Raw genomic sequence first — 57671 nt, 5'->3', positions numbered from 1 at the left:
TACTTTCCTTATGACGCCGTTCCTCCCGCTACTTATCCTGAAGAAATACACCCCACTTGGGAGCTTTCTGCCGGCTTCGTCATCGAGATTCCATCGGACGAGGTAAACTCCCTGGGATCTTTTCTCAGGCTGAAGGCTTTTGACCAGATTACCGAGAATTCCATAGACTGAAATTGAAACCACGTTTTCCTCTGACAGCGTGTATTCAATTGTCGTCGATGAGTTGAAGGGATTCGGATACGGGTTGGCAACACTAAAGCCACCAGGCATTTTGCTATGTGAGTTGACGATTCCTGTAATCACCCCGTAGACAACTCCTCCAATCCTTGCACCCGTCAACTCGTACGAAGCACCGCCTTCAAGTGCTGAATAAACCAAACCATGCTTCTTCGAGTAGTAATTATTTGCGCCAAACAACCCTGATTGGGTGTAATACGAGATCAATTTCATCTCGACAATTTCCCCAAACCAGACTGACGAGGATGATTGTTCCATTTTCGCGATCATACCTCTCGGATCGGCTTGCATTTCAAAGGACCGCCACGCTGTTCCGATCGGACTGTTAAACCTGTTCAAGACCAATTCTGCAGTGGATGTATCCAAGTCAAAGTTTCTTGAGTCATAGCGATACGAAACCAATGAATCCGTGACTCTCTCAGCTGCGCCATTTGAAAACACGAAGTATCTATTCCCGTTTGGCATTAGAGTGTCCCTAATGATCTGTTTCGTCGAGTAACCATTGAAGTCTCCTTGAAAAGTCACTTTATACTGCCATACATCGCCTGCCTGAAGAGGATAGAAATCCTGACCAAAGCATAAGGAAGAACCGATACTCTGAACTACCAAAAAGAATGTCAGGAGGACGCGGCATTTCGAGTTCTCTATGTAGAGCATTTTCAATTCTGTTTCCTTCTTGTTTTCGGTTCGTCGGTGGTTCTTCATCACGGGTTCCCGTTAGCAACCTAACGACAGTCGCCACCTGATATACAGAGAGCAATCGGGCCAAAGGGACTCCGGCTCCTCTTTGTCATGCTTTCCCTTTCTGAGTCAGTGTTAGTCCGTTGACAAATCAAATGTGACCGAGGATTGTCTTCACGGTCAGTATGATCCGGCTACAAATTGAGAACATTCCAGATCGTGTGGTAAGTAAAGTGAAGATATGTGAATCGGAATTTTATTCGGATGCAGATTGATTGAGCGCCACGTTGCGGGGGAATCATAGCCGATGAAGTCATTGGAATCCGATCGGTCGATTATTATTCGCCTGAGAAAGTTATCGAAGAGCTTGTCACAATGAAATAGGCCAAAGGAATGAAAGAGGAGTTAATCCCTTGTGTAAAGAGAACCCGTCGCCGATGCACACGCTGGTTCCCTGACTTGGCATTCAACGCATCATGTTGGCGGATCCTACGATTACGTTTTGCGAGGATTGCTGTCCGATTGAGTGAATGCGAAAAGACAGGAAGTAAGTAGTATCTGTTTTCTCGGGGATCGTTTGTGGGGATAACGAGAATGATTGGTGTGTTTTCAATGCACGAAGTCAATCCGTCGTAGTTTTGAAATGGGGGAGGATGGCGTGCAGGTGCTTAGCACGGGATACGGTAGGGGGCCTACAGAATTGAAAGTGCAACGGCTCAGCTGCGCTACCTCTGTTCTTCCAAAACGGGCAAAGATCGCGAGGCTCGAGGAAAAAGCGTCATCGGGGTGGGATGCAATGCTAATGATGTTTTCGCCAATTCACCACAGCTAAGGGAGTAAGCCGCTTGCTTTGAATTACAATGAGATTCTCTGCATTCCTTTCTTCCGCCTCTTTCGTGAAGTTGAAGGACCAGATGATAAGCACATCGTTGTCGATTAGTATCACCTGGTGGTGAGCGATGGCGTGCCTGCACGCCGGAGTGTTAACGCTCACCGTTTCGGTCGCTTACGCCCCAGAGCTTCAGCGACGGGGCGCACGCAGGCGTGGGTTGCGTCGATGTGGGTCGAGATGGACGCCCAAAGGCCCCTTTCTCAGCTTGACAATCTGCTTACCCTGCACTATCTTTGTATAATACAATTATATGAAAACCCAAACAAGAGGAGAACACGCTATGGCCGCTGTCAAAATCGGCGCGAGCCGTCAGGTAGCCATCCCAAAGAAGATTCACGAGGAACTTCACCTCCGTGCAGGTGACTATCTGGAGATAGAGCTCCGAAACGGGACGCTTGTGTTAACTCCCAAGGCTCTCGTCGACAAGCATATTGAGCAACGACTGTCCGAGGCTCTTGACGATGTTAAGAAGGGCCGCGTTCAAGGACCGTTTAGAACGGCGAAAGAGGTGGTGCAGTCCCTCCGCCGTTCCTCCAAAAGACCGAGAAAAAGCTGATGCGGCTTTTCTATACTAACCGTTTCGTCAAGAGCTATGAGCAAGCCCCAGCTGCAATTCAAGGAGCGTTTGACCGTCGGGTGGCCCTTTTGCTTGCGAATTTGCGCCACCCTTCCCTGAGAGCCAAGAAGTATGACGAGGCACGAGGAATCTGGCAAGCTCGGGTGACGCGAGACTGGCGTTTCTACTTCACGATCGAGGGCGATACCTACTACCTCTTGGATATTATCTCTCATCCGAAGTAGAAGCCGGCTGTCGAGAGGGGTTGGTTTCGGTTCTCTTCTAAGAATATGGGATTTTCCTGCAATCCTCCGTTAGTCGAGTTCCAGGATGAACACGATGCACGAATTTTCAGGGTGCAGAAGAATCCCTTTAGGGCTACTTCCAAAATGACAGAAGTTAACGAACGGAGTGAAGTTAACTTCTATGTCATTTTGAGAATCCCGTCGAGCGCAGCGAGACGGGAGGCATAATCCTCAATTTTCAATTGTGAATTCTCAATTGACAATTGTTCCGCGCAAGTTGGTTCCAAAACGGGAAGAGTTAGCGAGTCCGCCGGGACGAAGCTAACTCTTTTTTCGTTTTGAGCCTGACCGCTGAAGGGCACATTACGCATTGCTGGATTTCATTGGATCGTTGTTCGGATCCTCCTTGTCCTCAGACCACTTGGCGACATTTTCTGCGATGTATTCCTCGATCCGGTCGTAATCATTGCCATCGCGGATGATATGCTCGTAGTAGTTGCGCTGCCAGACACGTGCACCTGGCGCAAGACGTAGTTCATTCATACGTTTCGTTGAAGCCCCCTTGAACTCCCGGATGATTGCACCCACTGTTCGCGAGGGAGATCTCTCAATCCCAGTCGAAGCTCACTTCCTCCTCCTTCAACTTCCATCTCTTCGGGAAAGCACTCTCTGTCCAGTCCAGCGGTTCTCCAAGAGGCAAATCCTGAGAGGCCGACGCAAAGCACTCCTTGATCATCGCCTTCTGTGCTGATCCTGTCGCGTCGGGTTGAGCTGAGATAAAGAGGGGCGTACCGCTTTTCGCTACCAGATGCATCCATTGTTTGTTTTTGTCCCACGCCACTTTGTTGGTCACACCCACACAATCGGGATCGGCGGCATAGAATATTCCGTGATGCATCCCTCTGAACGCCAGCGTGTTCACACCCATCTTGCGTGTTCTCGCCCATTCAATCCCTGAGGTGTCGTCGCCGATGCGATTCAACTCAAAGAGCCCTGCCGAGAGATGACTGAAGGTATTGCAGGCTAAGACATACGTGTCCCCGGCAGCTATCCGGATGGTTTTGTAAAGGTTAAGAATGATTTCTGCATTTGTTTTGGAATTGTCGTGCATGCTCCACCCGGAACTGCTGATCGCTCCATCCCGCAACATCTCAAAGCCCCATTTCCCAAAGATATCAAACGAGGTAAAATCGAACTTTACCAGATCGTATCTCCAGCTATTGTAGACTTTGAAAAGTTCTGAAATCCTTTTGAGATTCTCAGGGATAGTAGGATCCAGCACCGGCTTTTGTGCATCTCTCCCCTTCACCAGAGGCAGCATCAATGAGTGAGGATCGTTGTGGCTTCCACAGAGTGGACGTGTCCAGATGCCGGGACGCATTCCGGCCTTTCTGATGCGCTCGGCAACCCTGCTCATGTCTCCGAATTTTGAATTGGGGAGGTCCAATCGATCTCCCCAGGAAGAATCATTTGGCACAGATGGCGACGTCACAAACCAACCAGCATCAATGACAGAGAATGGCCGGTTGCTCAGCCCTTCCGCCATCGGCGCCATCAGATTGGTATGTTCCAGAATCAGGTCTTCTGAGTTGTTCCCATACGTGAAATACCAGTCATTGATTCCGTACACAGGCTGCGCAGGCATGCGGGCATGATCACACATCGTTTTCATGAACCTTCGGGCAGTCAGGAACGGAGACTCACCTGAATCACTCTTCGTCGTGACAATCTCAGCAGCCCGCAGCTTCCTGCCGCCCAATTGAACGGCGTTCCCCCCGGATCGCGTATCCATCGTTAAGCTCACCTGCTCCTTCCCGACCTGCCAGAAGCAGAAGGATGCAGTCCCCGTTTTCACGCCAACGCCGATCGTGCTTCGTCCGTCATGTTCCATGAAATACCAGGGCAATAGTTCTGATTCGGACGGCACGTGCCACGAGACATCACCGTAGGTTCGTTCCCATTGGTCATTCAGGATCCTGCAATTGCCGCGGCCTTTTTGTTTCCAACGCAGCGTCACTGCGGTCAGACTTGACCGGGGAGATTCAATCTCCACAGCGATGCTTTCGCCCTGGACCAGCAACTCGACGATCAGATCCTTGTATGTCCAGGACGCTCCCCTGCCCGTCAACGTGACGAACTGGTCGCCCAGGATGGCTGTTACTTCATCAGGAAGATTCATGATGGGTCCTTTGTGCCTGTTCGCGAAAAGAACATCGCGTAGCAGGAGTGAGGCAAGTGAGACATCTGCGGCTCGAATGAAATTATGGCGGTTCATTGGTTTATTCAGCAGGAGGCATGATGATCACCCCCTGATGCCCGAGGGGGATTTCTTGTAAGTTGATGTGGAGCGTTGGTCTGAAAACAACAACTAAATCGCAACGATTGCAAATATTTCCGCGCGGGCTCCCGGGAGTCTTTCATGAACACTTCCCCCGAGGAAAGAAATGTGACGCAGAGGTGTGCTCCCGGCAGGCAGGGGCTCGCGCTGAACACCCCTCCATCGCCCTTGCTTTCGTAGTGAATCAGGGCTATTTTGCGCCAGCTTCGAGTTTGCAGCCCCCAACATCTTCAGGCACTATTGCTCTGATTGTGCATGCCAGCCGCAATCAATATCGGCATCATCGGATGTGGTGAAATGGGGCAAATCCACGCCCGCTGCATCAAGGAGATCGGCACAGCCACCATCCGCGGGCTGTGCGACACTCATGAGGCAAAGGCCAGCAAGCTTCTCGCATACTCACCCGACGCATACGTCTGCTCCAACCCCGAGCGCCTCCTGCGCGATGATTCCATCGATGCGGTCTATGTCTGCACACACAACGATAGCCACGCACAACTGGGCATTGCGGCAGCCAGAGCCGGCAAGCACATCATGATGGAGAAGCCGGTCGCGATGTCCCTCCGGGAATGCGAGGACCTTCAGAACGCTGTCGAGCGTTCAGGCATCCACTTCATGACCGCGTTCAAGCTTCGTTTCTACCCCTCAGTGCAGAAGGTGCGTGAGTTCATGCCTTCACCCCTCCTGTGCATAGCACAAATGACCGACGAGCGCTGGCCCGATTCGTTCTGGGCGAACGATCCCGTTCGAGGCGGAGGCAACGTAATTTCCCAGGGATGCCATGCTGCAGATCTCATGTGCTATCTTGTGGGAAGCGAGCCGGTCAAGGTCTATGCCGCCGGAGGAAATTACCACCATCCCGGGCTTGACATCACTGACGCGCTCACAGCGACGATCACATTCGGAAGCGGTGTGACAGGCAGCCTCACCGTAGGGGACATCGGACTGACCCCGTACGTCTCCAAGCTCTCTTTTCAAGTGATGGACGGTACTCGCAGCGCTCATCTGTATGACAGACTCAAGCAGGTATCCATGTGGGACGGAAAACACGAAGAGCACTACACCGATTCTGAAGAACTTGGTTTCCTGCTCGAGAACAGGGAGTTCCTTGAGGCTGTCGGCCGAAAGGCACAGCCATCCGCCACCTTGCGCCACGGCATACGAGCGACGGTGCTTTTGCTGAGGGCGATCGAGTCTATGAAAACAGGACAGCCTCAGCCCGTCCAATTCTGATCCGGAGAAGCACACAGAACCTCATGAGCGCACTCAATCCGATCTCCCCGATCTCCGATCAACGTCGCCGGCTCCTTCAACTTGCGCGCGAAGCCGGAGACCGGCATTTTGAACCGAAGACCGGGCTCTGCCTCATCGTGCGAGACACGTGCTGGTATGCAACGAGTCTGCTCTTTGATGACTCCCCGGAAGGAAAGAACCGCGGGAACGAGCTTCTTCAATCGCTCACGGGCAGCGACGGTACGCATACAGCCTCCTCCATGCTTGCCCTCCTTCACGGCGTATCTGATCGCCTTGACGAGAGAACAAAAAACGCCCTTCGCTCCGCAATCCGCTCCGAACTTGTAAACGCTGCGGGAACAGAATGGAAAGACGGGAACGTCAACCATCCGCTGGGAGCCTACTGCACGCTCATTCTTGGGGGCGAACTGCATTCCGAATCGTGGGCCGTCGAATTAGGTTTGCGCCGCCTCCGGCGATTCCAGCAGCGGATCGGCGATCATCGGTCGAGACGGCTGCGACAGGCGGAAATGTCAGAGTACAACAGCCTGACCTATACCGCATTGGATCTTACGTTTCTCGCTTTGATCGCTGAGTATGGACAGAATCCTGAAGCCAGGTCACTCGCTCGCTTCCTCGAAGACGCACTCTGGCTGAACGTCGCCATGCATTATCACGCTCCGAGCGGCCAGTTCGCCGGACCGCATTCACGGTCGTACTTTGAAGATTCATTCGGCGGGTATTCTGTTCTTCATTGCGCACTCCTCGCCGCTTCGGGCAGGCAGATCTTCCTTGACCCCTCACTGTCGGTTCGATTCGACCATCCTTCGGATCTGCTCCAGAATGCGCTCACTGCCGTCACGCCGTACCATTTCTCCGGGCGTGCCGCGGCGATCGCATGGGAGAAGCCGTTCCCCTACTCATTCCGGATGACAACCTACGGAGAGAGTTATCACGAGAACAGCCGGAGAGTCGTATCCCCCGATGGTGCCGACACGGCACGCGGTTCTGATCGTCCTTTCGCGTTCGACGAAGAAGTTTATCCGGGCGGCTGGACCGATCTGACGACATTCATGACCCCCGAATTTGCACTCGGCTCGGCTGCCAAACCATATGTCAATGCGGGACATTCTGACTCTGTCATGCTTCGTATCCGGCGCTCCGATGAAATCAAGTCACTTTCTGACTTCCGCTCGGCTTTCACACGTGGAGTTTACAACGGAGCTCTGCCGGGCGTCCCGAATTTTTGTCACACGAGTTCATCGGACGTGGACGCCAGTTATCTTTCGGAAGAAGGGCGGTGCGCAACATATCAGCATGAGAACAGGCTGATCGTCTCATACTCCCCAAAACGAACCGGGCACAAAGGGATCAAGAGCTTCAGAACGGACTTCATTTTCTCATACGCTGCTCCATTCGACCTCATCACCGTCGATGGAAGGCCGGTCACCGGATTCCCGGTCAAGTTGCGCACCGGTTCGCGTATCTGCATCCGCGACGGCAGGACGTTCATCCTTCTCATCCCGCTGGAGCCCGTTCCGGCAGGCGGGAGTTCGCCATTGCAACTTTCAGTCGAGAAAGACTTCTTTCTCATTTCAACGTACAATTATGACGGCCCTGTGAAGGATTTTGCACGAGACGAAGTCAACAACTGGAGTTCCGGATTCTTTCTGGAGGTATGGACTGAGGATCAGTTCGGCGATTGGGGAGAGTTTCTGAAGCACGCACGCTCCGTCAACGTAGAGGCGACGGTCGAGTCGAAGATTCGGCGAATCGTCGCCCGAGGCAAAGAAACCGTAATGCAGATTCTGTACGATCCATTCCGCGAACATATCCTTTCACGCCAATGGTGTGGGATGGAGGACGAAATCACTCACATGGAAGTCTCCGCGGCCGGAGTGTCAGAGGGTCCTTTCTGCCCCCGGACGCTGTTCGGAAGCGAAGCGCTGAACCGATGAGCCGCGATAGAACAAGCATCAGACAATCACTCGGCGGGTACGCGTTCATCGCTCCTTGGCTTGCCGGCTTCCTCATCTTCACCGCCGGCCCGATGATCGGTTCGCTCGTCATCAGCCTGCACTCCTGGTCGATGCTCTCGCCGCCGACATGGGTTGGTTTTGAAAACTATCAGTCCATCATCACCGAAGATCCGTTGTTCCTCACAAGCCTGTGGAATACCGGATTCTATGTGATCTTTTCAGTCCCTTTGTGCATCGCGGCCGGGCTCGCGCTGGCAATGCTCCTGCATAACCGGCTCCCGGGAATGGGATTCTTCCGTACGATGTTGTTTCTCCCGTCGATCATGAACATCGTCGCAGCTTCGGTGCTCTGGCTATGGATTTTCAATCCCGAATTCGGTCTCCTCAATACGTTTCTCCGCTGGCTTGGAGTACAAGGCCCCTTGTGGCTGCAGAGCGAAGCGTGGGCAAAGCCCTCACTGGTGATTATGTCGCTCTGGGGTGTCGGCGGAACGACGATCATCTTCCTGGCCGCGCTGCAAGGCATTCCCCAGGAACTCTACGAAGCTGCAGCGCTCGACGGTGCGGGTCCGGCCCGGCGATTCTTCCACATCACTATTCCGATGATTTCGCCGGCGATCTTTTTCAGCTCCATCATGGGAGTCATCGGAAGCTTCCAGGTCTTTGCCCAGGCATTTGTCATGACCGGCGCTGCGCAGGCGGGAAGCGAAGGCGGGCCCAACAATGCAACGCTCTTTCTTGTTCTTTATCTCTACAAGAAGGCGTTTCTGGAATTCCGGATGGGATACGCCTCTGCACTTGCGTGGATTCTTTTCTTCATCATACTCGTGTTCACCGTGCTCCAAACACGGTTGAGTAAGAACCGGGTCCATTACGAGGCGGGTGCGTGAACGGCTCCCGATCATCTGACAGAAGCCCTGCGGCGGGGGGCACACTCGTTCGTTCGGGTGCGGTCTATGTCATCCTGGCGGTCGTCAGCGCCGGATTTCTGCTGCCTCTGGCATGGATGCTTTCCGTTTCCCTGCAAGACGTCCGGGGAGTGTTCGCTCAGCCGTTTGTGTGGATACCGGCTCAGCCGCGGTGGGAGAATTATTCCGACGTCGCCGCGCTCATCCCTTTGGGACGGTACCTCCTGAACACCGTCATCGTCACAGGACTCGTCCTCGTCGGAACGCTTCTTTCGTGCAGTCTCGTCGCCTACGGATTCTCGCGAATTCGTTTCAGGGGACGCACGGTTCTCTTTGCGCTCTGCCTGTCCACCATGATGCTGCCGGGACAGGTCACCATGATCCCGCTCTACATCTTGTTTTCCCGCCTGGGGTGGGTGGACACGCTCTGGCCCCTGATCGTCCCCTCCTTCTTCGGGTCACCGTTCTACATTTTTCTGCTGCGTCAGTTTTTCCTCACCATTCCGCGGGAGTACGATGAAGCGGCACGGCTGGACGGCGCAGGACGATTCAGAATCTATTGGAGTATCATACTGCCGCTCGCTCGTCCCGCGCTGATCACTGTTGCGCTGTTCACGTTCATCGGCACATGGAACGACTTCTTCACTCCGTTGATCTATATCAATTCCCCTGAACATGCCACACTGACGCTGGGGCTGAATATGCTGAAGTCGCAAATCGTCGGGACCGGAATGACCCAGTGGCACCTGTTGATGGCGGCGGCATGCATGGTCATGGTTCCGAACATCCTGTTGTTCACACTCGGTCAGAAATATCTTGTCAAAGGCATTGCCATGGGAGGTCTGCGGTGAGTTCGAACAGGTCGATGGCCTTTCTTCTTTTCGCCGCCCTCATCGTTTCCTCGTGCGGAACGAAAGAGCAATCCAGGACCGGCATGGCACGCATTACCTACAACTGCGCTGCGAATGCCGTCGAGATCAAACATCTTCAGGAAGAGCTCCCCTCCTTCGCCGACTCCACAGGCGTTGAGCTCATGCTGCAGCCATTCACCGGCCAGGAAAAACTGTATGCGATGATCGCAGCCGGGCAGCCGCCGGACATCTTCTACACGAACAATGTCCTCCGGGACAGGCTGGCGGCGGAAGGCCGATTGCTCGACATGCGCTCTCTCAGCGCCGGTGATCCATTTGCAGACCGTCTCTGGCCCGATGTGTACCGTCAGGGCTTCTCTGCCGACAGCGGACTGTACAGCATCGGCAACTGGAACTTCACGGCGGGAGTGTACTACAACAAAGATCTGTTCGACAAGGCGGGCCTTCAGTATCCTGACACCTCGTGGACATGGAACGACCTCCTCGCCGCAGCGCGGCGCATTGCGGCCGAAAAGAATGCCGGCGGCGAGCCGGAGCACTATGGCGTGTTCATACCAAGTCACTTCGTCGAGATATTCGAGCTGATGAACGGCGCGTCGACCCGGGAACGGTCTCTGTTTCTGAATCTCTCCGAAGCTTCTCTCGAAGTCTACCGGCACTATCTTGCGCTCATGAACGATCGGCTGATGCCAGACCTCCGCCGGATGCAGGCGATGGGCATGCAGGCGTCGCAGCTTCTGCAGACCGGAAAGGTGGCGATGCTCGTCGAGGCTGTGCCGCACCAGGTGTTGTTCGAAACGCTCACGATTCGCTGGGGCGTTGCTCCGATCCCGCGTTTTGGAATCCGCCCGGTCCGGTGTTTTCGCTCAGAGAGCGGCGGATTGTCGATCAGTTCTCAGACCGAAAATCCCCAGGCCGCGTGGAAAGCACTGAAATGGATTATTGGCGGCGCATCAATCTATCAACCGAACCCCGTCCTGAGGGATGTGGATTTCGTCTCCGGCTGGGAAGCCCGGTATCCCCGGCTCGTCGGCAGCGGATTTCGTGAAGTATGGCAGCGCAGTCTGAAATACCCGGCGGGCGATCCACGGTTCTTCGTGCGCTTCTCGAGCTGGACATCCGCTTCCATCCTCGAGCGCCTGCAGCCCTTACTCGATAAACTCTGGGCACGGGAAACGACGGTTGAGGCGCTGGCAGCTTCACAATCAGAAATCAATCGAGCTGCACGTACTGAGCTTGACCGTCTTCTCCAGCACGGCGGCCTGGGCAAAGAATTCATCACGGCAATCAACCAACAACTCTTACAGGCTGCGCGTGAGCCTCAGCGCTAAACAGACAGGCCCTGCGGACCTTTCGGTTCTGGACGGCGCGGATCAGATTGCGGAGATCCGCGGACTCAAGCTGATTTCTGCGCGCTTTCGCCCGGGCGGAAGGGCGCTCGTGGGTGAGACTGTCCCGCTCTTTCTCTTTTGGATGCAGTACGCCAATCATCAGGACCCCGAACGAAATACCGGCGCAGGAGGACACGTCGAGATCGTTTCACAGAAACCTGACCAGGTTGTGCTCAAGTGTTCGGGGACAACCGCTTCAGGCGCATGTTCAAGCTCGATGGTCATAACGATCCGGAGTCTTCAAAATCCCATCCGCTATGTCTACTCCGTCCAGGCGACACTCGATGTCGTTTCTAGCCAGGGCTGGCGGGTGACTCCGAATCCGACTCAGGGTGAAGTCGAGTTCGTCAACTTCTGGCCGGATGGGACATTTTCGCCGAACCCAAACGATCCGAAACGGTACCAGGCTTGCTGCCTCGTCACACCGGCAGGCGTCGAGAGAATCCCTCATCATCATCTCGAGACTTCGGACAAACACAACATCGTGATGAATCGGGGGGACAGGTTTTTGTGGCTGCAGGAAGATGAAAATCCGTGTCTCACGATACTCTCAGAGAACAAAATCACCGCTGGCCTCTGTGCGTATATGTGGGACGCGCACTTTGCGTACAGAATCTGCACAGAAGGAAAGGACGTTGTGCTCCCCGCCGGATCGCATTTTGAAGCCGGCTACGAGCTGACATCGCTGGACTGGAAAGAGGCAAAACCGATCGTCGACCGGGCAATCGATCGACCCGCGCCGGAGCTCGCCTCAATCCCATTGTACGTCTCCGGCGTGAATCGTTTCACACGCACGCTCCAGACCATCGAGCCGGATTGTCGTTACATCTGGCCTTGGGAAGCCGAGGGGGATTCGGCATCAACTCTGGTACTTGAAAACAAGTTTGGATTTGATGACTCTTCGTGCCTGAGGATCGATTCCCGCGGCGCCGGAAGATCGTGCTGGAAGGTAACCACGCTTGGACCCGCCTTTGGCGGCGACCCTTTCGTTGGCGGGACAAAATACCAATTATCAGCTCTCGTGAAGACTTCAAACCTCCGAGGAAAGGCGATGATTGCCGTGCGGCTCCACAGGGAGAATCATGGGAGCGTGTTCGATATTCAAAACTATGAAACGTTCACATCAGCCCAGGTACTTCAGGGGGATACGGATTGGAGCATGGTGAAGGTCATCACCCCTCCCCTGTCCCCTGCCCCCGACCGACTTCATCTTCTCTTGATCCAGGAAGGAAGCGGAACGACATGGTTTGATAATGTACTCTTCGAGGTACTCTCGTGAAGAAGACACGTTCGGAACATCAACACGACGAAACCCGGCCTATCATGGTCTGGTCGATCACCGACGCAGTCATTGAAGACCGCAAGCTGCTCGAGAGACAATTCCGTGATCTCGCAGATGCAGGTTTTGGCGGTGTGGCTGCATTCGTCCGCTGCAGCCGCTACTCATGGGATGACCCGATGGCTGTCGACGCATGGCGTCATATCAATCACTTGTGCCGCAGCCACGGCATGAGATGCTGGCTGGGTCCGGATCCACGCTTCGTTTCGCACAAGATTGTGCGTGACTCTTCCGCATTGGAACTTGTGCTCTTTGGGAATGCCGCCAAAGCTGATGTGGTGCCCAACACGGCAGATGTACGGGGCGGCCGGTACACCATTCGCTGCACGCTGGCGCCCCGGCACGTCCACATGCTGACCGACGTCGCCGTTGAATTTGTTCCGATTGGACTCGCGGGAGTCCATGCATTCAGACGCGGGAAGGCGCTCCTAGGCAAGAAAGACGTCGTCGATATTTCACCGGGAGCACGGCTCTTCTACAATGCCCGCGACAAATACGTCGAGGCCTTCGGTCGTGTACCAGAAGGCATTGATGACGAATGGTCGACTATAGCCTTCTTTCACGTCCAAACTAACCATTTTGATTTCTCCAACCGTCAGCACCTTCGATGGTACGGAACGCTGCTTGACCAGCTCAAGGCAGAAGGATGCTCCCCAGATGGGATCATGTGGGACGAGCCGGGCTACACCTGCCAGTATGGTTCACTCCCCTACTCTTCTTCGATCCGAAGAGCATATCAGGCAGCCAGGAAATCACCGGTCGGGCGTGAACTCTGGAAGCTAGCGTTCGAGGCAGAAGATTCCTCTCATGTGCCGGTCCGCCTTGCATACTACCGCTCGGTTCAGAACTCCGTCGTTCGTGCGGAATTGGATCTGCGCAAGAACGTCCGGCGCCTTTGGGGTCCCGCAACCATCCTGGGCATTCACGATACCTGGCACTTCGAGTCAGCCGATATGTGCGACATGAACCACGGATCGCTGAATCTCTGGGAGACGGCCCGGGCCAAAAGCGGCGGGTTCGTTGATCTCGGTGCGGTGAACAAACTGAGAGCCGATGATTCTCCATGGTACTCCAACCTCGCAGCGATGTCGGTCTTTGCTGCTTCGCTTGGAAAATCGAACGAACGCCCCCTGGCCTACAACAACCTCTGGACCGTCGGCGACGACGACGGACAGGGATGGCAGAAGGAGGTCATGGAACACTGCGTCAAGGTCATGGCTCTCTTCGGCACACACTGGCTGGCTCATGCGTACGGACCCGTCGGCACAATCGGGCAGGAGCGCACATTTCTCGGGACGCCCGAGCTTCCGGGCTATCCGGAACATTCGACGTGGCCTGCGTTCCCAACGTGGAATCGTTTCCTGTCGGACGAACTGAACAAGGTCGGCAGCAGACTTCCATCGGCGAATCTCCTCGTTCTCTATCCGGTGGAGTCACTGTATGCGCTTGCAGACCCTCGTGCCGACAAAGCTGCAGCCGAGATCTTCGCGCTTATCCTCTCCCTTCTCGACAATCATTTTCACGTCGATGTCACGGCAACCACTGCGGCGCGAAACGGTCATTGGGCCGGGAAACAGTTTTGTGTCGGATCGGGCAAGTACGATTTCATCCTCTGTCCCTACTCAATGGTCATAGATCGCCAATTGCTCGGCAGGCTGAAAGGTGCCAAAGGGAAAGTGGCATTTCTCTATGGTACCCCCAATACTTTTGAAGACGGCACATCGATACCAGCTTCCCGGAGGCCAGGTTCCTCTGAACCGGCTGACGTGTTGGCCCGACTCAAGTCAATGACCGTACTTCGGCCGGTCAATGCCCCGGAGAAATGCTGGGTTACGATGACTCAAACAAAGCAGGGCACGATCGTTTCGCTCGTTCCTTCCAGAGCAGGGTATCGCTACGGAGGAGAATTGAGGATCGGGGACACGTCTGTCATACTCCCCGAGACTGATCGGCTGAAACGAATCTTCTTCCCCCTGACGGGCGAACCGGTGTCTTTGTAGCAGCGTGCGCAGGTACAAGGTGTATCAAGAATTCTCACGCAAAGGCGCCCCCGACATGAACGTCGGGGCAAGCAAGACAGCAAAGAGAAGCTTCTTGAATTAAATCATTAGTCTTTGCGAACTTTGCGGCTTTGCGTGAAATTATTTTCTTATCAAAGTGTTTTCACCACCCCCTTATATCGCCCCTTTTGACCCCGTGACGCTGCTCGGCACTTCGTCTCTGAAGTTAGTGAGCGACGCTGGGATGCAGTATGTCGCTCCGGCCTTTGCCGCTGAGCGGGCGGATACGATTGTTCTCATTACGTTCGACGCGACGAGCTATCCGCTGGAAGAACATTGTCGCTACGCAGTGCACAGCGATGCAGACCGCCCATATACGTTCCCGAATTTCACGTTCCAGCAGCAACCTCCCGGCCTGCGCGTCGGTCCCTGGCCCGGATGGCGCGGCATCCCGCCCATGCCTTTGACGACGCTCAAGTCCGGCGAGAGAGTGCATGAGCTGCAATTTCAATTCTGGGGGGACGAGCTCGCCCGGCATGTACTCCGCGCTGTAGTGAAGATCAGCTCCTTTCGATCGGAACAAATCGTTGTAAGCATGACGGACCCCAGGCTTGTTCCGCTCGAAGCGCAGTTCTACGCAGTTCGTCCTCTCAAGCCCGCGCCGTTCGTTTTCGAGGTTCCGGCAGAGAAGCTACACCGCCACCCGCGGCTGTTGATCAACCAGTCCGACATCTCAGCCCTGAAGCAAAATCAGACCGTTGCGCGCAGAGAGTCCCTCCGAAGGATCCATGAATTCATTCCAATGTGGGATCGGTCTCTCGTTGTCACACCGGAATCAAAGATCCCGGATGGTCCCGAATCTCTCACGCCGGAAGACAGAGTCCTCATCGGTGCGTTCCTCGCTCTCATCGAACCCTCTTCAGCAAACATCGAGCGCGCGATCAAGAGCCTTCTGGACTATTGTGCTCTGACGGAGCAACCCGGCTTTGCTCCGCTCACCATCGACACGCAGTCAGGGGAAACGCTCTTCCTCCTGAGCGTGGGCTATGACTGGCTCTTCCACCATCTGAGCGCAGACGACGAACAGCGCATCCGGAAGCGCCTTTGGGAAATTGCCGACATCTGCTGGAACCATCTCGGTTATGAGCGCGAAGATTATTCTCAGGCCCACTACCTCGGCTGCGGAATGGGCTTGCTCGCCTTCTCCCTTCTATTCCAGGACACACATCCGCGTGCACGCGAATGGTCAAACCATCTCGCCGGTGTTGCCAGGCTTGTGCTTTCCATGCTTCCCGCAGATGGTTTCTTCCCCCATGGCATCAATCTCTGGATTTATGAATTTGGTTTCCTGCTGCGGTGGTTGGAGCTTCTGCGGAGTGGTGGCGGACCCGAGATCTGGCCTCACAGCGCTGTCATGATCAATGCTTCTGCGTTTCGCGCAGCTGCGACCTCACCGGACGGATTACATGGCGTGACTTTTGGCGACCCGCAATACCGCGTGGGGGGCGACAGTTGGTGTCACTACCTGATCGCTGCAAGAACCGGATCAGGAGAGGCTCGTTGGCTCGGTGATGTCTTGCTCGAGCTCCCCGTCAAGGGCGTCGATTTCCGAAATGCTCCTGCGAGGCGAAGAGTGTATGAATGCCTCTGGTTTCCCGATCACGTCGAGCCTGTTCATACGCGAGAGGGCACAAAAGCCTTTCCCGATGGAGCACAGATTTTCGTCCGGACGTCCGATTCCCTCTTTACATTTCGTTCCGGGCCGCCGCTTGGCAAACACCGCTATGAGGCCGGAATCACAGGTGGATACGGGCACAGCGATCCGTGCAACGGTTCGTTCCTCTTGCATCAGAACAACTCGATGCTGATTGGCGGTCCGGGGCCCGTGTACCGGCGCGACACGTCACTCCACAACATCATCACGATCAATGGAACGGGACAAATCGGCGATTCGGCAGTATGGATGCCGGACTTTGTCCCACCATCACTCCACGCACCGTTGGCTGACATCAGAACATCAGGAAGCACTGTTGCTGCGACCGTAGAACTTGCGCATTCGTACCTTCCGCATCTCGGCGTCCAATCGCTTCGTCGCAGCATTTGTGTTCAGCCGGGCCGGTACATATTCGGAGCCGATGTCGTTACGCTCGCCAACGCAGCGAGCATCGAATGGAATTTGCATTCGTGTGAAGAGTTCAGTCAATTCGGTGGAGGACAGGTTGTCAATTTCAAAATCGGTACGGGAAGCAACGGCCCGAATGCTGTCGTTTCCTTCTCATCAGAAAAGGTGACGTGGAAAACCGGTTTGACCGGGTTCGTCCCCGCATACCCGAACAGCGGCGAGCGGGACCGGGTTCTGTGCATCTCGTGTGAAAACAAGAACGCTTTCATTCTTTGGTGCATATGCATGAACGGCAACCCGCCGGAGCTGCAATTTCAGACGGGCAATCGTGCGACGTGGAAGTTTCCGGATGGAACGGCGGCCGAGTTCGACGGAACGTGGATCTCGCTGAGGGGAACTCCATGAAACGAAGATTGAGTTCCCTCGTGGACAAAGGTTGTTGGATATCGCACGACCGCATCTACGCGTTCGTCTCTGCAGAACATGGAATCACCGAAGTAGGATATCATGGGCTTCAGCCCGTGAGCAAGAACTCGCGGATTCTCGTTCACGAGTCTGGCGTGCTGAGCTTCTCAGTTCGAGTTGACAACAAAGAGCACATGCTGCAAACGAACGACGTCGATTGGCAACCGACGCGCATCGAGTCGGACACGCTCTTGCCGGGCGGGGTCTGCTCGCTTGCCATTGCCGCCTCAGGCCGGGGGCTGGTGGTTCGATGTACGTCATCGTCTGCGTTGACACAGACACTGTGTGTGCGGATGGCGAAGGAAAGCCCGTTCACCGCCGTCCACGGGGAAAGGACCTGGAGTCCATTCCGGGCTGAAGGCGGGAACGTGGTAACGCGTTTTCGGGACCAGATCATGCTTCAGAAATGGATTCGCCGGACCGGGCCGTACGCGGGTGATTTTCTTATCCCGGAGCCTGTTCGAAAAAAGATCTTCAGCACACCGAAGCGATCCGGTCTTGCCGTGCGCGACGATCTTCGTCCCGAATTTCAGGATACTGACCTCGCGCTCTACGATGCGGAATGCGTCATTACATTTGGAGGCACAGGATGGTCGATCTCCGAAACGGCGAACACATGGATCTTTGAGCAGACTCTTCGGCCGGGTGAAGCAACGGAATTCACCATCCGGTGTTCGGACCAGGCTGAAGCCGCAATTGAAAAGAGTGAGGCGCAGCGTGAGCGACCGATGCTGCCCGGACTGGCACTCCCGGGATTTCCACACCTTGAAGAATTCGCCGCAACGGTCCCCGGACTCGTTGAGTCATGCATTGTACGTGACTATGGAATACCCCGGGCATGCCCGGGGCGCTATTACTGGATCTGGGCATGGGATTCACTCGTGACCATGATGGAGGCATTGCGATGGGGAGATCGCCCGAACGTCTTGAAGACCGTGCGTTTCATCGAGCACCACAGAGACGAGGAGGGACGAATCCCGGCCCGATGGACCCGATCTTTGCTCCCGCTCGATACTCCGTCACCGGGCGGCATTGAGTTTCTCCAGGCTGCCCTTGTCTACGAAGCATTTCTCGAGACCAACGACGACAATGTGCTGCGACAGTCCCTTCCGTCGTTCATTGCGCGGTTCGAAGCCTCCGAACAGCAATTGTTGCGTGAAGGTCTGGTCAAGGGGGAAGGTTTCTACCCCGACCTGTTGTCTGCTTTCGGAAGAAGCGAACAGAGCGCCGTGTGCATGGAGGTCGGAAGCTGGTATGCATTCTGCCGGATTCTGGAAAACATAGCACGGCAGATCGGTGATGACAAACTCGAAGAACGCACAAGCGCGGCAGCCGCAAGAATTGCACAGAACTTCAGCGCCTGGTTTTGGGATACGGAAGCGGGGTTTTTCATCGACTCGGTCAATGCAGATGCCGACACCCGGAGTCGCTTCCACCCTCTTTTTGCACTGCTGTTCCTGCAATCGCCATTAGGTCTGCCGCTTATGAGACCGCATGTACGGGAAGCCGCTGCATTCATTGGCCGCGAATTGGTGACCGATGCCGGGACGAGAGTTATACCGTTGAGCGAAACAGGCCCGTCAGGAGAAGACGTTCTCGATTCGTGGTATCCGCACTGGGACTTCTACGCTCTCACATTGCTTCGAAGAGCCGGCGACGCCGGCTCCATTATGCGGTGGCTCCGACGCGCCGAAGAGGCTTTGTCCGGGTTGGGCTATTGTCCTGAGTTTCTCGCTCTGAAGGGATTCAGGGAAAACGACCCGCGCAGCTGGGAACATCACGGCAGCGCTTCGAATCTCAACTGCGTCACCGCATGGCACCGGGCACTGCGCGAATCCGTCGTTGGCTTTGAATTCGATCCCGGCGGAATAACGCACGTTCCCCTCTCGCTCCCGCTTGCCGCAGCGCGGATGGAAGGTATCGAATGGCGGGGAGGTACCTGGACGTTCGAGACCGTGTACGGCGGACCTCATTTTGAAAGTCTCAGCGTCGACGGGACGATCATTGACGGGTGCACAAAGATCCCTTCGGAGTTCCATTCACCGAAGAGCCATGTCGTCACAGCCCGCTATGGCAACGCCGCCATGCTTCCATGCTTCACAGAAGTCACAAACGCGAAGGTGCTCAGCACCAGGCGCCTGTCTGATGCAGTTGAAGTCCGGGTTGAGCCGATGGGTTTCGTTGACGCTGCATTCTTCTCTGCCGAAGCACCGCGCATTCTCGTCGACGGCCGCCGCGCTCCCATACGCTGGGACCGGGACACAGGGTATGGATCGGTCGCCTTTTTGGCACAACCGGCCTGCACCCTCAGGATGGAACAAGAACGGACCTGAGAAGAGAAGGACCCATCTCAAGAACAGCCAACCTGTCATTGCGAGGCGCGCTTTGCCGAAGCAATCTATACATAGGCCGCGCGGTTTGTGTTAGATTGCTTCGCTTCGTCCCTCCTGCCTCCACTTTGTTCCGGCGGGCAGGTCGGGACTTCGCTCGCAATGACACAATAGGATTTTTGAAATGCGCTCTAATAACCTGACCTCCGATGACAAACCAAAGAATTGAAGAATTGCTGACGCTCTATCGCCGGACGCTCCTGGAAGATGTCGTACCATTCTGGCTGAACAATGCCATCGATCGCACGCATGGCGGCATTCTCAACTGTCTTGATCGCGACGGCTCGGTCTACAACACCGACAAGGCGATGTGGATTCAGTGCCGGGCAGTCTGGACATTCTCGAAGCTGTACAATGAAGTCGAGCAGCGGCCGGAGTGGCTCGACGCTGCGCGCAGTGGATACGAGTTCATCACCAGGCATGGCTTCGATAGCGACGGGCGGATGTTTTTCGTGGTGACCCGTGACGGCCGGCCCCTGCGCAAGAGCCGCTATCTCTTTACGGAGACGTTTGGAACGATTGCGTGTGCAGAGTATTCAAAGGCAAGCGGCGATCAGCAGGCACTTCTCAAAGCGAGAGAAACGTATCGACTGGTCATCGACCTGTACAGAAATCCCGGCCGCCTGACGCCGAAGGTGATTCCCGAAACCAGGGTGACGAAGGCTCACGCGATGCCCATGATTCTTCTGGCAACCACGCAGGAACTGCGGAAGGTCGATGATGATCCACTGTACACAGCGGTCGCAGATCAAGCGCTGTACGAAGTACTCCATCACTTCATGAAACCGGACCGGAAGGCATTGTTCGAGATCGTGGGGCCAAACGGAGAGATGTTGGACTCTCCCGAGGGGCGGTGCGTCAACCCGGGGCATGCAATTGAGACCAGCTGGTTCATGATGCATGAAGCGCTTCACAGGAGTGATCAGTCGCTGCTCCGCAGTGCTCTGGATGTGCTGCGGTGGTCACTCGAGCTGGGATGGGACAAAGAATTCGGCGGCATTTTCTCCTTCATCGATGTAGAGGGAAAACCGACAGAGCAGCTCGAATGGGACATGAAGCTCTGGTGGCCGCATACTGAGGCGTTGTATGCTCTTCTCACCGCCCATCACCTGACCGGTGATTCTCTGTACGAGCAATGGTATGAGCGGGTGCATGCGTGGTCATTCGCGCATTTCCCGGATCCGCAACACGGAGAATGGTTCGGCTACCTGCATCGCGATGGTTCTGTTTCGTCACAGCTGAAGGGATCGATGTGGAAAGGGCCATTCCACCTGCCCAGGGCGCTGCTGTACGGCTGGAAGGTTCTGGAGAAGATGAGAGACGCGAGGAAATCGTAAGGACAATCCTACGTTGGATCAGACGGGCCCCGAACGTGACAAAAGGAGAAAGAGCAACTGGTGACACATTGGCACCGGTTCAAGTCTCTGAAACACTCAACCACCCGACCTTATGCCTTCACGGAGCTAAGATAATGCCCGTGGATTCTCCTCATCTTCTGACCATTTGTTCGCATTATCCGCGATGTATTTCTGGATCCGGGCATATTCAGAGCCGTCTCGAATTATGTGCTCGTAGTAATTACGCTGCCATCGGAATTCCGGAAATCCTTCACGACGACACAACCGCGTAACCGCGGCTTTGTAGGATCGGACAATAGATGACAATGATCCCGGGACAATTCTTTGATATTGATTCAAGTGCGTGTTTTGATCTTCTCGGGGCTCGATATTCTCTTGTCGGGGTTCAATATTCTCTCGTCGGGGCTCAATATATTGAGCCCCGACAGGAACATACTCTTTCAGAATCAGAATTCCGTGCATGTGATCCGGCATGATTACGAACTCATCTAGTACAACGTTAGGAAAATGCCTGGGAATTTCCTACCAACAAGTCTCTGCAATTTCCCCGATGCCCGACAACAGCATCAACCCATTTTCGATCTCTCCAAACGCATGCGCTCTCGCATGAACGCAAAGTGTGACGTAGTATTCCCCCGCCTCCGAGTAATCATGCCCCCGCAATCTTATCGATCTCCGATGATGTTTTATGGGATCATATCTCATGAGCGTGCCTTTGAGAAGAGATTTATGCTTCGGAAATGACACAAATCTTCCGGACGTTCACAAGGCATTTGCATTGACAAAACAGGAAGGGATTACATCAGAGGATTCCAGGAAGCGACTTCGCATGCGTGGATGATGTGCTGGTCCACGCACAAGACTTGTGGCCAGATCATTGAAACTCATTGGGCTTCGAAGAGACCGTGCGGAGGAGATAAGCAGAAAGACCATTGGTGTGTCAGGACGTCCGCCACAAGACATGGCGGACAAGTAAGTCCTGACACCGGGTGAATCTGTCGATAAGATGGTCTTGACAGGAAGCCGCCCCGTTCGATCAAGGACAACCTCAAATTCTTCGCAGACGGGTGCGAGGGCAGCTTCACCGGCTCGTGAACGATTCAGGTCCCGCTTGTCGGGCATTCAAACGTGACAACGACGAAAGTCTACAGCCATCTTACGGCAAACGAGTTGCAGGGGGCGGTGGATAAGATCTCGGTGCTGCTGAATTGAATAATCGCTTCAGGGATGCAAATATCGCCAGCGTTTGTGCATCAACCTGAAGGATCTGGTCTTTGGGGTAATATCAGACCCTGAGAAGTTTGCGGCTCTTTCTTTTAGAATGCGGCCTCGTCGACGGATTCACAATACTTCAAATCCGATACGTTTCAAGTAGCTATACGTGGGGTCATAATAGGCAGGTTTGCGAGTTGGGTCATCGGGATCCCCTTTGGGCACGACGATGACCATACCTTGCCGTGCTCTGGTGAGGAGCACCCTATAGGCATTCTTCTGATAGATCTGTCTCTCCCGCTTCTTTATTTGATTCCACTTGTCACCGACAAATGAGCGGTGCTCCCACGAGGTCTTTCCAAAACGAAAGTCTGCGTCCCACGTCACGCACGCCCAATCCAATTCCAGGCCCTGCACATCAAACTCTGTCGCGACATCCTCCAGATAGAATGAAGATCGCACATGCTGCTTACCTTCGAGAAACCATTGGATTGGGTTCATTGGGGACTTGACGTCGATAGCGTAAGGTTTGAGGCGCTCAGCGTGAGATGAAACCACGATACCGAAGCGTTCCGTCCCCCGCGCTCTCTCCCGAAGCCATTGTTTTGCCTTCAACAGATCTCTTGTAAGCACGATCGGATACTTGTCTCTGACTTGCGAGAGTGTTTGCGCGGCCTGAGATTCCTCAAGGTCTAGCAGTTGCTTCACAAGAAGTGAAACGTTCTCGGCACGAAATGACCGCATCGACACTCCAAGATGGAGATCGGCGTCGTACGTTATTCTGCTCTGTGGTTTAACTTTCGCCAAGACATCTTGCGTATTGTATTCAGAATCTGTGAGACGAGGGGAAATGTGAATCTCCCACTTGGGATAGGCTCTGATGAGGGACTCGATCCATTCCCCAATGCCTGCCTCACCGGTATTAATCTCCTGGCCGCCGCCGACCAGGCAAACAACTGTGGCCCAATCCTTGTGCCGATCAAGGCATGAAATTAGAAATTCTGGCTCTGATTTGTCGAAGCCGGGACGTTTTTTTCGCCTTTTCATGAAATCTGCCGTCTTGGCTAGATCCCATGCACGCTGAGCTTCATCAAAAAGAGTTACGTGTTCTCGAGGGGCAGATTCATCAACAAGCGAATCGTCCCTGAAATTGTGCACGTTTTGTATGAACGCCTTGACCTCGCTGAATGCCTCACCCTTCCTCTTTTTGCGTCCTTTCGCTTTTTCGAAAGCAACCTTGTCCCGGGCAAGCGCCTCACGGAGAATCGCTACAAGCGGTCCGTTGCCAGACAGGAACACGCTGTAGAGTTCGCTTGTTTTGTCGATATGCTGAGTCGCGACATTGAGTCCAACGAGAGTTTTTCCTGCTCCGGGGACCCCTGTCACAAAACAGATCGATTTCGTCGAGTTCCTCTTGGATTGTTGAATGATGCTTGAGATTGCGAGGGAAGTCGCGTCAAGATTTTTCGCGCTTGCGTCGCTTCGTGAGATCTCTGTCACTGAGTGGCCATTGTAGAGAGCCATTGCTGCTTCGATAATGTTTGGCGTGGGACGATAGCGACCAGCTTCCCATGATGATGCGACGATATCCGGTCCTTTCACACATGCGAGCACGTTTTTGATTGCCTCGTCCAAATCCCGGGCGCTACATTTGAGGGGGAAGAGACAATTGTCGTCATGCGGAGTGAATCGAGGGACTATTTCCGACTGACTGGATTCCGTTGCGATCAGAATCGGAGCGATGGCGAGAGGATGACTTGTTTCGTGGAAGTTCTTCAGATCCAGGGCATAATCAAACACCTGGTCGAACCCATTCGAAGTGAATTGCTTCTCCCCTACCTTGAATTCCAGAATGAAAATAGCCGGTCCGATGAGGAGCACCACATCAATCCGACGACCCATTCGTGGAATTGAGAACTCAAAATAGATTGATCCTTGATGCGCCTTAAGGATCCGTTGCAGGATGCAAATCTCCTCAACCCAAGCATTCTTCTGATCCTGCTCTGCGCCGAACTCGCTTGCGGTGGACAATTCCCCGACGATATCCTGAGATGTCGTTTGCAGAAAGCACTGGATGGTTGACGAGTAATAGGCGCGATTCATTCAGGATACCGCCTCACGCTGCAATTCGGAAATCGACCCCTTTGATGAGGGGACATTTGTGGACTCGCTTTCTTCCAACGCAGATGCGGCCAACAATACGCTACTGGAAATGTACCTGTTACCATTTGGGCCGTGGATTGGATTTTTCAGGATTGCGCATCTTCAAAAAAAACCTTACTATGTACTCACGCAAGCAGATATGAGCCTACACAACCCTGAAGATAACATTACCGTTTTCTTACATTAGTTACAGAAGTTAGTCTTTTTGACGGTTGTCGTGTAGTTGAAGTTGGCGATTTTAGCGTAAATTCAATGCGCCCGTAGCTCAATCGCCAAAACGTCCTACGAGCGTTGTTTGCGAGTAGCTGCCGTTTTGCGCGTCCCGATCAGCTTTCTGATCGGGATCTGCAACGAAGCACCAGAGTATTAACAATGCGCCCGTAGCTCAATTGGATAGAGCATCAGCCTACGGAGCTGAGGGTTGTGGGTTCAAATCCCTCCGGGCGTACAACTTCCGCACGATCCTCCGCACATTTTCGATTGCCGAATGTCGATTGTCGATTTGGATCAAGCCTGAACTCTCGCTGTTCAATCGACAATCGGAAATTGGCAATCGACAACCCCCTGCATCTCGGCATCCCGCGATTTCCCAAAGATCCCAAGTCAACAAGTTCAAATCCCGCCGGGCGTACAACCTCCGCACGATCCCCCGCGCATTTTCGATTGCCGATTGCCAATCGTCGATTGATTTGATTCCTGTTTACTGCTTCCCATCAATGGGGAATTCGGTTTGACCTATGGTTTCCGCTATTCAATTGAAAATCGGAAATCGACAACCGACAATTTCCTCACCGGTTCCCCCAGAAGTCGTACGGAAGTAGATACACAAGCGAATCGAGACCGTAGGCACCAACGACGCCGACTCCGGTGCCAGCCCGTGATCCAAGCGGTTCGTCCAGGCGAGTCGAGTACGGGTCCTGTTCCCAGTGTGCGCTGACATAGTACTCGTAGAGATTCTGGTCGGCCTGCAGCACAACGAGGACGATCCACTTGAAAATGACCTGCGTTGATTTGTATTTGTCATTTACCTGGTCGATCGCCCACTTATAGTACGCATTGCGATAGACAATGTTCTCCTGCGATGTTGATGACGCCGGCATCATGCGGGGGTAACGGGGATGAGTGATCGTCGAATTATCCGAGCTTGCCGATGTAATCGGAACTTCAACCGCTTCTTCGAACCACTCGTTCTGTTTCAATACATCGTAGTAAACGTAGAAGCGCGCGATATACCCTTTTGTGCTCTTCGACAGTTGCACAAGATAGTTCATGATTGCGCCGACAGGGAGTTTGTCAGGCCGATCAAGGATCTCCGACGCCGCCGCACCAAGTGAAATTTTGGCCCGATCGGGTACGGTGACACCGACATTCACTTCACGGTACGGAGAAACACGAACCACCACCCGGTATGCCCTGCCCCTCAGCGGTGTAAATGAGTCGAGGAAGTACGTACGTATCGGGAACTTGTACCGGCTGGTGTCAGATGTCCATAACAGCGTATCACGAAGTTCGTAGAATCTGCCGAACTCGGTTATCTTCACAGAAACACCATTGAGTGAGTGGTCCACATCATAACCCAGCGGGTCATATCCCGCAGGCATATAGTCTGACTGCACCCGGACAAACTGCATGTCACGGTCGCTTGAGAGAATGGAGAAGATAACCAGCTTCCTATCCAGCGTGCCCCGGGGATCAAAATTCTCATCGCAACCGGAAACCAGCAGGAAAGTTGCACAAAGCGCAGCGAGGAGTCTTTTCGATTTCGACCTTGTGCCATTTCTAGAAAGCAGTCTTGTGTTTTTGTTTTGGGTTCTTAACGCAGAGCCGCGGAGAACGCTGAGCAACGCAGAGCCTATTGACCTTTTCCCTCTGCGATACTCTGCGGACTCCGCGCCCGCCTGCCTTCGGGAACCCCCAGAGGCGGGCAGGTCTCCGCGATGAAAACTACAATAAGATTTATTAGACGCGGCACTAATGTCACGTCTCGGAGATAACTTGAACAAGCACGCGACAGCACCAACGGATACTCGGAGAAGAAACGGCACTAATTGAGGAAGACGGCACACACCCCTTTCATCCCCTCTCCCCAACACACGTGCTAGCCCACAGAGGGGACTATTCGTGCTCCGAGAGAAGAACATCACCTCACCCCTCGTGTAAAGCATGCGGGGTGAGAGAGTGGGCGGGGGGTTGTGCTTCTTTAGAGAGAATTGCACTCGATGCCTTCTGGTGTTCCGTGAGATCCCGTGGACTTATTCAAGGTATTTCTAAGACGTTAGTTACATGAGGATTCATTGTTTATGTCAACCATTCGGGAGTTCTCCGTCCAGAAGCCGGGTCATAGGCACCTTTACAGGAAGAGAATTTCACGCCCGCCTGCCCAAAGCACTGCTTTGGTGCGGCGGGCAGGCAAAGGCGCCAAGCTGCAAGATCTTACAATATCCCGGTCATTTCACAAGGATCATTTTTTTCGTTGCGACGTTCTGTATGGTTCCATTGCCGTCAGCGGCGCGCGTGTGAATCCTGTACAGATATATGCCGCTCGGGAAATGTGACGCGTCCCAGCGTACGATGTGTGTGCCCGCTGATATCACCTCATCCACAAGCGTGGCGACCTGTCTTCCGAGGATGTCGTATACCGTGAGGTTAACGAAGCTGACCGCCGAAAGCTGAAAGCTGATCGCTGTCGCCGGGTTGAACGGATTGGGATAGTTCTGAAATAGCGCGAACTCTTTCGGAGCGCCATCCCGGCCGTCTCTCATCGACGAGAGAACATCGTCACGTATCGTCCGAATGATCGTTCCGTAGTCTCCCACCGCAGCGCCTCTCAGCGCGTCTGTGAACCAGAGACTATGCAGCGTGTTGCGGGTTCCACTCGCAAATGCCGACCAGGTCGTCCCTCCGTCCCCCGTGCTGAACATCAACCCGGACTCCCCAACCACCAACCCCACGTCAGGCGAGACAAACCATGCAGCCTTAAGCACCCGGGACATTCCGATTTGGCGCTGGATCCAGGTGCTCCCACTGTCTGACGTCCGGAGAACTGTCCCCGCATCGCCAACCGCCGTCGCTATGGAAGCCCCGCTCGCAAAAATCCCATTGAGCTTCCTGGTCGTGACTGAATTCGAAGGCGCGCTCCAGGTCCAACCCGCGTCAACAGAGCGGAGTATCGTCCCGCTTTCTCCCACCGCGTACACCGTGTTTGCGTCGCCAAACGATACCGACAGGAGTCCCAGGTTTCCCGAGGCCGTTCGCTGCGTCCAGGTCTTCCCTCCGTCTGTCGTGCGCAAAATGGCCGGCATCGAGAATCCGGATGTGGGGGATGTGAGAGAATCCAATCTTCCGACGATCACGCCGTTTGTGGAATTGCCGAACGAAACACCGGTAAACCAATAGATTGATGAACTCGTCTGCCGTTTCGATTGATCGATCCAGGATGCTCCGCCGTTGGTCGTTCGGAGTATTGTTCCATACGCACCCACGATGACAGCGTTGCCTGGACCGGTAAAGGATACTCCCCTCAGCTCTTGAGTCGTGCCGGTGACCAGGGCCCGCCACGTGCCCCCTCCATCCGTCGTGCGAAATCCAGTGCCCCGGTATCCGACAGCCATCCCAGACCAATGATCAGAAAATGCCACGGAGTACAGCGGTGTTATCGAACTGGTCGTTTGAAGTGTCCAGGTCAATCCTCCATCGGTCGTCCGGACAATTGCACCGTGACTCCCGACTGCGATTCCGGTTCCTGATTTCATCAAGCAGACAGAAGAGAGCCAGTCGGTGCGGAAAGTTTCCTGGATCGACCATGTTGTTCCTCCATCCGATGTGTGGAGGATAATGCCATTTTCGCCTACAGCGACGCCGTTCTGCGGATCGGTGAATGATACGCCGAGAAGACGATACGACGTTCCGCTCACCTGCACACTCCATTTTGCTCCGCCGTTCGTTGTCCGCATAATGAGGCCGGCATCTCCGACGGCGGTACCGACGCTGTCGTCTGCAAAACACACTCCGTTGAACGACCAGCCGAATTGCTCATAGCCGCTCACCTGGCGGCGCCACAGGAGGCCGCCATTCGTCGTCCGGTACACCCATGCGTTCTGTGATACAATGGTGCCGGCATTGACGCTCGAGAACGAAACCGAGTTGAGATCGGCATTTGGAGCACCGTAACGAAATTTCCACGACGCCCCTCCATCCGTCGTTCTATAGATGGCGCCATATTTTCCGACGGCAGTACCGTTTGTAGGATTGGGATAGCTGACAGCGATCAACCGGGCAGCGGAGTCGACACACTGAGTCGACCAGATTGTCCCCCCGGTCAGCGTCGGAAGTATTAATCCCGAATCACCGACCGCGAATCCTCTTCGTGCATCTGCGAACCAGACTCCGTGCAGGTTGGCCATGGTCCAGCTCAACTGTGCAGCCCAAGTCTGCCCCCCGTCTGTCGTTCGTATGATCGTGCCCAAATTGCCGACGGCGACGAGAGTGCTGTCATCGACGCGGGCGACAGCATTGAGGTCAGGGAAGTCGTGCGTCGGGATCTCCCACTTCCACGCCTGCTGCGTTTGCGGAGGGGCCGGAATCATTCCCTGATAGGGCCGGCGCCAGACGCCGGATCCCGTTGTTGCAGCGAACAGATCCGTGAATCCGGCGGCAAGTGCAGTGATGTTCGGTGTTGTGATTTCAGTGTCCACGCGTGCCCATTGGTCTCCGCCGTTCAGCGACAAATAGATCCCGGCTGACGTTCCGGCAAATAGACTGTTACCCACAACGCAAAAAGACCTGACGGTGAGGTTCTCCATTCCCGTACCGAGCTGGCTCCACGTTGTCCCACCACGAGGAAGCACATAGACCCCGCCCGACGATACTCCGGCAAGAATACCTATCGGGCTCGCAACAAATGTGAGAACTCGATTTGAAGGAAGGCCGTTGTTGAACGAGGTCCAGGTTGTATCATTGATTTCCGCGCGATGCACCTTCGTCGCAGTCGCAGCGTAGATCGTGGTACCATCGATCAGCAGCGCGTTCACTTCGAGATCCGCGAGCCCCATTTTGAAGGGCAACCACGAGTTGCCGTCGTCGGGCGAGCGATACACTCCTCCGCCCCGGGTTCCCGCGAAGAGCATCGGACCTGAAACGGCGAACGAGCGAATATCGCGGCTCGAGAGGCCGGTATCTCTGGGAAGCCATGATCCGCCGCCGCCCGCAGCGAAGAAAATCCCGGCATCCGTTCCCGCATAAGTGGAATTGCCACGGACCACAAGAACGTTCACAGACCTGTCCGCCATCGTCACCGGCGGCGGCGGTCTTGCAGCGATTGCATTCTTAGGGTACCACGATTTGCCGCGATCTGCAGAATAGGAGGAGCCCAGACTTGCTCCTGCGTAGAGAATGAGATTATCCTTGGCGCCGGGGTCCACTCCCATTGCGAGCGAGTTGACAGTTGTTGCCACTAATCCATTGTTCATTGAATTCCACGTACCGAACGTACCATACGAGATGAAAACCCCGTCGTTCGTTCCGGCGATGAGAGCCGCGCCGGATGCAATGGACTGAGGGATAATTCCGAGTCCCTTCACGAATCCATTTGAAAGACCAATGTCGATCAAGGTCCAGCTCGCGCCGGCGTTCGTGGATCGAAAGACGCCGCCCCCGGATGTCCCGGCGTACAAAGTGAACCCGGAAGTACCGCCGCTCGCCACGGACCAGGCAAAGCACCTGACGTCCTTAGAGGTGAGGCCGGAATTTGCAGCAGCCCACGAGAGCCCTCCATCGGTCGACCGATACACACCCACATTCCAATACGAGGCGTAGAGATATGTGCGCCCCAAACCAGAACACGCAGAAAGACTTTGCCCGCCGGCTGCCGTGTCGGGCAGCCCCCCGCTCACGCGGGACCAGTTCAAACCGCTGTTACTGGAAAGAAACACGCCGCGGTTCCAGCTCATGGCAAGCAGACTCGCGCTCCCCGATGCGCCCGGTGTGGGAAAGATGGCAAGGTCGGAAATTGAAGTCGTTGGCATTCCATTGCTCATGGGGATCCAGGTTGAACCGCTGTTGGTGGTTCGAAACACGCCGCTGCTTGTCGCGGCATAGAGCCCCGGGTTAGCACTCCCGGCTGTAATGGAATCGACTACAAGAAGGAGTACGTTCTTATCCGTCAGACCTGTGCTCGTCGAACTCCAGCTTGTGCCGCGGTTGGTCGAGCGGAATACGCCATATCCGGTGGAAAGGTAGAAATCTTTGCCTCCTGTTCCGTTTGGCAGCGCGACCACTCCGCGTACGATTGGGGGGCTGGGTATTCCTGTGTTGGCGATCTTCCACGACATTCCGCCATCGGTCGAGCGAAAGAGCCCTGCAGGCGTGCTGGCAAAAAGACAATCGCCTGCGGCGGCTACCTGCGCTATGCTCCCACCCGTCGGCCCGGTCGTCTGAACCCACTGGCCATTCACAGAGAGCGGTGAGAGCAAGAAGAAACAGAGAGCAAAGAACAAGCAACAATCCGTTCTCATGGTTACGTTCTTCTCGCAGATGCTCCACGCTCGCGATCTAATTTCATGCATGCAGTGCCCTGTCACACGTGAAATTTGAATACATGGAAATATCACTCCTGACGGAGTTCACAGAGAATGTCTCTTTTTTCGATCCACAAACATCTCGTCCCTAACGGGACTTTCTAAAACAACATCTTCGAAAACGTACTGCACGGTTGCCGAACAATCAATATCATACTTGCGCGTCACATTCTCATTTATGAATATCCTCGCTGAGTTGATACGCGGGCGGGTTGCAGCGAGAGCAGGACAGAAGGGGACCTTACGAACTCATTTGCCGAGACCGTCTTCAGCTGAAATCAACTGATCATGCAAGCAGGCTTGGGCAGCGCCACTTGTGATCACTTCAGGCAAGCGCTCACCGCGAGATGTCGATTCTCGATTTGGATCAACCCTGATCTCTTGTTTTTCAATCGAAGATCATAAATCGGCAATCGACAATTCACTTGCTCTTACTTCAATAGTACCATCCTCTTCGTCTCCACATAGCTCCGCGCTGAGCCTGTGGAAGCATCTCTCGCCTGAAGGCGGTAAAAATACACTCCTCCCGTATATCCACTCGCGTCCCAGACCATACTGTAATGCCCGGCCCGTTGCTCGCTTCCGACGAGGGTTGCGGCTTCTCTGCCCAGAACATCAAATACCTTCAGCGTCACGAAGCTGTCAGCCGAGAGCTGATAGCTGATCGCTGTGGATGGATTAAACGGGTTGGGATAGTTCTGATGCAATGAATACTCTGTTGGTATTCCTTCCTCCTTTTTGACGTCTACAGCAACAAGCAAGGAAGCATCATTGCTATAGTCTGATTCCCCCAGCTTCATGTACGCTTTTGTTCTATATGTATAGGCTTGAGCTACTTTCTTGTCTACATACGAGCTCCCGCTTCCCTTGAGAGTATCAAGCACCGTAAATGAAGTCTGCGGACTCTGCTTCCGTTCAATCACATATCCGTCTTCAACTGTTGAACGATCAGTCCACGTGAGGGTGATTTCATTTATTCCGGTTCTCTGCAACACGAGATCCGTCGGTGCATAGAGCAGAGTATACCCAGATACATCGCTCCAGGGACCAGAGCCCGTGAGGTTCTTTGCCTGAACACGCCAGTAGAACCGTTGTCCTTCGTAGAAACTGGTCAAGATCTTGAAGGAATCTGATGCTGCAGCTTCGAACGATACGGTGGCAAAGCTCTGCGTGTCGGAGAGCTGGATCGCATATTGATCAGCGTTGAGTACTTTTTTCCACTTAAACGTAATCCAGCCGTCCCGATTTGGATACGGACTGGCAGCAACCAATTGCGGCATGGCAGGCGGAGCTATGTACGTGGTGAAACTCCATACATCGCTCCATGGACCCAAGGCGCCGGCGCCATTCCTTACCTGAACACGCCAGAAGTATGTTCTGCCATCAAGCAAATTAGTGAGTGTTTTTACCGTGTCTGTGGTCGTTGAATCACTCTTCGCAGTGCTCGAAAATGTCGGGTCCACAGATAATTGGATGAAGTACTCTTGCGCATCCAGCACCCTGTTCCATCTAAATGTGATGTTCTTGTCCAGACCCTTTTGGAGATTGGCAGGGTAGTTTAATGATGGCCGGGAGAAATACGAAGGGATGTTAGAAAGCGTCGGCGGGTTCCACGGTATCCAGGAACTAAGATCGTTAGTATAAGGAGTGACACCGATGTTTGTGTTCACCGTGTCCACCCCGAGAAGGAACTTGTCCACAAAGGCCCCGATTTCCGGTATCTGGTTTCCTGGGACCGCGCAGTGGTTATGTCCACCGACAATTGAAAAGCCAAACCTATCGGCTATTCCCAAAGCGTTATAGACCTGCTGACAAGCCTTACTGGAGGCATAGCACGACGGATTTGACAGCCATATGAAATCCGGGTTTGCCGTAACGAACAACGCCCGGGGCGCACACATCGCCATCAACTCATGGTGATCCACTGGGAGGCGCCAGACATTGTCGCCCGAAAACTGTTTCATCGAATTCATGAACCAATTGTAATCTGTGTTGTCGATCTTCTCCACGGTACCGGCAGGCTCGGAATGCGAGTATCGCCACGACGTGGCGCCGCCGCCCCCCGACTCCTGAGCAATCGTGAGCGCAATACGCTCGTCAAACGCTCCGGCAAAGAGTGCCATTTTGCCGGCATACGAACAACCGGTGACGGCTATGTGCTTCAGATCGATGGGGAGAACATTCTGCACCAGCTCCAGTCCGTCGATGATACGGCTGACCCCCCACGCCCATCCACTGTACTGTCCCGTATTATCCTGGTCGAAAGAAGGGTATAGCCGGTAGTAGGGGTCGGTGCTTAGCGGACCGCCATACGTCGTCACCTGATTATGGCTGAACGTGATTTGTGCAATGTTGCGGCTGCTGAAGATGGTAGACGGGATGCTGCCAGTGGGACTATTCATGCCGATCACTGCGGGAAATGGTCCGGTCCCCGCCGGGAGAACAACCCGCGAAGTCAGCGTGAGCGTTTTACCTTTCACAGTTACGTTCACTGTCAGCACGCCCCCGGAATAGCTCGCCGCTATCGTGTCCGGACGAACCGGTTTTTCGCCGATCTCATAATATTGGATCTGTGCGCCGATCTCGGCGCGCCGGTACCGCCAGTCGGAAAAACCGGACATACGCCCTCTGCCATCCCCCCACGCGAACGGATCGGGCAAAGACGGGATTGTTGGGAGTTGATTCAACAGAAGCAGCGGCGGTTTAGGACAGTCCGCGCCCGTGTTCTCAACCTGGTAGACGAGGGGCAACTGCTGAGCCACTGAATCAACCAACTGACATGAGGTCAATAGAAGCAACAAGAGAACAACACGGTTTCTCATTTGAGATCTCCTGATCCAAGTTTCATATACTGCGAGCCCAACAGATGACTATTCTGGAATATATACTTTTTTCCATAATGACGCCGTCGCCACGAAGATCTCCTGCCCAAGACATAGCAGCCCGGAGTGTATCGGACCGATCCACTCACCGTCGCTCATTGATATTGGTCGACACAGGAGTTAACTTACTTTTAGCCCCGGATTTCTTTAGAACATGATCTCTTCGTGCTTCAGATAGTTGGAGCGGGGACCCACAATGAAGAATCTGTCTTGCTCGCTTCCTGTCATCGCGATCCTCCTCAGCATCCTGTCCTTTGGCTGCGAGGATTCAGGCGTCGCACCACACCTCCTCCCGTCTGTGATTTCCTTCAGTGCCGGCCCCAGAAATATTTCTGAGGGACAAGCCGTTCAGTTCAGCATGCGTGCAGCTGCAGAATTAGGACTTGCACGCGGTATCATCGATTTTCGCGACGGGACGAAGAGAGATACAGTGAACCTTTCAGGAAGCAGAGACTCGGCCCAAACCTCACACACCTATCTTGTTCCAGGGATCTTCAAACCTACACTTACGCTTGAAGACGCGTCGGGGCGCAGAGCGATGGCCTCCGATTCAGTCTATGTCCGGGTCAATCAACTGCCGCAGATCATCAGCGGTCTGGGTGGTACCGAAGGCCTGGTATCCCGCGCCTGGAAGAAAGGTCTGGCATATGATCCGGAACAAGACTCCATGACATTTTCAGTTTCCCCGCTGAGTCCCGGCCTTGTCTTCCAGCTGAACGCGAGCAACGATTCAGTCATCTATTACCTTACAAATCGCGATGAGAATGGATCAAAGCGTGGATTGATCAGGGTTGTTGACCACATGAACCGGACCATCGAGAAGGTCATCAATCTTGACTTCGCCCCTCGTGACGATATCAGCGGACGCGTTCGGGAGCGGTTTGAAGGAACGTACCTCGCCTCCTATAGGCCGGCGGTGGTGATGCAGGGATCTTTCACCGGATGGGTGGAGGCAACAAGCGACTGGGAAAGTGTGAAGGTGCCAGTCGATGCCGATGGCAAGTACACTTTGCCGAAACTCGCCTCGACAAAACACACACTTCGTGCCTTCATCACAAACGGACGTGATTCGAGTTTTGTCGCGACATCTCAGGTCTCACCAGGAGATCAGACAATCGACTTCCGCGTCGAGACAAACGCCGGCACCGGCATGCCTCTCTACAGATTACTTTCACTCTACCAGAATGCTAATTTCAGGCAATATCGGTGGGGTGTCGCTCTGGTGGGCATGGATCTTAAGAGCAGTGCTTCCAGCTATCAATTCTATCTCGTGTGCAGGAACATCACGTCATCGTGGTTAACCGCAAAGAGCTTTACTACTGAACAGCAGAATTGGCTGGTGGAACAGATCCAGTCAAGATGTTTTGCTCATCTGCCTCCAGCCAACCGGCCTCGCATCGTCAAGGGAGGAGCGAACGACCCGGTCCCGCTCAATGAACCCTTCTCCCGGGAGGTCGCCCGCCCCCTGAGCGGATACATGATAGTCTATGCAAATCTTCTCCCCTGGAGAAACGACTTAACGATTTGGGAGGCGATGGCCGATTCGCCTTACGATTGTGCACGGATCACGCTCGACGGCGGGGAAGCGCCTGCTCCGCCTTATGGCTTTTCGGTGACGGCTATCGTACAGATGATCGGCAAAACCATCTCGGGCAATGGGTCCATGCTGGACCAGTACTACAACGACAAGACCATGAGAGCGGAAAACACGGTACTTGACAGCCCCTCAATCGCAGATATGAAGCTCGACTGGCAGGTGATTTTCGAAACCCCGAAGTTCAACAATAATGTCGAAGCGAAGTACTTCGTCCTGCCTCAGTAGAAGCCATCTCACAAATAGAATTTCCCAATTATTTGCCAGATCTTCTTAGCGGTCCTTGGCGCACTTTGCGGTTATATTCTAACCGCAAAGACCGCCCCCGACAAGGAACGTCGGGGTAAAGAAGAAGCGCCAAGGGGATTTTTGAGATGTGTTCTAATCACTCGGTCATTCCACTCCGCATATTCGGTTTAGGATCGTCGATCTTCGATTGTCGATTTAGGTTGAGCGTATGCCATCGCAGTTCAATCGCAAATCATGAACCTGTGGTGAGCGAAGCCTGCACTGAGCCTGGTGAAGTGTCGAACCATCGCCATTCCGTGTGAAACTCATCATCTTCCTTTCGTGCGGCGGAAACTCGCGTCTGAATTGAACTGCAACACCATCTTACCGCAACGGTCGCCGCTTGAATTCCGCGCGGAAACTCTTCTGCCACTCCCATCGCAGTTTGTCCGGGAGCGGCCGACCGTCGGGCAGTGTAAACCCTGCGCCGCGCAGTGCCCGAGTGGAGAGATAGGGACCACCCGGAGCCCGATGGCCGGAGATCGGCGCGACGGTAAGTACGGCGGACTCCTCACCCACGCGCAATTCGAATGTGAGCGGACCGAACTCGCTCAGCGTGTTGCTCAGTCCAACCACCGCTCCCGGTCTCAGCCACGCCTCCGGCACACCTCCGAGAAGTTCCAGCCCGTCTTTGCGTTCTGTGGCGAGGAGATAACGCGTGAGATGAATGAAGACCGCGCTCGCTTCGGCGTCTGATACATCGCCGGCAGTACCGGGACCGACTGCACGCGGAAGTTGTTCCTCCACCCACACGCCCGTCGGCGCGGCGTGATTCGCGTATGCATACATCAACTCCACGGCCCGACGGGAATCACCGATCCTCTGGTGTGCCATCCCGAAAACCCCTCCCAGCCACGGCCAGAGGCCTTGCGGCATCCAGCCAGAGCCGCGGATGAGCCCCTGGCTCAGATAATTTTCCAGCATGATGAGGTTCATGCGGGCGAGGCTGTCGGTCAGGCTCCCCGGCGCATCGAAGAACGAAGCGAAATGAATCGGCAGCAGCAGTGCGAATTGGCCGCGTTGCGGGACGGAGACCGCAGTGTCTCCGACTCCGACCGGCAGAAAGGGGTTGCCGAAATGATCCCGGAGAATATCCCGGCGGGCAGCGACAGCAAAAGAAGAAGCGAACCCCTGCAGCGTTGAACGCCACGCTGCCGCCCGGGGGCCTTGGCCGAGAAGCTCTGCAGCATGCGATCCCTCTTCAAGTGCCATCATGCACCACCAGAGCGTCCCATAATCAGACATCGGTATCGAGAGTCCGCCGTCAACAAATCCGGCGGGGAGAAGACCGTAGAAAGGAGTTCGCTGATCACCCAGCGTTTGTTCGCGCAATGAGCAGATCCAGTCAAGGGCCCTGCCGAGTTCTGTCCAGTGCGCCGCGATCCAGGAATGGTCACCGGTTGCCCGCGCCACCCAGAACGCTGCGAAGGCCCAGGCGGGAGTCTCGACTATGCTTACGGTCGGGTAGAGCGTGCGGACCTGTCCGGTCGGCAGCTGGGACCGGAAGCCCGTTTCCAGGTACCGATAGAGGCTGGCCGTATCTCCCAGCATTGCGACTGGGATGCCCGTCAGCACCGCGTCTGCAATCCAAAGGCCGCGGTAGACTGACGGTCCGGGCTGGAACTGGGCGATCCCGTCGACACGCTCGCGCACCTGATAAATCGTTCGCACGGCGGCATCCAGCAGCATCTGGATTCCGCTGTCGGGAACAGCGATGCCCCCGACGGGAAAAGTTTTTTGATTCAGCCAGTACTCACGAGTAGCGGCCAGCTCATTACGGGTGTCCGGGATCGACTTCACGAGATGTTCGCCGTGATTACCGTGAACGACAACAATCTCAACCCTTGCAGTATGAGGAGAGTATTCCAGCAGCCATCCATCGCTTGTTCTCTTCATAGAGGCCGGTCGGGGGCGGGAGAACAGATATGGTTCGGGATCTGTCCCGGTTTCGTGATGGGTGGTGAGGCAGAGCCCGGAGGGCTTTTCCGACCGAGCGTCGGCACTGGCTGCCGGCGTGAGCGGTCTTCGCGTCTTGACGAGTACCTGTGGAGCTCTTGCTCCCTGAGAGAATTCTGCGATGATGGCATCGGCGCGGAGAGCGGGCGCATTCTCTTCAAGCTCAGTACCGCACCGTTGGACGAGTTCAGCGCGGCGGGATCCTTCGCCGCTCATCACCTGTGCTGCGGTCATCGGTACGTGCGCGCGAAACACCCAGAAGGCGTTGAGGATGGTGTTTCCGTCCGGTCCGGCAGAATGAGATTCGACGTTAAGCCAGCCGTCGCCGTTGACATCGGTCCCATCGAAGAACAGAACCTGCGGTGTGTTCTTGACACCGGAGGCCATCGGGTCGACGACCTGCGGCGCTGCTCCCTCCACGCGCAACTCCAGCGGCCGCATGCCGGCCTGTGCTTTGTACGATTCGCAGATTCCCAGTGCGATCCGGCGGGAGGATCCGGGCTCCACCGAAACACGATAGAGGATGGGGCGATTGGTTCCCCACGCCGCGTTGCGGAATGCATCATCAACGCTATCCGGGGGCGATGCCCAACCGATGCAGCCGTTCATCCCCCCCTCTCTCCGGACGCGGCCCTTGTTCCAGGTTGGCGTTGCGGGATACACGGTCGGTTTCGCGGGGAGCATTGCGAAGCTTGTGAGACGGATGAGTGTGGAGTCCGCTCGAAGCGTGGTGGTCACTACGGGGATCCGAGCGTCATCAAGAAATTGTCTGTCCGCGATCATCCGCGTGCCGGCAACTCCCACCGTGATCTCCGTGAGAGGCCGGGCATACGGGCCTGGGCCGAAATCGTATGACAACCCGCCGCGCTCACTGACCATGGTCTTTTGCCAGTCGTCGGGGTAGCAGATGACTGTCTGGTAGTTCGCGGGGGCAAAACGATGATCGACCTTCTGCGCACTGGAATAGCAGGGCCATATGGCAAGCAAAACGGGCATCAGCAAGCTGGACATGCGAGGGATGGATCCTCGCAACACATGGGCTGTCGATTGAACCGGCAGACGTAGACGCACGTTGACCTCCAGAGACGTTCAACGATGAACATAGACTTTGTTTGTCCGAGATTCAACCCGGCTGATTCGCGAACAATCTGAGGGGATACAATGAAGAAGGCTCAGCGATCGCCGAGCCTTCTTGCAGGATCTTGATAATTGCCCAGGAAGACATTACACCGGACAATGCCTTCCTGGCACAATCGAACTTAAAATCCTCACCTTCCATCTTCCGGGTTCGAGGACTCTTCATTCTTCCTCAATCTCCACCGTTGCACCGTTTCCCCTACCCATGCGCTCGCTACCGAAAGAATAATAACGATGAGCACCAGGAACGTAATGGCAAGTACTGCTCGCTCACGAATGCGGGGAGTGGCCAACTGGTGAAAAGCGAGCGCCGTTGTTAGGGCATACAGTGCCCCTGACACCGCCGGCTCCAGTATCGTGAATCCCCTGGACTTCCACCCCACCACGAACGCCACCACCAGCACTCCAGCCAACAACCAGATTATCCCCATGTCCCAAGGCTGCAAACCAGAACCGGCCCCCTCGTCGCCAGGCAGATGTGGACGAACGAGGAAGGCAGAAGAGCCTCCCATGAGGTACGTTGGCAGCAGATGAAACAGAATCAGATAGCAGTACCCTGCCACGATCCATCTCCAGTCGAGTGAAAACAAACTCCTTGTCTGACCACCCATGTCATTTACTCCTTCCAATGTCATCAGAAGCAACCGCTGCCATAATCAACTATTGAAATTTTCCTGTGTAGGACCATAACCCCAATTGCCCGCGAGTCCCCACAGAGACTTCGACCTCGCAGCCAGGATACTTCTTTGAGGACGCGCGCAGTGTCGCCATAAGCGGTCCCATGTATCCATTTGATTCGTGAGAGGGTTGCCGTATCACGTACGTCGCATCCTCAGTCTCTGCCAGCGAAGGGGGCAAGACATATCCGTCAACTGCACCTTCCCCTCCACCAAGAGCCTTCGGAACAATCCGGTACTCTCGCAGTTTCCATGCAATGGTGTTGAGCTCATTGATAACATAATCTCTGTTTGTTTGTACCGCCTGGGCTTCCCGCAGTGACAGCCGTACTGTGTATGCTACGTAACCCGTGAGCGGCACAGTGACAGCGAGCGTCACGGAAACAATGAGACAAGCGAGATAGAGACCGCGTCCCGCTGCAGACCTGTGCCGGCCCATAAGAAGAAGAGTAAGAGTGGGAACCAGGACTCCGGAAAAGAGAATGCCCAGGAGGGAAGTAATGAATATTGAATTGCCGGCCTGCGCCAGTGAAGAACCGGAGAATTCCGTCAGGCCATTGGCGATCGTTTGTCCGCCCGCCAGGATCCACGGGTACAGAAGTGGAACCGGACCAGCCCCCTCGATATGGAAAGCAGCGAGTGGATTCGGCAGCAGCCGTGAGCCGGCGAAGACGAGCACGAGTACACATGCCGAAGCAACAACAAGACTGACAAGATATGTATTGGACAATTCCGTCGCGGGGCCGGCGCCCGTGGGTTCAGTTTTCTGTGACATACTGAAGTCCTTTCTCGGTCAGGGTCGCCCGGACTTGCAGAGTCCCTTTGGGTCCGTTGTAAGTGGCGAATGCAGTATCCTCTCCCCTGTACCATGGATGCCGGGCGACGAGGACAACCTGCGTATCAGAAATCGCTGCGAGGAATATATCATCGGGAGGATTGGGCCTGCCCGTCGCTCGTATAGAGCTCCAGGGATCGCCGACATTTCCAGGCGGATATCTTTTTCGGTAGATCTCGCCCAACGATACTTTGGTCTTCCCTTTTTGATGGTGGTAGTCGTCGAGCACGCAGAGGAGCGAATCGGTGATCATCGCGGCATAGATGCCGCGGCCGATGATTGTACCGATTTCCCCAAGTTTCTGCCGCTGCCATTTGGATTGGTCCTCCATCTGCTTCCAGGAGAACACTCCGGCCAGAATGGCCAATGCGGCAATCACGAGGACAGTACTCCGGCGTCGCAGCGTGAGGTGTTTTGACCGGGAGTATACTCCCAGGAGTGCGACAAGATACACAAGCAACGCTATCCCGGCGCTGTTGATATTCGGCCAAACCTCCGGGGAGCGACCAGGAAGGAAGAAAGCGACGGAGACAACCACGCAACCGATGATGAGCCAGAGAACGACCATAGCGCCTCCAGGATCATGAATGGAATACAAAACAACAAATCGGAGGGAACAGAGGGACGGCTACCAGCCAGAATCAGGTAACTGGCCTATGTTAGAAAAGTCGCGGCTGAATGTCAAGCTCAGGATTGCATCACCTGAGCTCCTCTCAAAAACCTTCTTGGCGCCTCTTTGCCTGCCCGCCTCATGAGGCACGTTGGGGTAGGCGGGCGGCCTTTGCGGTTAGAAGACAACCGCTAAGAACGCCAAGAATCGCAAAGACATCTTCTGATGGAATCAGTAATAACGATTCAAAGATAACTTCTACTCAGCCCAATCTATCCTCCAAACAAGAGTCGTGGTTTTTTATTGAGGGTTTCATTATAATGTCCTTCAATTCATAAGGAACGCTTCTTCAAAAAAGAAAGAGCCGTGTCCATGACTAGCCACGCTACGCCCCGGATCTGGCACGTCGGCAACTGGTGCATCCAACTCGGCCAGACCTATATCGAATCCCCATTCAAGTCTGAAGTGAAAGATGTCGAAATGCTCAATTACGCGCAGCCGTTCGTCGACGCGCTAAGAGCGATTCCCGGAGCAGAAGTCATCTCTCAGCCGTCATGGGAATTGTATCACCTCTCTCCCGAAGCTTTCGAGGAGCGGCTTCGATGGTCAACCGCCATCGTCTTTGCGGACGTGGAAACCAAATGTCTGATGCTGCATCCCGACTTTTTCCAGCGTGCCAAGTGGGGAGATAGTCCTGTGACGTTCCCTGACCGGTTTGACATACTCCGCGACTGGATCACCCGGGGAGGACATTTCCATATGAACGGAGGATGGTACAGCTTCGGCGGGGAGCTGGGGAAAGGGGGGTGGGGACGCTCACGCATACACGACGTGTTCCCCGTTGTCTGCCTTCAGGGGGATGACCTGATCGAGTCGACCGCAGGGTACGAAGTGCGGTGCAACGATGCGAAGAACCCGATGGTCAGAGGACTCGATTGGTCGACACTTCCTCCGCTTCTGGGTTTTAACGAGTCGCGGCTCCGCGACGGATGTGAAGCAGTGGTGGAGATTCAGAATCAGGGAACCTGGCATCCCTTGCTTGCCTCCCGGAAGTTCGGCACAGGGAGGGTCACCTGCTGGATGACCGGCGCCAGCCCGCACTGGGGGATCAACTTCATGAAATGGAAGCAGTACCAGCAGTTCTGGAAGCAGGTGTTTGCCGGATGAATTTCGGAGCCATCGACTGGATATTGACCGTAGCATATCTGCTCGCCAGCGTCGCCCTCGGCATCTGGGCAAAAAGGTACGTTGAGAACCTCGCCGGCTACATGGTTGCCGGCAGGAAAGTGAAAGTCTCCCTCGGCATTGCAACATTTGTAGCCACCGAATTGGGGACCGTGACGTTTGTCTACTACGGAGAACTCGGGTACGTGGCGGGTTTTTCGGGGTTCATCATCGGCATTCTGGCGATGATTGCCTACGTGGTTGTGGGTCGAACGGGATTCATCATAGAGAATCTCCGCCGACTCCGCGTGATGACCATCCCCGAGTACTACGAGCTGCGATACTCACGCAAGGTTCGTCTCCTGGGCGGGATCATCCTCTTCCTCGGGGGTGTGCTCAATATGGGGATTTTTCTGAAGTTCGACGGGATCTTCCTTTCGGAAGTGATGGGGTTCGGTCCGGGAGCGCTCGCGATCATCATGACGGTCATGATTCTGATCGTCGTTTCCTACACGATCCTCGGCGGCATGTTTTCGATTGTGATCACGGACTTCATGCAATTTGTAGTCCTGGCGTTCGGAATGCTGGTGGCGACCATAGCCGTGTTGTGGCGGGTGGACCTGACAAGCATCAGCACCGCGGTGTCAAACACGCTGGGGGCGTCAGGGGTTGACCCCTTCGTCAATCCGCGGTTCGGCTGGACTTTTGTACTTTGGATTCTCGTGTGCAGTGTGGCGGCAGGAGCATTGTGGCAGCCCGGGACGTCGAAAGCCCTGGCCTCAGAAAGTCCGGCAGTGGCGAAGAAGGTGTTTTTCTGGACGGGCCTGACGTTTGCGGGGCGGGCAATGATACCAATGTTCTGGGGGGCTGCTGCACTCGCGTTTTTCGGTCCGGGCCTGACCAGCGCCGCTGCGATGCCGAGGCTCCTTGGCGCTGTCGTTCCCCCGGGATTTCTCGGGTTGCTCGTGGCGGGCATGCTCGCCGCGTCGATGTCCACCTACAGCGCGTATTTGCTTGCATGGAGTTCTGTACTGGCACGAGACGTCATCGCGTGTGCGCGGCCTGAAGATTTTCCGGAATCGACGACCGTTGCGATAACCAGAGTTGTTGCGGGAGTGATCGGGGCGTTTCTCCTGGTGTTCGGTCTCTGGTATCAGATTCCGGATACCGCTTTCCAGTACCTGTATGTGACAGGGGCGATGTACACTTCAGGGGCTCTGGGGTGCGTCGCTGCGGGGATGTACTGGCGCAAGGCGAACAACGTCGGAGCCTACACGTCGCTCATCATGGGCGCGCTCGCGCCTGCCGGCTTCCTCGTGCTGGAAAAGTCGCGTGACTCGTTACCGGCGTGGCTGGCCTTCATGGCTGACGTGAACATTGCCGGCATCCTCAGTTTCATTCTTGCGGCGCTTGGCATGATCGTCGGCTCGCTGGCGAGTCAGCGCACATCACCTCCCAAACATCTCACAACCGCGGAGCAACCATGACGGCCGGCGCACTCTTCTGGCTTATACTCTTTGGAATTGCCGCACTGGTGTTCTTCGGCATTGCGGTGGTGGTTACGATACGGGGCGTAGGTGACCTGCGCCACCTTCTCAAATCTACCGTGCGGCGGATCAAGCAGAGATGATGTTCGGTGAAGTAACACGGATCTACTGACGCTCTACTGCTACTTTCCAGCCTTCTTCAGCGCCGCCAGGGCTTCTTCGACATGCCTCTCTGTCTGCGTCTGAGAATCGAATGTGTGGATAACGATTCCCTCTTTGTTGATCACGTAGGTAACCCTGCCGGGCAAAATGCCGAAGAGGTCTGACGGCACGTTAAAGAGCTTGCGCACTTTCCCCTCCCCGTCGCTGAGGAGCGTATAGGTCAGATGATATTTCTCTGCGAATTTCCTGTGGCTTTCAACATCATCCGAGCTGATGCCGATGATCTCTGCATCCGCCTCTCTGAATACCTCATATTGATCTCTGAACGTACACGCTTCCTTCGTGCATCCGGGACTGTCGTCCTTCGGATAGAAATAGATGACAAGGTTCTTCTTTCCGAGCACGGTGGCGATATCAAAGAGTTTTCCGTTCTGGTCGGGCAACGCGAATTGCGGGACCGCACTTCCCTTCTGGATTTGCTTCATATTATTCACCGATGGGGCACAAGAGACCAAATTCAGGATCAAAAGAACTATGACGGCACTCAACCAATCCGGCCGGCAGCAATGTGTTGTATTGAGCTTCATGAGGTTTCTTCCTGAATTCTTGAGATCATCTCATAGGACACTCCGAATAACAGCCCGGAGCCGGAGACCCCTTGAACCTATTCCAGCACTCCTCAATCGACAATCGGCATTCGGCAATCGACAATGTTCTCACCCTCCGAATCCCATCCCTCTTGCACCCTTGAACATAAACTCCTTCGGCGGCTCAGAATTCAGAAGCCATTTCACAAAATAGTCCCAACGCTTGCGCATCATGTAATTTGACTGATTGCCATAACCGTGAGCCTGGCTCGGGAACACGACAAGGTCAAAATCCTTGTTCGCCCTGATCAACGCCTCGACGACAAGGAGCGTGTTGTACGGCGGGACGTTGTTGTCCATCAGCCCGTGTGCAAGCATCAGGTGTCCCTTGAGGTTCTTGGCGAAGTTCTGGTTGGCTTCAACGTCGTAATTATCTTTGGCATCCGCATCGCGAACGAGCAAACCCTGGTAGCGCTCGCCCCAGTCATCCTCGTACACGCGTTGGTCATGATTTCCGGATTCGGAGATACCGACTTTGAAGAAATCGGGATAACGGAACATCGCATCGGCCGTGATGAAACCGCCCCCCGAGTGGCCGTACATTGCTGCCCGGTCAATATCAATCCAGGAATACCGTTGCGCGAGCTCCTTCATTCCGCCGACCTGATCGGGGAGCGTGTTATCCCTACCCATCGCTCCGTAGTAGGTGTCGTGGAACGATTTCGATCTGTCGGGGTTCCCCATTCCATCAATCGTCACAACGATGAAGCCCAGTTCTGCAAGAGCCTGGTGGTCGCCCCGCGCTACCGCGAAGGCGCGGCTGCCCGTGCTTGCGCCCTGCGGACCCGGATAGGCATGGTTGATAATCGGGTACTTCTTCGTTGAATCGAAGTTCGTTGGCCGGAACATCAGACCGTAGATATCTGTCTTCCCGTCGCGGCCCTTCATCGTGATGGGGATCGGCGGCTTCCACCCCGAAGCGATCAGTTTCGAGATATCCGCTCTCTCAATCGGCATGACGAGCTTGCCGTTTGCATGGCGCACTTCCACCACGGGGGGAACATCGGGCCTCGAGTATGTATCGATCAGATAGCTCCCTGACGGTGAAAGCTGAATGCTGTGGTGTGCATCCTCAGGAGTGAGAAGGACGAGTTTCTTTCCGTCGAGGCCGATACGATAATAATGGAGAAAATACGGATCCCTCCCCTTCTCCCGTCCGTATGCGCCAAAGAAAAGGCTCCGCGATTTCTCGTCCACCTTGACGATCTGAACAACCATTCCCGGGCCTGTCGTGATTTGATTCTTGAGTTTTCCAGTCGCAAGGTCGTAGAGGTAGAGCTGCCCCCAGTTGTCGCGCTGCGAGTACCAGATCACCTCGTTGGAGCTCCAGAGCACTTCCCACCCTGAGGTCGATTCAAACTGCGTCGCCACGGTTTCCTCAAAGACCGTGCGGACCGCGCCCGTCGTGGCGTCGGCGACGCGGATCACCGTTTGCTTGTGGTCTCGGGAAGTGGACGCGAGGGCGAGACGTGATGCGTCCGGACTCCACTTATAGTCATTCATGGAAATGTCGTCACTCAGGGTCGCACGATGGAAGTCGGGGGGCATCTGCAACCGGACGGTCCGCGGGGCGTCCACGTCGATAATCACGCGATGGATCATTGCAACGACGCTGTCCCCGGGGAGCGGGTACTTCCATGCGCGCAGCTTGGGATGGCCAACTGTGGTTTCTACCAGATACATATCCCCGACGTTGCGCTCATCCTGCTGTTGTGTCGCGATCTTTTTCGAATCCGGAGACCAGAGGAGAATCGCGCGGTCACTGCCGGTCCACCCCGCGTTGTCCGTCGCGTATCCAAAGTCCTTCACGCCGTCTGTGGTGAGTTGTTTCTCCTGTTTCGTCGCCACATCACGCACCCAGAGGTTCCAGTCCCGTATGAAGGCTTCCCGTTTGCCATCCGGAGAGAGGACAGCTGTATTCATGAAGCCTCTGCGGCCTCGCGGCCTGTCCGGTGCGGACGTATCCCTGGCTGTCGGGACGTATGGCACTCGCACCCGCTTTGCCGGATCGATCACGACATACACAGCTCCTGAATCTGTGGTTCTGCGATACCAGAACCGATCCCCTTCCAGCCATTTGGCCGCCACGGTTCCGCCAACAACCAACGGCGACACACCAGGAGCCAGGAATTTCTCTGCCCGCGCGTAGTCGTCGGCAGTGAATAGTCGTGATTGAGGCTGAACAACAACGGGCAGACAAACGAACAAGAACCAGACGAACTTCCTCATTTCAGTCTCCTTCTATCTGTGTAGGTCTGTGGATTCAACATGGCGAGCAGTTGCTGGCTGCTAAAATATGATCGTGGCTGGTCCCATCTTCAAGGTTCCCTGCGACAAAACCAGCATCGACCGACTTCGTTTCTGATGATTCCGCTCGAAAGCGAGCAATGCACTAATTTGTGCACCTATTTCTTGGCCAAGTCCTGATCATCCCAGGTCGCCGGATCGTCGGATGATTCGAGGTGAGTGTAGATGACCGAATGGGGAATACGGTGCTTCAGGTCTTCCTCAAGCGCTGTTGTCAATTGATGTCCCTGGTGAACGGTCCACGAGCCGGGAACTACGACATGAAGGGAAATGAAGGACGTTGCGCTCGCCTGACGTGTTCGTATCGAATGGAATTGTATCCCCTGCTCTCTGTATGTGGTCAATGCCGACTGGAGCTGCTCTTGAACGCCCTCCGTCACTGCACCATCCATCAGTCCAAAGACAGATTTTCGCACGATGGAAAATCCGGCCCAGGTGATATTGAAGCCGACAGCAATAGCAACAAGCGGGTCGAGCAGTTCCCAACCGGTCAGGGCCACGGCTCCGATAGCCACGAGCACGCCTGCGGAGGTCCAGACGTCGGTAAGGAGGTGTTGCGATGAGGCCGTAAGGGCGATGGAGTTATGACGGTGTCCGGCCCGTCGAAGGACTAACGCGGCAGCCAGATTCACCATCGAGGCGCCCACCGAGATAAGCAAACCGAGTCCGAGTTGTTCGAGAGACTGAGGGAACAGAAGCCGGTTGACAGCCGTTACACCGATACTGATGGCAGCACAGATGATGAGCGAGCCCTCGATGATACTCGAAAAGTATTCGGCTTTCGAATGACCATACGGATGACTTTCATCGGCCGGACGGGTGGCGATGGTGAGCATGACCAATGCCACCAAACCGCCGATGAGGTTGACAATTGACTCGACAGCGTCTGAAAGAAGACCAACCGAGCCGCTGACGTAGTACGCCAGCGATTTCAGTGTAAGCGTGATGATCGCTGCGGCGATAGAAAGCCAGGCGTACCGTTTTAGAAACGATCGGTCCATCAACTTGATTCCTTCTCTTGAAGATTCCCCAACTCCGCCACATGTCGTCTGGCAATCCTGCAATTCCTATTGAGCCGATTCACGCTGCTCCCTCCAGGCTGCGATGTCCGTCGGCGGCACAGGGACCTCTCCTGCCTTGCGGCGATTGAGATGGAGAGCGTCGGTGGGACAAACGAGAACGCACAGACCGCAACCGACACAGTGGAGATAGTTGGCCACAGCGACTCCCTCGGTCATTGTCAGCGCCTCAAACTGGCATCGCCCGACGCACGCTTCGCAGCCATTACATGAATCACCTTCCACAACAATCTGGAAATCGGAATGCGCAACGGCACTCATGATCCCGAACTCTGCAATACCGCGCATGATGCCGCAACAGCAAATACAGCAGTTGCAGATGTACTCGACCCCATCGCGGTAATTACCGGAGGAATGCACGAGTCCGGCCTCCTCGGTCTCACGCAGAATTTTCAATGCCTCTTCTTTCGTGAGGGCCCGGTCAACCTTGCTTCGGTCGAACGCGTGCTCTCCGTGCGAGAAGACGAGACACGTTTCAACCGGATGTGCGCAGTTCTTTCCCAAAAGGTGCTGCTGGACGCGGCAGATACAATCACGCACGCCCCATGATTTTGCCCCCTCCAGTATATCAGACGCTCGCTCGTAAGGATGAATCTGGACCTCAAGGGGTATCGCTTTTTCGACCGGAATGACGCGATGCAATGCAGGGGTCGGCCGCAGAACGCCGCCTTTTGTTTGCCGGTAATACTCTTCAAAAAGCCCGGCCATTTCCGGATCCATCCTCTGCAGCTGCCCCTCGTAGAACCCCACAACAAAGGGACGGAGGGCGTAAGAAAACTCTCCCTCCCCTTTTCGAATGTCGATAAGCCCTTTTGCCATCATCCGCTTGAGCGTGTTTCGTGTCTCCTTCGGATCTGTTCCAGCGCGGTTGGCGATATCTGTCACCGGCTCAGCCGCCAGTTGCATCAGGCAGGCAAGCGATGCCTCCTCCTCGGTGAAGAGCTTTGCGAGCATCTTCAATTCCACTCCGCTTTCCGTCGCCGGGAATTTGTTCGGGAGCGCATCAAGCACCCTGGCCAGGCGGCGGTAGATTTCATCCTGCATCGAGCTTGGTCCTTTCCTTCTGAGCCCTCAATCGCATCGCTTTGAATATCCGTAGAACGGAGATCGAATATACATATCGCCAGGTACGCGATCAATGCGCGGGGCAATCTGCCGCGCACCTTCACGAAAGCAGAAAACCCCTGTTTGCGCAGGGGTTCCCAATGGTACGTCGCCTTCGCCTGACAATTCCAGGCGGTACAGACCTCCGTCCGACTTCCCCTCTGACTTCTGTATTCTCACTCCTATCTTCTTTGTCAGACGTACAAATGTCTTTTTATCTTCTGCGTTGGAGTCTTCTCGAAGGGTTCGGTTTGTTCTATGAGCGCCTGGAGTCGCGAGTGGGACGACAGGCGGGCGTTGATCTGACGGCGGAGGTCTTCGAGGAGCGCCTTGACACGCTCCCGGATCTTTGATTCCGGGAGGTTTTCGCTGGCGAATCTCCGGTCGAGGTCCTCGTAGTTCAAATGAATCCGGGCGGCGATCTGGTTGTTCTGCTGGAACACGAGCGACTCGAGGACGATTTCAAACTCGTTGATGATCGATTCTATCTCCTCGGGGTACACGTTTTTGCCGTTCGATCCGAGGATCATGTTCTTGAGCCTCCCTTTGACAAACACGTATCCGTCCCGGTCGATGACGCCGAGATCCCCGGTATGGAGCCAGCCGTCTTTCGTCAGCACTTCTGCGGTCTTCGCAGGGTCTTTGTAGTAGCCTTTCATGACCGTCGGTCCCTGGACGAGTATCTCCCCCTCCCCGTTCGCAGGGTCAGGGTTTTCGATGCGGATGTTCATGCCGACAAGCGGCTTGCCGGCCGATTGGTGCCTCGTGGTTTGAGGATCGGTGCCCACGACAAGCGGCGATGTCTCGGTGAGCCCGTACCCGATTGCGTACGGGAACTTTGCTTCGCGGAGGAACTGCTCCACGTCGGCGGCAAGCGGCGCACCGCCGATACAGAAAAGCTTCAGTGCCCCGCCAAAGGTCTTCAGCAGCTTCTTTCCCGCAATTCTATGCAGCCGCTTCCGAACAAACGGTACACGATACAGACCGCGCGTCACCGGAGATCCCGTCAACCGCGGCAGGATCCTCGTCTTGAACATTTTTTCGATCACCAGCGGCACTGAGAGCATGATCGTCGGCCGCACAAGTTCCAACGCCGGCAGCAGGACGCCGGCTGTCGGAGGTTTGTCGAGGTATGACACCGACGCTCCCGCCAGAATGGCCGTGATCATCCCCAACGTGCACTCATACATATGCGCGAGAGGAAGAATGGAAAGCATTCTGTCCTGAGGTCCAATAGAGACAAGTTTGGTCGTTGCGATGGCGTCGGCCACGATGTTCTTGTGGGTCAGCATGACCCCTTTTGAATGACCGGTCGTGCCGGACGTGTACACGATGGCCGCCAGGTCGCTCTCTTCCACCGTAGCCGAGAGCAGACCGACAAACTTCAGGGCGCGCTCTTTCAGCCGAGCAAACTCCCGCTCCCCTTCTTCGAAAAATTCCTTCAGGCTGTCCTTCGCCGTCCTGGGCGGGACGAGCGTGAAATCATCGAGCAGGATAACCGTCGTGAGGTTGCGAAGTTCGAGTGTCTCGATTTTCCCGTACAGCCGTTTCGAGACGAAGACGGCCTTGCATTCGGCGTGCTGGATGATGTGGTGCACTTCCGTCGTGTGAAAATCCGCAAGGATCGGAACCGCCACCGCCCCCATGACCGTGATGGCGAAGTAGGCGATCCCCCACTGCGGCTTGTTCTCGCTCAGGATTGCCACCCTGTCCCCGGTGATGACACCCCGGTTGTTCAGGAGATCAGAAACAGTCTGGACGAGATGATTGAGTGATGTATATGTGAATTGCTCGCCGCCTATTGCGCAGAGAGCAGGGCGATCTGCAAACTCAGTTGCACTGTTTTGCAGAAGAGCGCTTAACGTCAGTTTTTGAAGGGGGGGCATATGGTCCGGTGCGTGGTTGTTCAGTAGTTGAAAGTTTATGATAAATATCTTCAACTACAAGAGGTGGATTTGTTTTCTCAGATCGTCACACGTTTCATTGTTGACACGGGCGTAGACGAGCTGAACAAAAGGATAGAGCGGAGTATTCAGAGAAAGTGGAGCGGCAGCGATTACTTGTGATCCAATGTGACAAACCCGATCATCCCGTCACTCCGGTGGCAGCGGGATGATCGCGCGTACGATCAATCCTGCACCGAAATTCGCTTCGAATTCCATCTTCCCCCCATGCATCTCCGTCAATCGCTTGGCGATGGACAATCCCAGTCCCGTTCCCTGCTGCTCATGGTACGCCCTTTCAAACTGGACGTACGCCCCCAGGCTTGCCACCTGTTCACGGTTCATGCCGCGGCCTGAATCAGCAACGGAGAGGACGAATGAATTCCCTTCACGGCAGGCTCGAACCTCCACCCGTGTACCTATTTCGGAGAATTTGAACGCGTTGTCAACGAGTTCGTCGCCAATTTTCTTCAGATACAATTGGGATATGGCGGCTGGACAGGGGGAAAGGTCGAGTACCAGATCAGATGAGCGCCCCCAGGAATCCGCCTTGATGCGGCTGAGCTCTTCGATGAGGTCAGACGTGTGGGGCAATTGCGCCCGCTTAAACGCCGCAAGCCGCTCCGGGTCGGTGGCGACTATCTCGATCTGCGAATAGACCATGAAGTTTTCGAGAAGATGCCGGAGACGCATGCCCGCCTTCTTCACGAGCTTTCCGCTCTCCATGACTTCCTCGTACGAGAGCACGGACGCTTCATCGGCGAGGACGTCGGCAAACCCTATGATACTTGCAAGCGGTGTTCTGATCTCATGCGGCAGCGCGAGCGAAATGCACGAGCGAAGCTGCGAAAGTCTCTTCTCCACTTCCTGCCTGAGTTCGTCGCGCATCGCAAGGCGCGTGTCGATTGCGGAGAGGAGTTCTGCGCTGCTGAAGGGCTTCACGAGGAAATCGTCCGCACCCAGGGACATCCCCTTTCGCATCGAATCCTTGTCGGACAGCCCCGTGGTGAAAATGAACGGGATCATACTTGTTGTCGGGTCCATCCGCAACCGGCCAAGGAGGCCGAATCCGTCGAGGCGCTCCATCATCACGTCGGAGATAATAACGTCGGGCTGAGCGCTCTGCGCAAGGTCAATGGCCTTGTCTCCGTCCTCCGCCTCGCAGACGAGATATCCCGACTGCCGGAGCACGCTGCCGATCGTCTCGCGGTACGAGGGTTCATCATCAACAATTAATATTCGTTTCATAGGGTACCTCCGGCTTCGAGACAAAGACTTTCAGCATCTGTGCCGGGCATTGGAACGAAGTCAGCGTCACAAGCTCTCAGCTCGTCCAAATACCGCAGGGCGAGGATGCTATTCCTGCCCGTCGTTCGGGCTAAAGGAATGAATGCTGCCAAATCCTTCAAAAAACTTCAGGCGTTGGAGCGGGGTTTTGCCGCCAAGCCACGGGATCGTTCGATAGTTGTTGTGGAAGAGCAGGAACTGTCCCACTTCTCTCTGCAGGTCATGCGATGAAGCACGCACCAGGCCCTTGCCAGCGAGGCTCTTGAAATGAACCTTCGCCGTAATTGACAAGAGTGCGTCCCGCGAAGGATCGGCTATGGGGGAGTGAACAAATCCCTGCCTGCCAATCAGGACTGAGAAATTCCTTTTGGAAGCCTGATTTGAGCCATCATGAAACGGGGGCTCAGCCAGCGTCCTGATTTGTGAAATCGGGAGGGGAAAACTCTCCGCGACAAATTCGACAAACGAGACCGCAGCAGCTGTGGTCAGAGAGTGATACACTTGCGCCACCTGAAGGTGTGTGCACACATCAATTGCGGAAAAGAGCACAGCGTCAAGGCCGTTGATCGGCTGGTCCAATATCGTTGCGGCGACATAGACAAGAAGGCCGGGCTTCGGAGCCACTTCGTCGATTGCGAGCGCGAGTTTCTCAAGATACAGAAGCCCATGGTGCGAAAGGTCTCTCGGGAGCGTGTCAACTTCGAGGAGCGCCTGGAGATTCCATGAATCCGGATTGAGAAGCACATGCTGTGCGGCCATCGCGCTGTTCCTTCAGTCGTTACTTTGCAAGGATCATTTTTTGAACTGCGACCTGATCGCCTACCTGCAATCTGGCAAAATACATTCCCGAGGCAAGCTGGGACGCCGCGTGGACAGATGCATTCCATTTCACTGTGTACTGCCCCTCCAGCTGATGCTGATCAACCAGACTTTCGACCTGTCGACCTGTGATATCATAGACCGCTAACCGCACCTGCGCTGGTTTGTCAAGCCGGTATGAAATCGTGGTGGAGGGATTGAACGGATTCGGGTAGTTCTGGTTAAGCGCAAAATTCATCTGCTTTGAATCCACCTTCGCATGCAGATTCCATTCGACCTGCGTTGCGGTGACATCGAGATATTGCGCCTGCGCGGTACACAGAACAACCTTGCTGAGGAACACGCGGGCGGTATCGGCTCCGGCGTTCTTCGTCAGCGCGAAGAAGATCTTTCCGATCACGCCGTTACCGACCGGCAGAGCCGAGCGCACCGGGGCAAGGATGACGATATTCAGTGTCGAATCATCCTTGAGGTACTGATAAATACCCAGGCTCGCCTCAGAGGTCCGTTCGCTTCCCTGATACTCTCCAAATGTGACTCCTCCACGCCCGTTGACAGAAAACTGGAAACCCGCAACGGCGTCGGTGTTCGACAGCTCCACCGCAATGAGATTGTCCGATTCTTTCCTGAGGACAAGCCTGTTGTCAGCGACCGCTGCCTGTGATTGAAGCATCACCGCCAGTGCTGCCAGAGCCGTAATCCAATTTTCATTTCTTCTGCGTCCGAGCATGGTACTCTCCTATTCCTGTTTTGGTGTCTTGCCCGGAGTTGTGCATTGCGAGTGCCAATGACTCACGAAGATGATCGCCCGCAACAACGTCCTTGTAAAACGATGAAATACAATGAGTAAGAATGCCGGAAGCGGAATTGATGACGGTGCCACAATGAGACGGGAAATGTAAAATCTACATTATCGGATAAGGCATGGGGGTTCGAGGTAGGACTTCAATATTGAAAGGTAGCGCATGTTTTTTTGATGGATCCAAGTTGCATCGGGGGCATTCTTCGACGGAGTTTACCCCGACGAAGGAGGGGGTCGCAAAAAAAGCTCCCTCCGCTCAGGATGAGAGAGTTCACGCTGAGCATGATGTGTTTTCGGGAGGCAAAGCTCGCGTATCTCGAAAGTCTGCGGCCAACCTCAACATTGTCTGCCACCTCCCTGGATGTCGCTCCCCCTTTTCGTTCTCAATGTAATCTCGAAAAAGCCCGGACCCGACCAGCTGAAATTGTAGAAACTACACGCATTGCTCAATCCGATCTGCTTTTCTCATCGAAATCTTCAAGATTTTGATGGCACCAGGTTTGCGCCTTTCCGTTCGCATCTGGAAAGGATCAATCGTATGGCAACTCCACCTTTGGTACCAAACAGACAACCGTATCAACAGCCGCTGACGCTTCTCAGCTTCGGCCGTGAAAACCATACCAGGACCGGCGCCGTCCATACGCCCGACCAGCAAGCCCTCCTGGAATCGGTCTGGGAGAATTCCGCCGAGGCGATGAGGATCACCAACGCAGCAGGGATCATCGTCGCGGTCAACGACTCCTACTGCAGAATGGTGGGAATGCGGCGGGAGGAACTGGTTGGAGAGCCGTTCACTGTGATCCTGGATTCTTCTGCTGATCCATCGGTTCTTCTTGCGACCTACAGCAAGCGATTCCTTGATCGCAGCGTCGAGCCGGTCATGAACCGGCATCTGCGATTGAGAAACCACCACGAGGTATTCGTTGAGGCGATCAACTCCTACATCAAAGGGACCGATGGTTCGACATTTGTGTTCAGCATCATCCGCAACGTCACCACCAGACGTATCGCCGAAAGAGCGCTGAAAGAAAGCGAGCGTAAGTATCACGATTTGTTCAACAACGCGGTGCAGGGAATTTTTCAAAGCACCGTGGATGGGAAGCTCCTCTCGGCCAATGCAGCGCTCCTCCGCATGCTGGGGTACGATTCCATCGAAGAACTCGCCTCGATCAATCTTGAAGAGTTATACACCAACCCCGCGGAGCGGGCTTCTCTGACGATGAAGCTTTCCGGACAGGGAGCATGTTCAAACGTCGAGCTCTCCTTGCGGCGCAAGGACGGGAAAACGATCATCGTACTGGAGCATTCGCGTGCGGTCAAGGACGCCGCAGGAAACGTGGTCTCGATCGAAGGGATCCTCGAAGACATCACAGAACGGAAGGAGCTCGAAGCCCGGGTTCAGGAGAATCTCTCTGCACTGCAGGATTCACGCGAGATGCTCACCCAGCTGAACCGGCAGAAGGACCGGCTGATGTCGGTGCTCTCGCACGACCTCCAGTCTCCGTTCACAAGCATCCTCGGATTTTGCGAGATTCTGCTCAACGATACCGAAAAGCTCACCGATGCCGAGCGGAAGGAGTTCCTCACGTACATTCGCAACTCAGCCCAGCAGCAGCTTGCGCTGGTCAAGAGACTACTCGATTGGTCACGGCTGGAAACCGGCCGCATCACGCTGGACATCCGCGATATCGACCTCCAGAAAGTCGTCAGGGCCAGCGTGCAGGCTCATCTCGGCACAGCGATGAACAAGGAAATCGCTCTCCGCTCGACCCTCCCAGCCGATACGTGCATCCGGGGAGACGAGGCGATGTTGACGCAGGCCTTCAACAATCTTATCAGCAATGCGTTGAAATTCACGCCAGCGCACGGGCTGATTTCAATCGATCTCAAGGAGTCGGCGGACGAGGAGTGGATACTCACAGTAAAGGACACGGGGGCCGGGATCCCGGCTGCTGATCTCAAGAGGCTCTTCAAGGTCGAGGAAAAGTACACCAGGGTGGGATTGCGCGGCGAGACAGGAACCGGACTCGGCCTCTCGCTGGTCGCCGAGATCATCAAGAAACATTCCGGCTCGATCACGGTCGAGAGCGAAGTCGGCGCCGGGACCACCTTCACGATCCGGCTCCACAAACTTGCGAAGCCTCAGGACGAGGCGGTGTTGGTTGTGGATGACGATCAGGGGGTACGGGTGCTTCACTCGCGCTACCTGAAGCGCATGTTCCCGGACGCGCAGGTGGTGCAGGCGTCAAACGGCAACGAGGCGTTCGACTACGCCAAGAAGTATCACCCCCGCCTCATTGTGACAGATTATTCGATGCCGGGCATGAACGGGTTCGAGTTCCTCAAACTCGTCAAACAAGATCCCGAGACAAAGGACATTCCGGTGTTCATCATCACCGGCAAGGATTCAGCGGACGGACGCGAGAGCCTCGTTCTGAGCGGAGCCGAAGCGGTCCTCACGAAACCGGTGTCGTCGAAAGAGCTTCAGGATGCTGTCGAAGGAGTCCTGGCAAGCAGGATATAGGAGTGACATGTATGGAGCGCGGGAACGCCGGCTTCATGCGTTCCCTGTTTCGGGGGCGACGACTGGTCGCCCCTTTCTATAGCGGCGGGAATCACAATATCATTTCCCGGGATTTTTCGCGCCCGACACGGGGTCGGAAGTGCGATCCTGGCGCTCAAGTTCTTCGACAAGATTGAAGAGACTCGAAAGCGACACGCCAAGTGCATCGGAGAGCTTTTTGATGCTGTTGAGTGAAGGATTACGCGCTCCCCGCTCGACGTCGGTGACGTACGTTCGATGCAGGCCGGACCGGTGAGCGAGTTCTTGCTGGGACAACCCGGCGCTGAGCCTTTGACCCCTGACCACAGAACCGAATCTCGCCTGAATCGTCCTCATGACTGTTCGTTCGCTGCGCATGGCTGCTCCCCACCTCACTGATGCTACGGTTCACAGAAATCGACACATGACTTCATGTGTACATCAACAGCGGCGGCATTACAAAGGTTCTCCGAAAATCGCGAAGATTGCAGCTCTCATGACGCTCACACGTGCGTAAAACCGCCTTTGTCGACAAAGAGAGACATGTCGGACCTATGCAATCTCAGCTGAAAATCATCAGTTATTGTTTGCGTCTTCCTGTTCAGATCATATTCATCGCACTTTGCGGAGTGACGAAAACGGAGAGGTTCGAAATCAAAAAAAAGGGTGCCAGCGATAGCTGACACCCAGACTCAGATTTGGAAACCGGAAAGAAGACGTGCTTCTACTTCTGATCTACCTCATATCGAAACGCAAGAAGGCCACGAAGGCCCCCACGAAGGCAAAAACATTGAACAGCGCCAGCAATCCGAGGTCAAACAGCGCACCAACCACCGACGTGCCGAATGAGTAGTCAGGATCCTTGAATTTTGGCATCTCGGAGACATCGATTTTAGTCGGCGTGGGTCCGACCATGGCAGCCGAAGATGAACCGCGGCCAACCGACATACGGAAATTCATTCCGCCGCCCCCCTTTTGCTGAGCGTAGGCTGAGTACTGCGCTTTATATTCTTTCATGGCGTCTTCGTAACGCTTCTTCAATGCGACATCGGTGCCGGAGAGCTTCATGGTTGCAAGCTGGAATTGCGAAGCCGGCGAGAGTTTCGCGAGAGAGAACGCCAGGAGCTCCTGCCCGCTTTTCTGATTGTAGTAGTCTTCGTACACCCGCGCCGAATACTCGGTGATCTGCTGTTCCATTTCCTTCCGCTTCGCTTCGTTTTCCTTCTGCAGCGTCGCGATCATGGTCTGCCGCTCCTCGGGCTTCATTTCCGCTCCTGACCTGAAGAGTTCTCTCGACCTCTTCATCAACGCATTCATCCCTTCGGTCCGGGTCTGACTCGAATAGCTTGCGAGCTTGCTCTCGATTTCGTCAACGGTCGGTACCGGCATTGCA

At 55.0% G+C, this 57671-nt stretch carries 37 protein-coding genes and 1 tRNA gene (2 of these 38 only partly in view); 17 read left to right on the top strand and 21 right to left on the bottom strand.

Annotated elements, in window-relative coordinates; all coding sequences use genetic code 11:
* On the bottom strand, window positions 1-942 hold the 5' portion of the coding sequence (locus NTU47_15030; protein ID MCX6135124.1) for a T9SS type A sorting domain-containing protein. It extends 15 nt beyond the left edge of the window; the window shows 942 of its 957 coding nt (coding positions 1-942); the start codon lies at window positions 940-942; the stop codon falls past the left edge of the window.
* A gap of 1148 nt (window positions 943-2090) precedes the next feature.
* Here NTU47_15030 and NTU47_15025 point away from each other — a divergent pair.
* A complete protein-coding gene (locus NTU47_15025; GenBank protein ID MCX6135123.1) occupies window positions 2091-2366 on the top strand; it encodes an AbrB/MazE/SpoVT family DNA-binding domain-containing protein in 276 nt (91 codons plus the stop codon).
* Between the two features lie 608 nt (window positions 2367-2974).
* Here NTU47_15025 and NTU47_15020 read toward each other — a convergent pair.
* Complete coding sequence (locus tag NTU47_15020; GenBank protein ID MCX6135122.1) at window positions 2975-3154, bottom strand: hypothetical protein; 180 nt, start codon at window positions 3152-3154, stop codon at window positions 2975-2977.
* A gap of 64 nt (window positions 3155-3218) precedes the next feature.
* Window positions 3219-4790, bottom strand: coding sequence for a hypothetical protein (locus tag NTU47_15015; GenBank protein ID MCX6135121.1), 1572 nt, complete (start codon window positions 4788-4790; stop codon window positions 3219-3221).
* 414 nt (window positions 4791-5204) lie between these two features.
* Here NTU47_15015 and NTU47_15010 point away from each other — a divergent pair, with 414 nt between their 5' ends.
* The 10 genes from NTU47_15010 (at window position 5205) to NTU47_14965 (ending at window position 20985) form a co-directional block, all read left to right on the top strand.
* Window positions 5205-6182, top strand: a complete 978-nt coding sequence (locus NTU47_15010) for a Gfo/Idh/MocA family oxidoreductase (GenBank protein ID MCX6135120.1) — start codon at window positions 5205-5207, stop codon at window positions 6180-6182.
* Between the two features lie 23 nt (window positions 6183-6205).
* Window positions 6206-8140, top strand: coding sequence for a hypothetical protein (locus NTU47_15005; GenBank protein ID MCX6135119.1), 1935 nt, complete (start codon window positions 6206-6208; stop codon window positions 8138-8140).
* Window positions 8137-9051, top strand: coding sequence for a sugar ABC transporter permease (locus tag NTU47_15000; GenBank protein MCX6135118.1), 915 nt, complete (start codon window positions 8137-8139; stop codon window positions 9049-9051). Before NTU47_15005 ends, NTU47_15000 begins: the two co-directional genes overlap by 4 nt.
* Complete coding sequence (locus tag NTU47_14995; protein ID MCX6135117.1) at window positions 9048-9920, top strand: carbohydrate ABC transporter permease; 873 nt, start codon at window positions 9048-9050, stop codon at window positions 9918-9920. Before NTU47_15000 ends, NTU47_14995 begins: the two co-directional genes overlap by 4 nt.
* Window positions 9917-11272, top strand: a complete 1356-nt coding sequence (locus NTU47_14990) for an extracellular solute-binding protein (GenBank protein ID MCX6135116.1) — start codon at window positions 9917-9919, stop codon at window positions 11270-11272. Before NTU47_14995 ends, NTU47_14990 begins: the two co-directional genes overlap by 4 nt.
* A complete protein-coding gene (locus tag NTU47_14985; protein MCX6135115.1) occupies window positions 11256-12611 on the top strand; it encodes a hypothetical protein in 1356 nt (451 codons plus the stop codon). Before NTU47_14990 ends, NTU47_14985 begins: the two co-directional genes overlap by 17 nt.
* Window positions 12608-14671: a hypothetical protein gene (locus NTU47_14980; protein ID MCX6135114.1), complete on the top strand. Its 2064-nt coding sequence runs from the start codon at window positions 12608-12610 to the stop codon at window positions 14669-14671. Before NTU47_14985 ends, NTU47_14980 begins: the two co-directional genes overlap by 4 nt.
* Before the next feature lie 229 nt (window positions 14672-14900).
* Window positions 14901-17198 (top strand): heparinase II/III family protein, encoded by a 2298-nt coding sequence (locus NTU47_14975; GenBank protein ID MCX6135113.1) that lies wholly within the window; start codon window positions 14901-14903, stop codon window positions 17196-17198.
* Window positions 17195-19591 (top strand): hypothetical protein, encoded by a 2397-nt coding sequence (locus NTU47_14970; protein MCX6135112.1) that lies wholly within the window; start codon window positions 17195-17197, stop codon window positions 19589-19591. Before NTU47_14975 ends, NTU47_14970 begins: the two co-directional genes overlap by 4 nt.
* Before the next feature lie 206 nt (window positions 19592-19797).
* The gene (locus NTU47_14965; GenBank protein MCX6135111.1) at window positions 19798-20985 is read left to right on the top strand and encodes an AGE family epimerase/isomerase; all 1188 of its coding nucleotides are present in this window, start codon (window positions 19798-19800) and stop codon (window positions 20983-20985) included.
* 1362 nt (window positions 20986-22347) lie between these two features.
* Here the strand turns inward: NTU47_14965 and NTU47_14960 are convergent.
* Window positions 22348-24321, bottom strand: a complete 1974-nt coding sequence (locus NTU47_14960; protein ID MCX6135110.1) for a DUF2075 domain-containing protein — start codon at window positions 24319-24321, stop codon at window positions 22348-22350.
* A gap of 434 nt (window positions 24322-24755) precedes the next feature.
* Between NTU47_14960 and NTU47_14955 the strand changes: the two genes are divergently transcribed.
* A tRNA-Arg gene (locus NTU47_14955) sits at window positions 24756-24829 on the top strand.
* 340 nt (window positions 24830-25169) lie between these two features.
* On the opposite strand, the gene NTU47_14950 is transcribed toward NTU47_14955, so the two are convergent.
* The 3 genes from NTU47_14950 to NTU47_14940 form a co-directional block, all read right to left on the bottom strand.
* Window positions 25170-26012 (bottom strand): hypothetical protein, encoded by an 843-nt coding sequence (locus NTU47_14950; protein ID MCX6135109.1) that lies wholly within the window; start codon window positions 26010-26012, stop codon window positions 25170-25172.
* An 816-nt stretch (window positions 26013-26828) separates the two neighbouring features.
* The gene (locus NTU47_14945) at window positions 26829-30893 is read right to left on the bottom strand and encodes a YCF48-related protein (GenBank protein ID MCX6135108.1); all 4065 of its coding nucleotides are present in this window, start codon (window positions 30891-30893) and stop codon (window positions 26829-26831) included.
* A gap of 494 nt (window positions 30894-31387) precedes the next feature.
* Window positions 31388-33778, bottom strand: coding sequence for a hypothetical protein (locus tag NTU47_14940; protein ID MCX6135107.1), 2391 nt, complete (start codon window positions 33776-33778; stop codon window positions 31388-31390).
* A gap of 256 nt (window positions 33779-34034) precedes the next feature.
* Between NTU47_14940 and NTU47_14935 the strand changes: the two genes are divergently transcribed.
* Window positions 34035-35660 carry a PKD domain-containing protein gene (locus tag NTU47_14935; GenBank protein MCX6135106.1) on the top strand — a complete coding sequence of 542 codons (1626 nt, stop codon included), beginning with the start codon at window positions 34035-34037 and terminating at the stop codon, window positions 35658-35660.
* A 384-nt stretch (window positions 35661-36044) separates the two neighbouring features.
* On the opposite strand, the gene NTU47_14930 is transcribed toward NTU47_14935, so the two are convergent.
* The 4 genes from NTU47_14930 to NTU47_14915 all read right to left on the bottom strand — a co-directional run bounded on the left by NTU47_14930 (window position 36045) and on the right by NTU47_14915 (window position 40893).
* Entirely contained in the window at window positions 36045-38687 is a 2643-nt protein-coding gene (locus NTU47_14930; GenBank protein MCX6135105.1) for a hypothetical protein, read from the bottom strand.
* Between the two features lie 257 nt (window positions 38688-38944).
* Entirely contained in the window at window positions 38945-39424 is a 480-nt protein-coding gene (locus tag NTU47_14925) for a hypothetical protein (GenBank protein ID MCX6135104.1), read from the bottom strand.
* Window positions 39425-39473: 49 nt separating this feature from the next.
* Window positions 39474-40265, bottom strand: coding sequence for a hypothetical protein (locus tag NTU47_14920; GenBank protein ID MCX6135103.1), 792 nt, complete (start codon window positions 40263-40265; stop codon window positions 39474-39476).
* A complete protein-coding gene (locus tag NTU47_14915) occupies window positions 40249-40893 on the bottom strand; it encodes a hypothetical protein (protein MCX6135102.1) in 645 nt (214 codons plus the stop codon). The genes NTU47_14920 and NTU47_14915 overlap by 17 nt, the downstream gene beginning before the upstream one ends.
* A 414-nt stretch (window positions 40894-41307) precedes the next feature.
* Here NTU47_14915 and NTU47_14910 point away from each other — a divergent pair, with 414 nt between their 5' ends.
* Genes NTU47_14910 through NTU47_14900 form a run of 3 tightly spaced genes read left to right on the top strand, consistent with a single transcriptional unit; the run spans window position 41308 to window position 43729 of the window.
* The gene (locus tag NTU47_14910) at window positions 41308-42102 is read left to right on the top strand and encodes a glutamine amidotransferase (protein ID MCX6135101.1); all 795 of its coding nucleotides are present in this window, start codon (window positions 41308-41310) and stop codon (window positions 42100-42102) included.
* Window positions 42057-43586: a sodium:solute symporter family protein gene (locus tag NTU47_14905; protein MCX6135100.1), complete on the top strand. Its 1530-nt coding sequence runs from the start codon at window positions 42057-42059 to the stop codon at window positions 43584-43586. The genes NTU47_14910 and NTU47_14905 overlap by 46 nt, the downstream gene beginning before the upstream one ends.
* Window positions 43583-43729 carry a hypothetical protein gene (locus NTU47_14900; GenBank protein MCX6135099.1) on the top strand — a complete coding sequence of 49 codons (147 nt, stop codon included), beginning with the start codon at window positions 43583-43585 and terminating at the stop codon, window positions 43727-43729. Before NTU47_14905 ends, NTU47_14900 begins: the two co-directional genes overlap by 4 nt.
* A 39-nt stretch (window positions 43730-43768) precedes the next feature.
* On the opposite strand, the gene NTU47_14895 is transcribed toward NTU47_14900, so the two are convergent.
* The 8 genes from NTU47_14895 to NTU47_14860 all read right to left on the bottom strand — a co-directional run bounded on the left by NTU47_14895 (window position 43769) and on the right by NTU47_14860 (window position 53664).
* Window positions 43769-44233, bottom strand: a complete 465-nt coding sequence (locus tag NTU47_14895; protein MCX6135098.1) for a peroxiredoxin — start codon at window positions 44231-44233, stop codon at window positions 43769-43771.
* A gap of 231 nt (window positions 44234-44464) precedes the next feature.
* Window positions 44465-46624 (bottom strand): DPP IV N-terminal domain-containing protein, encoded by a 2160-nt coding sequence (locus NTU47_14890; protein ID MCX6135097.1) that lies wholly within the window; start codon window positions 46622-46624, stop codon window positions 44465-44467.
* 176 nt (window positions 46625-46800) lie between these two features.
* Entirely contained in the window at window positions 46801-47703 is a 903-nt protein-coding gene (locus NTU47_14885) for a cation diffusion facilitator family transporter (protein ID MCX6135096.1), read from the bottom strand.
* A gap of 66 nt (window positions 47704-47769) precedes the next feature.
* Window positions 47770-48825: a 4Fe-4S binding protein gene (locus NTU47_14880; GenBank protein ID MCX6135095.1), complete on the bottom strand. Its 1056-nt coding sequence runs from the start codon at window positions 48823-48825 to the stop codon at window positions 47770-47772.
* Window positions 48826-49079: 254 nt separating this feature from the next.
* On the bottom strand, window positions 49080-50771 hold the full coding sequence (locus tag NTU47_14875) for an AMP-binding protein (protein ID MCX6135094.1): 1692 nt from the start codon (window positions 50769-50771) through the stop codon (window positions 49080-49082).
* A 207-nt stretch (window positions 50772-50978) separates the two neighbouring features.
* Window positions 50979-52076: a hybrid sensor histidine kinase/response regulator gene (locus NTU47_14870; protein MCX6135093.1), complete on the bottom strand. Its 1098-nt coding sequence runs from the start codon at window positions 52074-52076 to the stop codon at window positions 50979-50981.
* A gap of 108 nt (window positions 52077-52184) precedes the next feature.
* Window positions 52185-52874, bottom strand: coding sequence for a hypothetical protein (locus NTU47_14865; protein ID MCX6135092.1), 690 nt, complete (start codon window positions 52872-52874; stop codon window positions 52185-52187).
* Window positions 52875-52893: 19 nt separating this feature from the next.
* On the bottom strand, window positions 52894-53664 hold the full coding sequence (locus NTU47_14860; protein MCX6135091.1) for a T9SS type A sorting domain-containing protein: 771 nt from the start codon (window positions 53662-53664) through the stop codon (window positions 52894-52896).
* 610 nt (window positions 53665-54274) lie between these two features.
* Here NTU47_14860 and NTU47_14855 point away from each other — a divergent pair.
* Entirely contained in the window at window positions 54275-56260 is a 1986-nt protein-coding gene (locus tag NTU47_14855) for a PAS domain S-box protein (protein ID MCX6135090.1), read from the top strand.
* 99 nt (window positions 56261-56359) lie between these two features.
* Here NTU47_14855 and NTU47_14850 read toward each other — a convergent pair whose 3' ends face one another.
* A complete protein-coding gene (locus NTU47_14850; protein ID MCX6135089.1) occupies window positions 56360-56656 on the bottom strand; it encodes a helix-turn-helix transcriptional regulator in 297 nt (98 codons plus the stop codon).
* Window positions 56657-57013: 357 nt separating this feature from the next.
* Window positions 57014-57671, bottom strand: the end of a protein-coding gene (locus NTU47_14845; protein MCX6135088.1) for an ABC transporter permease subunit. The gene runs 788 nt beyond the window's last position; 658 of the gene's 1446 nt are visible here — the last part of the coding sequence; its start codon lies beyond the right edge, outside the window; the stop codon is at window positions 57014-57016.

The organism is Ignavibacteriales bacterium (assembly GCA_026390595.1).
GTDB lineage: Bacteria > Bacteroidota > Ignavibacteria > UBA10030 > UBA10030 > UBA9647.
Note: the sequence above shows the minus strand (reverse complement) of the source record. Positions and strands in the feature narration are given on the sequence as shown.

What these genes read in the sequence shown, in the direction of transcription:
- NTU47_15010 (MCX6135120.1), top strand. Translation starts at nt 5,205, where the DNA reads ATGCCAGCCGCAATCAATATCGGCATCATCGGATGTGGTGAAATGGGG.
- NTU47_14950 (MCX6135109.1), bottom strand. Translation starts at nt 26,012, where the DNA reads ATGCAGTTTGTCCGGGTGCAGTCAGACTATATGCCTGCGGGATATGAC.
- NTU47_14900 (MCX6135099.1), top strand. Translation starts at nt 43,583, where the DNA reads ATGACGGCCGGCGCACTCTTCTGGCTTATACTCTTTGGAATTGCCGCA.
- NTU47_14940 (MCX6135107.1), bottom strand. Translation starts at nt 33,778, where the DNA reads ATGAGAAACCGTGTTGTTCTCTTGTTGCTTCTATTGACCTCATGTCAG.
- NTU47_14930 (MCX6135105.1), bottom strand. Translation starts at nt 38,687, where the DNA reads ATGTCCAGCTTGCTGATGCCCGTTTTGCTTGCCATATGGCCCTGCTAT.
- NTU47_14895 (MCX6135098.1), bottom strand. Translation starts at nt 44,233, where the DNA reads ATGAAGCAAATCCAGAAGGGAAGTGCGGTCCCGCAATTCGCGTTGCCC.
- NTU47_14935 (MCX6135106.1), top strand. Translation starts at nt 34,035, where the DNA reads ATGAAGAATCTGTCTTGCTCGCTTCCTGTCATCGCGATCCTCCTCAGC.
- NTU47_14890 (MCX6135097.1), bottom strand. Translation starts at nt 46,624, where the DNA reads ATGAGGAAGTTCGTCTGGTTCTTGTTCGTTTGTCTGCCCGTTGTTGTT.
- NTU47_14855 (MCX6135090.1), top strand. Translation starts at nt 54,275, where the DNA reads ATGGCAACTCCACCTTTGGTACCAAACAGACAACCGTATCAACAGCCG.
- NTU47_14905 (MCX6135100.1), top strand. Translation starts at nt 42,057, where the DNA reads ATGGAAGCAGTACCAGCAGTTCTGGAAGCAGGTGTTTGCCGGATGAAT.
- NTU47_14865 (MCX6135092.1), bottom strand. Translation starts at nt 52,874, where the DNA reads ATGGCCGCACAGCATGTGCTTCTCAATCCGGATTCATGGAATCTCCAG.
- NTU47_15025 (MCX6135123.1), top strand. Translation starts at nt 2,091, where the DNA reads ATGGCCGCTGTCAAAATCGGCGCGAGCCGTCAGGTAGCCATCCCAAAG.
- NTU47_14960 (MCX6135110.1), bottom strand. Translation starts at nt 24,321, where the DNA reads ATGAATCGCGCCTATTACTCGTCAACCATCCAGTGCTTTCTGCAAACG.
- NTU47_14880 (MCX6135095.1), bottom strand. Translation starts at nt 48,825, where the DNA reads ATGCAGGATGAAATCTACCGCCGCCTGGCCAGGGTGCTTGATGCGCTC.
- NTU47_14920 (MCX6135103.1), bottom strand. Translation starts at nt 40,265, where the DNA reads ATGTCACAGAAAACTGAACCCACGGGCGCCGGCCCCGCGACGGAATTG.
- NTU47_15000 (MCX6135118.1), top strand. Translation starts at nt 8,137, where the DNA reads ATGAGCCGCGATAGAACAAGCATCAGACAATCACTCGGCGGGTACGCG.
- NTU47_14885 (MCX6135096.1), bottom strand. Translation starts at nt 47,703, where the DNA reads ATGGACCGATCGTTTCTAAAACGGTACGCCTGGCTTTCTATCGCCGCA.
- NTU47_15020 (MCX6135122.1), bottom strand. Translation starts at nt 3,154, where the DNA reads ATGAATGAACTACGTCTTGCGCCAGGTGCACGTGTCTGGCAGCGCAAC.
- NTU47_14915 (MCX6135102.1), bottom strand. Translation starts at nt 40,893, where the DNA reads ATGGTCGTTCTCTGGCTCATCATCGGTTGCGTGGTTGTCTCCGTCGCT.
- NTU47_14875 (MCX6135094.1), bottom strand. Translation starts at nt 50,771, where the DNA reads ATGCCCCCCCTTCAAAAACTGACGTTAAGCGCTCTTCTGCAAAACAGT.
- NTU47_14945 (MCX6135108.1), bottom strand. Translation starts at nt 30,893, where the DNA reads ATGAGAACGGATTGTTGCTTGTTCTTTGCTCTCTGTTTCTTCTTGCTC.
- NTU47_14870 (MCX6135093.1), bottom strand. Translation starts at nt 52,076, where the DNA reads ATGAAACGAATATTAATTGTTGATGATGAACCCTCGTACCGCGAGACG.
- NTU47_14850 (MCX6135089.1), bottom strand. Translation starts at nt 56,656, where the DNA reads ATGCGCAGCGAACGAACAGTCATGAGGACGATTCAGGCGAGATTCGGT.
- NTU47_15015 (MCX6135121.1), bottom strand. Translation starts at nt 4,790, where the DNA reads ATGAATCTTCCTGATGAAGTAACAGCCATCCTGGGCGACCAGTTCGTC.
- NTU47_14860 (MCX6135091.1), bottom strand. Translation starts at nt 53,664, where the DNA reads ATGCTCGGACGCAGAAGAAATGAAAATTGGATTACGGCTCTGGCAGCA.
- NTU47_14925 (MCX6135104.1), bottom strand. Translation starts at nt 39,424, where the DNA reads ATGGGTGGTCAGACAAGGAGTTTGTTTTCACTCGACTGGAGATGGATC.
- NTU47_14970 (MCX6135112.1), top strand. Translation starts at nt 17,195, where the DNA reads ATGAAACGAAGATTGAGTTCCCTCGTGGACAAAGGTTGTTGGATATCG.
- NTU47_15005 (MCX6135119.1), top strand. Translation starts at nt 6,206, where the DNA reads ATGAGCGCACTCAATCCGATCTCCCCGATCTCCGATCAACGTCGCCGG.
- NTU47_14910 (MCX6135101.1), top strand. Translation starts at nt 41,308, where the DNA reads ATGACTAGCCACGCTACGCCCCGGATCTGGCACGTCGGCAACTGGTGC.
- NTU47_14965 (MCX6135111.1), top strand. Translation starts at nt 19,798, where the DNA reads ATGACAAACCAAAGAATTGAAGAATTGCTGACGCTCTATCGCCGGACG.